Source organism: Peribacillus sp. SIMBA_075, from assembly GCF_046534585.1.
Window position 1 is genome coordinate 288,358 of the sequence record NZ_JAWRYN010000001.1, and the last position, 54,691, is coordinate 343,048.

The 54,691-nt window shown below is 40.5% G+C and carries 49 protein-coding genes and 1 pseudogene (1 of these 50 cut by a window edge); 41 read left to right on the forward strand and 9 right to left on the reverse strand.

The features are described from left to right. From dapG to SB775_RS01475, 6 genes are all read left to right on the forward strand, one after another. On the forward strand, positions 1-203 hold the final stretch of the coding sequence (gene dapG / locus SB775_RS01450) for an aspartate kinase (RefSeq protein ID WP_089364986.1). 1,018 nt of this gene lie to the left of the window's left edge; 203 of the gene's 1,221 nt are visible here — the last part of the coding sequence; the start codon falls outside the window, past its left edge; the stop codon is at positions 201-203. Between the two features lie 48 nt (positions 204-251). Beyond that, positions 252-1,121 carry a 4-hydroxy-tetrahydrodipicolinate synthase gene (gene dapA / locus SB775_RS01455; RefSeq protein WP_061462457.1) on the forward strand — a complete coding sequence of 290 codons (870 nt, stop codon included), beginning with the start codon at positions 252-254 and terminating at the stop codon, positions 1,119-1,121. Positions 1,122-1,406: 285 nt separating this feature from the next. Then, on the forward strand, positions 1,407-3,077 hold the full coding sequence (locus SB775_RS01460; RefSeq protein ID WP_410860322.1) for a ribonuclease J: 1,671 nt from the start codon (positions 1,407-1,409) through the stop codon (positions 3,075-3,077). Positions 3,078-3,201: 124 nt separating this feature from the next. Beyond that, positions 3,202-3,948 carry a ClpP family protease gene (locus tag SB775_RS01465; protein ID WP_061462459.1) on the forward strand — a complete coding sequence of 249 codons (747 nt, stop codon included), beginning with the start codon at positions 3,202-3,204 and terminating at the stop codon, positions 3,946-3,948. Beyond that, positions 3,945-4,172, forward strand: coding sequence for a YlzJ-like family protein (locus SB775_RS01470; RefSeq protein WP_061462460.1), 228 nt, complete (start codon positions 3,945-3,947; stop codon positions 4,170-4,172). The genes SB775_RS01465 and SB775_RS01470 overlap by 4 nt, the downstream gene beginning before the upstream one ends. 239 nt (positions 4,173-4,411) lie before the next feature. Further along, positions 4,412-6,742, forward strand: a complete 2,331-nt coding sequence (locus SB775_RS01475) for a DNA translocase FtsK (protein ID WP_089364406.1) — start codon at positions 4,412-4,414, stop codon at positions 6,740-6,742. Between the two features lie 28 nt (positions 6,743-6,770). Here SB775_RS01475 and SB775_RS01480 read toward each other — a convergent pair whose 3' ends face one another. Continuing rightward, entirely contained in the window at positions 6,771-7,070 is a 300-nt protein-coding gene (locus SB775_RS01480; RefSeq protein ID WP_089364431.1) for a DUF6509 family protein, read from the reverse strand. 310 nt (positions 7,071-7,380) lie between these two features. On the opposite strand from SB775_RS01480, the gene SB775_RS01485 reads away from it, so the two are divergent. From SB775_RS01485 to tdh, 22 genes are all read left to right on the forward strand, one after another. Then, positions 7,381-8,106 (forward strand): GntR family transcriptional regulator, encoded by a 726-nt coding sequence (locus SB775_RS01485; protein ID WP_061462463.1) that lies wholly within the window; start codon positions 7,381-7,383, stop codon positions 8,104-8,106. A 161-nt stretch (positions 8,107-8,267) separates the two neighbouring features. Next, positions 8,268-9,368, forward strand: a complete 1,101-nt coding sequence (locus SB775_RS01490) for a BMP family lipoprotein (protein ID WP_410860323.1) — start codon at positions 8,268-8,270, stop codon at positions 9,366-9,368. Positions 9,369-9,582: 214 nt separating this feature from the next. Next, positions 9,583-11,118 (forward strand): ABC transporter ATP-binding protein, encoded by a 1,536-nt coding sequence (locus SB775_RS01495; RefSeq protein ID WP_089364408.1) that lies wholly within the window; start codon positions 9,583-9,585, stop codon positions 11,116-11,118. Further along, positions 11,111-12,154, forward strand: coding sequence for an ABC transporter permease (locus SB775_RS01500; protein ID WP_410860324.1), 1,044 nt, complete (start codon positions 11,111-11,113; stop codon positions 12,152-12,154). The genes SB775_RS01495 and SB775_RS01500 overlap by 8 nt, the downstream gene beginning before the upstream one ends. Then, positions 12,155-13,114, forward strand: a complete 960-nt coding sequence (locus SB775_RS01505) for an ABC transporter permease (protein ID WP_089364410.1) — start codon at positions 12,155-12,157, stop codon at positions 13,112-13,114. 202 nt (positions 13,115-13,316) lie between these two features. Continuing rightward, complete coding sequence (gene yfmF, locus SB775_RS01510) at positions 13,317-14,597, forward strand: EF-P 5-aminopentanol modification-associated protein YfmF (RefSeq protein ID WP_410860325.1); 1,281 nt, start codon at positions 13,317-13,319, stop codon at positions 14,595-14,597. Next, positions 14,597-15,883 (forward strand): EF-P 5-aminopentanol modification-associated protein YfmH, encoded by a 1,287-nt coding sequence (yfmH, locus tag SB775_RS01515; protein WP_410860326.1) that lies wholly within the window; start codon positions 14,597-14,599, stop codon positions 15,881-15,883. Before yfmF ends, yfmH begins: the two co-directional genes overlap by 1 nt. Before the next feature lie 19 nt (positions 15,884-15,902). Beyond that, entirely contained in the window at positions 15,903-16,628 is a 726-nt protein-coding gene (gene ymfI, locus SB775_RS01520; RefSeq protein WP_089364413.1) for an elongation factor P 5-aminopentanone reductase, read from the forward strand. Positions 16,629-16,709: 81 nt separating this feature from the next. Further along, a complete protein-coding gene (locus tag SB775_RS01525) occupies positions 16,710-16,967 on the forward strand; it encodes a DUF3243 domain-containing protein (RefSeq protein WP_061462470.1) in 258 nt (85 codons plus the stop codon). A 243-nt stretch (positions 16,968-17,210) separates the two neighbouring features. Next, positions 17,211-18,002, forward strand: coding sequence for a DUF3388 domain-containing protein (locus SB775_RS01530; RefSeq protein WP_061462471.1), 792 nt, complete (start codon positions 17,211-17,213; stop codon positions 18,000-18,002). 8 nt (positions 18,003-18,010) lie between these two features. Then, positions 18,011-18,919 carry a helix-turn-helix domain-containing protein gene (locus SB775_RS01535; protein WP_410860327.1) on the forward strand — a complete coding sequence of 303 codons (909 nt, stop codon included), beginning with the start codon at positions 18,011-18,013 and terminating at the stop codon, positions 18,917-18,919. 160 nt (positions 18,920-19,079) lie between these two features. Next, a complete protein-coding gene (gene pgsA / locus SB775_RS01540) occupies positions 19,080-19,664 on the forward strand; it encodes a CDP-diacylglycerol--glycerol-3-phosphate 3-phosphatidyltransferase (protein ID WP_034313524.1) in 585 nt (194 codons plus the stop codon). Positions 19,665-19,686: 22 nt separating this feature from the next. Further along, on the forward strand, positions 19,687-20,919 hold the full coding sequence (locus tag SB775_RS01545) for a competence/damage-inducible protein A (RefSeq protein ID WP_410860328.1): 1,233 nt from the start codon (positions 19,687-19,689) through the stop codon (positions 20,917-20,919). Positions 20,920-21,265: 346 nt separating this feature from the next. After that, on the forward strand, positions 21,266-22,312 hold the full coding sequence (recA, locus tag SB775_RS01550) for a recombinase RecA (protein ID WP_061462474.1): 1,047 nt from the start codon (positions 21,266-21,268) through the stop codon (positions 22,310-22,312). Between the two features lie 349 nt (positions 22,313-22,661). Then, positions 22,662-24,221, forward strand: coding sequence for a ribonuclease Y (gene rny, locus SB775_RS01555; RefSeq protein WP_061462475.1), 1,560 nt, complete (start codon positions 22,662-22,664; stop codon positions 24,219-24,221). Between the two features lie 157 nt (positions 24,222-24,378). Beyond that, positions 24,379-25,176, forward strand: a complete 798-nt coding sequence (locus SB775_RS01560; protein WP_089364416.1) for a TIGR00282 family metallophosphoesterase — start codon at positions 24,379-24,381, stop codon at positions 25,174-25,176. Positions 25,177-25,357: 181 nt separating this feature from the next. Next, positions 25,358-25,618 carry a stage V sporulation protein SpoVS gene (gene spoVS / locus SB775_RS01565; RefSeq protein WP_029281188.1) on the forward strand — a complete coding sequence of 87 codons (261 nt, stop codon included), beginning with the start codon at positions 25,358-25,360 and terminating at the stop codon, positions 25,616-25,618. Positions 25,619-25,756: 138 nt separating this feature from the next. Then, entirely contained in the window at positions 25,757-26,692 is a 936-nt protein-coding gene (locus SB775_RS01570) for a dipeptidase (protein ID WP_061462477.1), read from the forward strand. 217 nt (positions 26,693-26,909) lie between these two features. Further along, the gene (locus SB775_RS01575) at positions 26,910-28,667 is read left to right on the forward strand and encodes a 2-oxoacid:acceptor oxidoreductase subunit alpha (protein ID WP_410860329.1); all 1,758 of its coding nucleotides are present in this window, start codon (positions 26,910-26,912) and stop codon (positions 28,665-28,667) included. Further along, positions 28,654-29,520 (forward strand): 2-oxoacid:ferredoxin oxidoreductase subunit beta, encoded by an 867-nt coding sequence (locus SB775_RS01580; RefSeq protein ID WP_410860331.1) that lies wholly within the window; start codon positions 28,654-28,656, stop codon positions 29,518-29,520. Before SB775_RS01575 ends, SB775_RS01580 begins: the two co-directional genes overlap by 14 nt. A 116-nt stretch (positions 29,521-29,636) precedes the next feature. Beyond that, positions 29,637-29,978 (forward strand): hypothetical protein, encoded by a 342-nt coding sequence (locus tag SB775_RS01585; protein WP_155727268.1) that lies wholly within the window; start codon positions 29,637-29,639, stop codon positions 29,976-29,978. Positions 29,979-30,215: 237 nt separating this feature from the next. Beyond that, positions 30,216-31,256, forward strand: a complete 1,041-nt coding sequence (gene tdh / locus SB775_RS01590; RefSeq protein WP_410860347.1) for an L-threonine 3-dehydrogenase — start codon at positions 30,216-30,218, stop codon at positions 31,254-31,256. Here tdh and SB775_RS01595 read toward each other — a convergent pair. Next, on the reverse strand, positions 31,253-31,420 hold the full coding sequence (locus tag SB775_RS01595; RefSeq protein WP_410860332.1) for a hypothetical protein: 168 nt from the start codon (positions 31,418-31,420) through the stop codon (positions 31,253-31,255). The two genes, tdh and SB775_RS01595, sit on opposite strands and share 4 nt — an antisense overlap. A gap of 388 nt (positions 31,421-31,808) precedes the next feature. On the opposite strand from SB775_RS01595, the gene miaB reads away from it, so the two are divergent. After that, positions 31,809-33,353: a tRNA (N6-isopentenyl adenosine(37)-C2)-methylthiotransferase MiaB gene (gene miaB / locus SB775_RS01600; RefSeq protein WP_061462480.1), complete on the forward strand. Its 1,545-nt coding sequence runs from the start codon at positions 31,809-31,811 to the stop codon at positions 33,351-33,353. Position 33,354: 1 nt separating this feature from the next. Continuing rightward, a complete protein-coding gene (locus SB775_RS01605) occupies positions 33,355-33,783 on the forward strand; it encodes a YlbF/YmcA family competence regulator (RefSeq protein ID WP_061462481.1) in 429 nt (142 codons plus the stop codon). A gap of 100 nt (positions 33,784-33,883) precedes the next feature. Here SB775_RS01605 and SB775_RS01610 read toward each other — a convergent pair. The 3 genes and pseudogenes from SB775_RS01610 to SB775_RS01620 form a co-directional block, all read right to left on the reverse strand. Then, a pseudogene (locus tag SB775_RS01610) lies at positions 33,884-34,046 on the reverse strand (integrase core domain-containing protein); the annotation flags it as partial. A gap of 319 nt (positions 34,047-34,365) precedes the next feature. Continuing rightward, on the reverse strand, positions 34,366-34,626 hold the full coding sequence (locus tag SB775_RS01615; protein ID WP_410860333.1) for a hypothetical protein: 261 nt from the start codon (positions 34,624-34,626) through the stop codon (positions 34,366-34,368). Further along, positions 34,627-34,842 carry a hypothetical protein gene (locus tag SB775_RS01620; protein WP_081108758.1) on the reverse strand — a complete coding sequence of 72 codons (216 nt, stop codon included), beginning with the start codon at positions 34,840-34,842 and terminating at the stop codon, positions 34,627-34,629. A 521-nt stretch (positions 34,843-35,363) separates the two neighbouring features. Between SB775_RS01620 and SB775_RS01625 the strand changes: the two genes are divergently transcribed. From SB775_RS01625 to mutL, 3 genes are all read left to right on the forward strand, one after another. After that, positions 35,364-35,903: an outer spore coat protein CotE gene (locus SB775_RS01625; protein WP_056526911.1), complete on the forward strand. Its 540-nt coding sequence runs from the start codon at positions 35,364-35,366 to the stop codon at positions 35,901-35,903. A gap of 269 nt (positions 35,904-36,172) precedes the next feature. Next, the gene (gene mutS / locus SB775_RS01630) at positions 36,173-38,800 is read left to right on the forward strand and encodes a DNA mismatch repair protein MutS (protein ID WP_061462482.1); all 2,628 of its coding nucleotides are present in this window, start codon (positions 36,173-36,175) and stop codon (positions 38,798-38,800) included. 22 nt (positions 38,801-38,822) lie between these two features. Then, positions 38,823-40,763 carry a DNA mismatch repair endonuclease MutL gene (gene mutL / locus SB775_RS01635; protein WP_410860335.1) on the forward strand — a complete coding sequence of 647 codons (1,941 nt, stop codon included), beginning with the start codon at positions 38,823-38,825 and terminating at the stop codon, positions 40,761-40,763. Positions 40,764-42,062: 1,299 nt separating this feature from the next. Here the strand turns inward: mutL and SB775_RS01640 are convergent. After that, on the reverse strand, positions 42,063-42,713 hold the full coding sequence (locus SB775_RS01640) for a cupin domain-containing protein (RefSeq protein ID WP_061462484.1): 651 nt from the start codon (positions 42,711-42,713) through the stop codon (positions 42,063-42,065). Between the two features lie 365 nt (positions 42,714-43,078). Here SB775_RS01640 and SB775_RS01645 point away from each other — a divergent pair, with 365 nt between their 5' ends. The 3 genes from SB775_RS01645 (at position 43,079) to SB775_RS01655 (ending at position 46,314) form a co-directional block, all read left to right on the forward strand. Then, the gene (locus tag SB775_RS01645) at positions 43,079-44,971 is read left to right on the forward strand and encodes an OPT family oligopeptide transporter (protein WP_061462485.1); all 1,893 of its coding nucleotides are present in this window, start codon (positions 43,079-43,081) and stop codon (positions 44,969-44,971) included. After that, entirely contained in the window at positions 44,961-45,326 is a 366-nt protein-coding gene (locus tag SB775_RS01650; protein ID WP_061462486.1) for a PqqD family protein, read from the forward strand. Before SB775_RS01645 ends, SB775_RS01650 begins: the two co-directional genes overlap by 11 nt. 379 nt (positions 45,327-45,705) lie before the next feature. Continuing rightward, positions 45,706-46,314 (forward strand): methyltransferase, encoded by a 609-nt coding sequence (locus SB775_RS01655; RefSeq protein WP_410860336.1) that lies wholly within the window; start codon positions 45,706-45,708, stop codon positions 46,312-46,314. A gap of 100 nt (positions 46,315-46,414) precedes the next feature. Here SB775_RS01655 and asnB read toward each other — a convergent pair whose 3' ends face one another. Together asnB and SB775_RS01665 are read right to left on the reverse strand one after the other, a co-directional pair. Beyond that, the gene (gene asnB / locus SB775_RS01660) at positions 46,415-48,304 is read right to left on the reverse strand and encodes an asparagine synthase (glutamine-hydrolyzing) (RefSeq protein ID WP_410860337.1); all 1,890 of its coding nucleotides are present in this window, start codon (positions 48,302-48,304) and stop codon (positions 46,415-46,417) included. A 362-nt stretch (positions 48,305-48,666) separates the two neighbouring features. Then, the gene (locus SB775_RS01665; RefSeq protein ID WP_061466026.1) at positions 48,667-49,383 is read right to left on the reverse strand and encodes a GntR family transcriptional regulator; all 717 of its coding nucleotides are present in this window, start codon (positions 49,381-49,383) and stop codon (positions 48,667-48,669) included. 288 nt (positions 49,384-49,671) lie between these two features. Between SB775_RS01665 and SB775_RS01670 the strand changes: the two genes are divergently transcribed. Genes SB775_RS01670 through chbG form a run of 5 tightly spaced genes read left to right on the forward strand, consistent with a single transcriptional unit; the run spans position 49,672 to position 53,766 of the window. Further along, complete coding sequence (locus tag SB775_RS01670) at positions 49,672-49,980, forward strand: PTS sugar transporter subunit IIB (protein ID WP_061462489.1); 309 nt, start codon at positions 49,672-49,674, stop codon at positions 49,978-49,980. A gap of 4 nt (positions 49,981-49,984) precedes the next feature. Continuing rightward, on the forward strand, positions 49,985-51,334 hold the full coding sequence (locus tag SB775_RS01675) for a PTS sugar transporter subunit IIC (RefSeq protein ID WP_410860339.1): 1,350 nt from the start codon (positions 49,985-49,987) through the stop codon (positions 51,332-51,334). Positions 51,335-51,350: 16 nt separating this feature from the next. Beyond that, entirely contained in the window at positions 51,351-51,698 is a 348-nt protein-coding gene (locus tag SB775_RS01680) for a PTS sugar transporter subunit IIA (RefSeq protein ID WP_089365117.1), read from the forward strand. After that, positions 51,695-53,038 carry a 6-phospho-beta-glucosidase gene (locus SB775_RS01685; RefSeq protein WP_410860340.1) on the forward strand — a complete coding sequence of 448 codons (1,344 nt, stop codon included), beginning with the start codon at positions 51,695-51,697 and terminating at the stop codon, positions 53,036-53,038. The genes SB775_RS01680 and SB775_RS01685 overlap by 4 nt, the downstream gene beginning before the upstream one ends. Then, positions 53,035-53,766, forward strand: a complete 732-nt coding sequence (gene chbG, locus SB775_RS01690) for a chitin disaccharide deacetylase (RefSeq protein ID WP_410860341.1) — start codon at positions 53,035-53,037, stop codon at positions 53,764-53,766. The genes SB775_RS01685 and chbG overlap by 4 nt, the downstream gene beginning before the upstream one ends. A gap of 91 nt (positions 53,767-53,857) precedes the next feature. Here chbG and SB775_RS01695 read toward each other — a convergent pair. Then, positions 53,858-54,691 (reverse strand): NAD(P)/FAD-dependent oxidoreductase (locus tag SB775_RS01695; protein WP_410860342.1); only part of this gene is annotated, 834 nt, incomplete at its 5' end.

Genomic DNA, 54,691 nt, shown 5'->3' on the forward strand with positions numbered 1-54,691 from the left:
CCAAAGTTTCCGTAGTCGGTGCAGGCATCAACGGAGTGCCAGGCGTTGCAGCGAAGATTGTCACAGCGCTTTCCGAGAAGGAAATTGCCATACTTCAGTCTGCAGACAGCCATACGACTATTTGGGTACTCGTAAAAGAAGAAGATTTAATTGAAGCTGTTAATTCACTGCACGATGCATTTCAACTGCATGAAGTCCACTAATCATGGTTTTTTAATAAATAAAGGTTTTAAAAAATAAAGAGGTGTTAGATGATGATATTTGGTAGAGTATCAACCGCAATGGTCACCCCTTTTGATAGCAAGGGAAATGTAGATTTTCAAAAGACGACTACATTGGTTAATTACTTATTGACGAATGGAACGGATTCACTTGTGCTATCGGGAACAACAGGGGAATCTCCAACTTTATCTTCGGAGGAGAAAATCGCATTATTGCGTCATGTTTCTAAGGTGGTTGAAAAACGTGTGCCCATCATCATGGGTACAGGGAGCAATAATACGTATGCTTCCATCGAGTTGACAAAAAAAGCAGAACAAAATGGCGCCGATGCAATTATGCTGGTGGCCCCGTATTATAGTAAAACGAATCAAGAAGGTCTGTACCAGCATTTTAAAGCTATTGCAGCCAGCACCACTCTCCCTGTAATGATATATAATATCCCTGGGCGTGCTTCGGTTAACATTGAACCGGAAACGATCATCCGCCTTGCACAAATTCCTAATATCGTAGCCGTGAAGGAAGCAAGCGGGGATTTAAACGCTATGTCTCAAATCATAGCAGGAACGGATGATGATTTTGCATTATACAGTGGAGACGACGCTTTAACACTCCCTGTACTAGCGATTGGTGGTGTGGGTGTAGTTTCGGTTGCTTCACATATTGCTGGTAATGAGCTGCAGAAAATAGTGGAGGCTTTCATCAGTGGTAACCTGAAAGAGGCGGCTCAGCTGCATCAGGAACTGTTACCGCTTATTAAAGGTTTGTTTGCAGCGCCAAGCCCGGCACCTGTCAAAACAGCTCTTCAGTTATATGGAATAGACGTTGGATCGGTCAGACTTCCAATCGTGCCATTGACGGAGCAGGAGCGCCTTGCCTTAACTTCGATATTAAAAAAATAAAAATACACGGAACAAGCTGATCGTTGAAGATTGGCTTGTTTTTACATAAAGATGTATTTGAAATAGGATATATTTTTGTGGTTTCCTCCAAAATTCGATCGAAAGAGGATAAAACCATTCGAATAGTACATGGGATGAATGTCCCATACATACATGCAAAGTTTTATTAATGAATAAAAGAAAAAGTCCCTCTGAAAATGGTAAGTGTTGTCATGTTTTTTGAACATCAGTTATAATGAAATCATTGGGAAATTATGAACGGGATTTTTTAAGGAGGATATTCGATTGGGTAAAGATAAAAATAATGGGATAAAAGTCATTTCTCTTGGAGGACAAGGGGAACTTGGTAAAAATATGTACGTCGTTGAGGTGAATGATGACATCTATCTTCTTGATGCAGGGTTAATGCTGCCAGAAGAGGAAATGCTGGGAATCGATGCGGTTATTCCTGATATATCATATTTGATGGATAATAAGGAACGGGTGCAGGGGATATTCATTACACATGGTCATGAAGACCATATGGGAGCTCTTGCTTATGTTTTGAAATACTTACCGGTTCCTGTTTATGGAACAAAGCTTACACTTGCTTTAATCAAAACCAAATTAAAGGAAGATGGCTTTAACGGCAGGGCAACATTTACTGAAATCGATTCCGATTCTCTTTTAAGTTTCCCTCAAGCAGCCGTGTCTTTTTTCCGGACTAACCATAGTATCCCTGATTCTGTCGGAGTCGTGATCCACACGCGTGAAGGTGCAATCGTATATACAGGGGATTTCAAATTTGACCAAGCTGCGACCGGTCTTTATAAACCCGAAATCGGTAAAATGGCTAGTATAGGTGAAGAAGGTGTCCTATGCTTGCTTTCGGATAGTACGGGTGCTGAGAGGCCAGGTTACACGCCATCAGAAGCAGTTGTGGCCAGAGATATTACAGAGGCTTTCCTTGCTGCCTCCGGAAGGATCATCGTTGCGTGCTTCGCTTCTAACATCAACCGGATTCAGCATGTCTTCAATGCAGCGTCTGCAAGTCGCAGGAAAGTTGCAGTGGTAGGAAAAAGTCTGCAACGCGTTTATGAAACAGCCTTGAATCTTGGCTACCTGAAGGTCGAAGAAGAGCTGATCATCCCAATTAATGAAATTAGCCAGTATGACGACCGTGAAATCGTCGTGTTATCGACAGGTCATCAGGGGGAGCCAATTGCAGCCCTTCAAAAAATGGCAAAACAGACTCATAAGCAGGTAACGATCAAAAAGGGAGACACAGTTCTAATCAGTGCATCACCACTTCAGGGCGGCGAACTTATCTTATCAAAAACCGTCGATTTGCTGTACAGGGTAGGTGCGGAAGTGGTATCTGCTAATAAATATAAAGTGCATGTAACGGGGCACGGCAGCCAGGAAGAACTGAAAATGATGATCAATTTGATGAATCCTAAATTCTTTATCCCAGTACATGGGGAATACCGCCAATTATATGCCCATCAAAAAGTTGGGATTGCCGCAGGGATTAAACGGGAAAACATCATAATTGCCGAAAAAGGTGATGTCATCGAACTAAAGGGCAATAAAATGGGTCTATCCGGCAAAGTTTCTGCAGGAAATATCTTGATAGATGGCAGTGGTGTTGGAGATGTTGGTAATATCGTTCTTCGTGATCGTCGCTTGTTATCCCAGGATGGCATTTTGATTGTAGTCGTCACATTGAACCGTCAGGATAAAAGCATTGCAGCAGGACCTGAAATCATTACAAGGGGATTCGTTTATGTACGCGAATCAGAAAAAATGATTGGGGAAGCAACTGAAATAGTAAGTGAAATCGTGAAAAAAAATGGATCGCGCCAACCCTTCGATTGGTCCACTTTGAAGCAGGAAATGCGTGATGCATTGAACCAATTCTTCTATGAAAAAACGAAACGCCGTCCAATGATTTTACCAATCATCATGGAATATTAAGTAAAGAACCCCTGATTCGTCAGGGGTTCTTTTTTTTCGATTCAAACCTCTTATATCTTGAAGAATGAAGTCCGAGACTCGAGACATAATAAAGCTATAGGCTAAGAAGAAAGGGGTTGGCATAGTGGATAATGCACCATTACCAAATGAAAACGAAGGCCGGCAGGAAGGTAAGAATTCAACTTTAGTCGAAAAGATCCAGCAGCTGGGGGCTACTAATGTCCCGCAACTATCTCAGGACTCAAAAATCCATTGCTTAACAATCATTGGACAAATTGAAGGACATATGCAGCTGCCGCCTCAAAATAAAACGACCAAATATGAACATGTTATTCCACAAATTGTGGCAATTGAACAAAATCCCAATATTGAGGGGCTTCTTGTCATTTTAAATACAGTTGGAGGAGATGTCGAAGCGGGACTGGCCATCGCAGAGATGCTGGCTTCACTGTCCAAGCCGTCTGTCTCGATTGTGCTTGGGGGAGGTCATTCAATCGGTGTCCCGATTGCAGTTTCGTGTGATCATTCCTATATAGCAGAAACAGCAACGATGACGATTCATCCCATTCGTTTGACAGGTCTAGTCATTGGCGTGCCTCAAACCTTTGAATACTTGGATAAAATGCAAGAAAGAGTCATTAAGTTTGTTACGCGGCATTCCAATGTTACGGAAGAAAGTTTTAAGGATTTAATGTTTGCTAAAGGAAATTTAACCCGTGATATAGGCACGAATGTAATCGGGGCCGAGGCAGTTGAAATAGGTATGATCGATGATGTAGGAGGAGTGGGCCAGGCCATGAGAAAACTAAATAGCTTCATGGATGAAAGAAGGCCAAAAATAGCTGGGGAAGGGGAGGGGCTTCTGCAATGACGCTTTATACGATCGTTCCTGACGATGTCATTTTCCCTCATCACCATGAAAAGACGGCAAACTTAATAGAAATGATTTATAATGGTGTACATGTTATGGTTGAACATGACGGTGGACGCACGTTTCGCATTGATCGAATTGTGAGCACGGATCCAGAAGATTATATGAATGTACACATTCAGCCGGGAGCTGTCATCAATGTGTTCGAACATATGAGTACCTAGTAAAAACGACTAACTGAGGTAAATTATGATATACTGGAATGAAAATCAGCAGCCGCTTGGCTGCTTTATTCATTATACTGGCAAATTGTCAGCCTTAAGAAGAAATGGTACATATATCAAGGACAGGGACATATTTATTTGGTATAATCAATAAGCGAACGTTTGTTTCGTGAAGGGAAATCATGTTGTGATGTTGAATAGGAAAGTTAGAATAGTTTCATGAAGAATCAGGTGATATTATGGCAAAGAAGAAACGCAGAAAAAAGAAAAGTACAGAGAAGTTAAAAATAACGCTTAAATATGAATTGATCGGCCTCACTTTAATAGGTTTGGCCATCATTGCCATTGCCAAGCTAGGAGCAGTTGGAAAAGGGACGGTCTTTTTAATCCGCTTCTTCATGGGGGAATGGTATATCCTCTTTTTGTTGGGAGCGATTGCAGCTGGGTTCTATTTGATGATAAGGAGGGAGGTCCCTTTCCTGTTGAAACGGCAATTCATCGGGATGTACTTCCTTGTCGCGAGCATGCTCTTACTAAGTCATGTGACGCTGTTTAACATGCTTGCAGATGGGGGCCCGTTTACGAAGCCCAGCGTCATTTCGAATACATGGGAACTATTTTGGATGGAAGTGACCGGCAAGGCCAGCACAAAGGACCTCGGGGGCGGTATGATTGGAGCGATATTATTCGCTTCCTCATACTTTTTATTCGACGAAGCTGGATCGAAAATCATCTCATTCCTTTTTATCATTGTAGGTGCTGTATTATTGACCGGGAAAACTTTAGGTGAAGCCCTCGGGAAGTTTTTCATGAGTCTTGGCGGTTTTTTCAGTAAGCAATGGTCTGAATTCAGTGTTGATATGAAAACGTGGAATGAAGACAAAAAAGAAAAGAAAAAAAAACCCGTAAAAAAGAAGAAACGAGAAAAAGATCCGGAGGAAGAAACGGATCAGCCCCTTCATCAAGAAGAGGAGACACAGCAAATGGCGACGGAACGGATCATTTCCAGCTTTGCTGATAAAGCCTATAGCGACGAAACTGAAGTAATTCCGGTTGCGACGGAACCTGCAGCTGAAACTGCAGAAGAGCAGGAAGATGCCGTTCCGCCTATGAATTTTACTGAAGTGGAAAATAAAGAATATCTTTTACCGCCGCTTTCATTATTATTACAGCCCAAAAAAACGGACCAAAGCGGAGAGTACCAATTGATCCATGAAAATGCGGCAAAGCTTGAACGGACATTTCATAGCTTTGGAGTGAAAGCGAGGGTCACTCAAGTGCATTTAGGCCCAGCCGTAACCAAATATGAAGTGCATCCGGATGTAGGGGTGAAGGTAAGTAAGATTGTCAGCCTTTCCGATGACTTAGCCCTTGCACTGGCCGCGAAGGATATTAGGATCGAAGCGCCGATTCCCGGTAAATCGGCTATAGGAATTGAAGTTCCTAACTCCGAAGTGGCGATGGTGTCATTAAGGGAAGTGTTGGAGGCCAAAGAAGTTGACAAGCCTGATGCAAAACTGCAAATAGGCCTAGGGCGGAATATTTCTGGTGAAGCGGTTAAGGCGGAGCTCAATAAAATGCCGCATTTACTAGTAGCCGGAGCTACGGGCAGCGGAAAATCCGTTTGTATCAACGGAATTATCACGAGTATCTTGATGAGGGCAAAACCGCATGAAGTGAAAATGATGATGATCGATCCAAAAATGGTGGAGCTTAATGTCTATAATGGAATTCCCCACTTACTCGCACCTGTAGTGACAAATCCAAAGAAAGCTGCACAGGCCTTGCAAAAAGTAGTTAGTGAAATGGAAAGGCGCTATGAGCTATTTTCACATTCTGGTACGCGTAATATTGAAGGTTACAACGATTATATTAACCGATATAACATTGAAGAAGATGCAAAGCAACCGCTCCTGCCCTATATCGTAGTCATTGTCGATGAGCTGGCAGATTTGATGATGGTCGCCTCGAATGATGTTGAGGATGCCATAACACGGCTTGCGCAAATGGCAAGGGCTGCAGGCATCCATTTGATAATAGCCACTCAGCGGCCTTCCGTAGATGTTATTACAGGGGTCATTAAAGCGAACATCCCATCTCGGATTGCTTTTAGTGTCTCATCAATGACCGATTCGAGAACGATCCTGGACATGGGCGGTGCCGAAAAACTGTTAGGGCGGGGTGACATGCTCTTCCTGCCTGCAGGAGCTTCTAAACCCGTTCGCGTCCAAGGGGCCTTTTTATCCGACAATGAAGTCGAGGAAGTTGTCACATATGTCATTTCACAACAAAAAGCCCAATATAACGAAGAGATGATACCTGATGAAATTGCAGAAACTTCAAATGGTGAAGTCGAAGATAGTTTATACGGGGATGCCGTGTCCTTGATCATAGAAATGCAGACCGCATCCGTTTCCATGCTGCAGCGCCGTTTCCGGATTGGCTACACGCGGGCAGCAAGATTGATTGATGAAATGGAAACGAGGGGAATTGTCGGGCCATATGAAGGCAGTAAGCCACGAAATGTATTGGTCACTAAAGATGAACAGGATGAAGCGCATTTATCATAGGAAAAAAACCGGGCGGCTGCCCGGTTTTTTAATTCTTCATCGCCTCATCTAAATGTTTAAGACAGAAGTCGGAAATCATCGCTTCTTCATCTTCCTCTAAATCGAATTCGAGTGCGGCTTCGTTCCCTTTTTCAAAAATATCATATTTAATCAGCTTGCCTATTTGTTCTTCCACTACAAAAAGTACCCGGATATATAAACCATTTTCCGAAAAGAGCTCATCCTCTTCCGGCACTTCAATATCCAAGAACAACTCGTAACGCTCCCCGGTTAAAATTCCGAATGGATCATTCAATTTTTCAATCGTGTATTCTGTAATCTTTAACATCATGTGTACATCCCTTCAAAGAAGATAAATCTTATTATACAGGAAAACGGTGCCTTGAAAAGAAAGCTGGCTGCATTCATCTTGCATTTTCAAAAAAAAAATATCTGATTTAGGAGAATAATCGTACAACTTTCGCGGCCATCCCTAGACGGAAAGACATAGAGGAGGGTAATTTATCCTAAATTCTTTTAAAGTAAATAGTAAAACACTATTTATTTATATCAAAAAAAATGTTATATTATTTTCGATTAGTAGGAATGATTCAACATCAGAGGTCTGATGTCTTAAGAAATTAGCTGGGGGAAACTGTATGTCAATAAAATCAGATAGTCGACATTTATATTTGCAGGTCATTGATTACCTGAAGCAGGATATTGAAGCAGGAGTCTATCAGGAAAATGAAAAATTCCCTTCAGAATTCGATCTTGCAAAAAAATTGGGAGTGAGTAGGGCGACACTTCGAGAAGCGCTGCGAATTTTAGAAGAAGAAAACGTCATCATTCGCCGCCATGGAGTTGGGACCTTTGTCAATCCAAAACCTCGCTTCACTTCAGGTATCGAGCAATTAAAAAGTGTCACGAACATGATTGAAGAGGCAGGAATGAAGCCGGGTACGATTTTCTTAAGCTCGACGACCCAAGAAGCTACAGAAGAGGATATACAAAGGTTTTCTTGTTCACCAGATGAACGCATCGTCATCATTGAACGTGTAAGGACAGCGAATGGCGAACCAGTTGTCTACTGTGTTGACAAAATTCCTGAATCAATACTATCAGAAAATTTTGACCGTAATGATGAGTCTCTTTTTGATATTTTGGAAAGAGATGCGAATCGAAAAATTACGCATGCCGTAGCAGAGATTGAGCCTATTGGATATCATGAGAAGGTTTCTCCTATCCTTAAATGTTCGCCAGAAGCCGCACTCCTCGTTCTAAAGCAGATGCATCTGGATGATTGGGACCAGCCTATCCTGTATTCTGTTAACTACTTTAAAGCCAATATGTTCAGTTTTCATGTCCTTCGTAAACGTGTGTAGTCCTTTTAGTCTGCATACGGTGAATGCAAGCGTTTGTTCGATTCCTTAAAAGTCGGTCAAGCGCTTGCAAAAAAAATTTAAAGAGAAGTGAAAACGCCAACATGAATGACTTTTCAGAACATTCCTGCTCAAAAAACTATGTATTTTAGGGGGATAAAAATTTGAAAAAGCGCAAATTAGGCCTAGCTCTTTCACTTGTTCTTGCAGCTGGAACGCTACTAGGAGCATGTGGTAATTCAGAGAATGATGATAAAAAATCTTCAAATGGAAAAGACAAAAAAGATAACTTCACAGTATCGATGGTAACCGATATTGGTGGTATCGATGACAAATCCTTCAACCAATCTGCTTGGGAAGGCCTTCAGGCGTTTGGAAAAGACAATGGATTGGAAAAAGGAAAAGACGGCTATAATTACCTTCAGTCAAAATCAGATTCCGAGTATACGACGAACCTAAATACTCTTGTTAAAGAAGATTACAATCTTATCTACGCTATCGGCTATGCATTAGCCGAATCTGTTGATGAAGTAGCAACACAGCGTCCTAAATCTCATTTTGCGATCGTTGATAGTGTTGTTAAACAAGATAACGTAGCAAGCATCGTTTTTAAAGAACAGCAAGGTTCATTCCTAGTAGGTGTTATTGCTGGCTTGCAGACAAAATCGGATAAAGTTGGCTTCATCGGTGGTGTGGATTCTAAACTAATTAAGAAATTTGAAGTAGGCTTTAAAGCTGGTGTTCTCTCTGTTAATCCTAATGCAAAAATTACAGCACAATATGCAGGATCGTTTGGTGATGCGGCAAAAGGACAACAAATGGCCAACAACATGTATTCTTCAGGAATTGATATCATTTACCAAGCAGCTGGCGGAACTGGAAACGGCGTCTTCACATCTGCTAAGGAATTGAAGAAAAAAGATCCTAAAAAAGACATTTGGGTTATCGGGGTAGACCGTGACCAAAAAGAAGAAGGCGCATTGAAAGTCAATGGCAAGGACTACAATGTCACTTTGACTTCCATGGTAAAACGAGTGGATGTAGCAGTACAAGATTTAGCGAAAAAGACAAAAGAGGGTAACTTCCCTGGTGGAGAAACCATTGAATATGGTCTTGAAGAAAACGGAATCATGATTTCAAAATCTCAAGAAAATGTAACCAAGGAATCATTAAAAGCGGTTGAAGAATATGTTAAAAAAATTAAATCTGGTGAACAAAAAACTCCTGGAACAGAAAAAGAGTTGAAGGAATTAGGATTTAAATAATTCAAGCATAACATGATAAGGAGAGAAGAAGGCCTGTCAAAGGCCTTCAAATCCTTTTCATACTGAAAAAAAGCCGAATGAAAGACTATGAAAAAGTTTGTAGTTTTTCATTTGGTTTTTTATAAAAGAAAACCAATTAATGAGAACTATTAGGAATTTATCATATCTCCTAGTTAGGTATCAGAATCCTCATTTCTATAGGAGTTGATTATACGTGGAACATGTAATTGAGATGCTTAATATACGCAAAGAATTTCCTGGTATTATTGCAAATGATAATATAACCCTTCAAGTGAAAAAAGGGGAAATTCACGCATTGCTAGGTGAAAATGGAGCTGGTAAATCCACGCTCATGAATGTGCTTTTCGGATTATATCAACCAGAACAGGGAGAAATCCGAGTAAATGAGCAGATTGTTCAGATTACAAGTCCGAATGTTGCCAATGACCTCGGAATTGGGATGGTGCATCAGCATTTTATGCTGGTTGATCCATTTACAGTTACCGAAAATATCATTCTAGGAAAAGAACCATCGAAATATGGAAAAGTTAATGTAAAAGGAGCGAGTGAAGAGGTAAGGGAACTTTCTGAACGATATCATTTAAGCGTAGATCCAGATGCGAAAATTGCGGATATATCGGTGGGGATGCAACAAAGAGTAGAGATTTTGAAAACCTTGTACCGTGGTGCTGAAATTCTGATTTTTGATGAACCTACTGCGGTTTTGACACCACAGGAAATAAAAGAGTTAATAACAATTATGAAAGCTCTTATTAAAGAAGGAAAGTCGATTATCCTGATTACACATAAGTTAAAAGAAATTATGGAAGTTTGCGACCGAGTCACGGTTATTAGAAAAGGTAAAGGTATAGGTACAGTGAACGTAAAGGATACAAATCCTGATGAACTAGCCAGTTTAATGGTTGGACGGGATGTGGTTTTTAAAACAGATAAATCGGTAGCAATTCCGCAAGAAGTCGTTTTAGAAGTGAAGAATCTGGAAGTGAAGGATTCCCGTGGTGTATCAGCCGTTCATAACCTTGACCTATCAGTTCGTGCCGGTGAAATTATCGGTATTGCCGGAGTGGATGGGAACGGACAATCTGAACTTATCGAAGCACTTACGGGATTGAAGAAAGTAGCTTCAGGTACTATAACATTAAACGGAAAACAAATACAAAATATGAAACCGCGTAAAATCACCGAATCTGGAGTAGGACATATACCTGAAGACCGTCATAAACATGGTCTTGTCCTTGATTTCAGCATTGGGGAAAATATCGTGCTACAAACTTATTATCAAGAGCCTTTTTCAACGGGAGGCATTTTACATTCGAAGAAAATATTCGAAAAAGCTCGTACTATCATAAAAGAATATGATGTCAGGACCCCTAATGAATATACACCGGCACGGGCACTATCAGGCGGTAATCAGCAAAAGGCAATTATCGGGCGTGAAGTCGACCGGAATCCTGATTTACTAATTGCAGCACAGCCCACACGTGGATTGGATGTTGGTGCAATCGAGTTCATCCATCGTCGATTGATTGAACAGCGTGATGCGGGGAAAGCTGTACTTCTCATATCTTTTGAATTAGATGAAATAATGAATGTCAGTGATCGAATCGCTGTTATTTATGAAGGGGAAATCGTTGCAATAGTTGATCCTAAAGAAACAACAGAACAGGAATTGGGATTATTAATGGCTGGAAGTAAGCGTTCGGAAGCAGGTGAAAGAGAGAATGTCTAAATATTTTTATAAGTTAACGAGTCCATTATTTGCTGTCATACTCGGATTGCTCGCCGGTGCCATTATCATGTTGGTCAGTGGGTATAATCCGGTTGCAGGTTATGGAGCAATGTTAGCGGGAATCCTAGGTGATTCCTACTATGCTGGAGAAACCTTAAGGACGATCATTCCTTATATTCTTGCTGGTTTAGCCGTTGCCTTCGCCTTTAGGACAGGACTGTTCAATATTGGAGTAGAGGGTCAATTAATTGTAGGTTGGCTTGCAGCGGTTTGGGGCGGTGTAGCTTTTGATCTTCCTAAGATCATTCACTTACCATTAGCAGTACTTGCTGGTGCTGCAGCTGGGTCTCTATGGGCTTTTATTCCTGGGTATTTGAAAGCTAAATTCCGTGTGCACGAAGTAATTGTATCCATCATGCTTAATTACACTGCTTTATATGTAACGAATTATTTAATTCAAAATGTTATTTCTGATAACCAGGACAAAACTGAACGGATTGCTGAAACAGCTTCTCTTCGTTCTCCATTTTTTGAGAGTTTAACAGACTTCTCCCGTCTTCACTGGGGAATCTTTATAGCGATCATTTGTGTATTTATCATGTGGTTCATCCTGGAAAAAACAAAAACCGGTTTTGAATTAAAAGCTGTTGGGTTTAATCAACAGGCTTCGGAATATTCGGGTATGAGCGTAAACAAAAATATTATTCTATCTATGGTCATTTCTGGTGCGTTTGCAGGACTTGCTGGAGCTATGGAAGGCTTAGGCACTTTCGGCTATGCAGCCATTAAAGGTGGATTCACGGGAATCGGCTTTGACGGGATTGCGGTCGCCTTACTAGGAGGCAACTCAGCGATTGGGGTCGTGTTAGCTGCTTTCTTGTTCGGTGGTCTTAAAGCAGGGGCAATCAATATGCCATTGGAGACCGGGATTCCAAGTGAAATTGTTGATATTGTCATAGCATTAATCATATTCTTTGTTGCATCAAGTTATTTTATTCGTTGGATTGTGCAACGCTTTAAGAAGGGGGCGAAATAAGTGGACTTTTATCAAGTGTTACAAATCATCATTCCGTCCATGATTGCTTATGCTGCCCCGCTGATTTTCACTGCGCTTGGTGGTGTGTTTTCTGAACGGTCTGGTGTTATCAATATAGGGTTAGAAGGGTTAATGGTAATTGGGGCTTTCACAGGAATCGTTTTTAACTTGATGTATGCAGATGTTTTTGGAGTTTGGACACCATGGCTATCCGTTGTTGTCGCCATGCTTGCTTCCCTGCTATTTTCAGCTCTTCATGCAGTGGCATCGATAACATTCCGAGCGGACCAAACGGTAAGTGGGGTTGCTATTAACTTACTGGCGGTTGGACTCACATTATTTCTAGTAAAGAAGATTTATGATAAAGGGCAGACGGATATAATTACGGAGACTTTCCCGAGGATAGATATTCCCTTGTTAAGTGATATTCCTTTTATTGGTCCAATCTTCTTCTCAAATGGTTACTATATTGCATATCTTGCCATTATCGTAGCAATTATCGTTTGGTATATCATTTTTAAAACTCCATTCGGACTTCGTCTCCGGGCTGTAGGGGAACATCCGATGGCTTCGGATACAATGGGCGTAAATGTAACGAAGATCCGTTATCAGGCTGTTCTTCTTTCAGGAGCTTTTGCTGGTATCGGAGGAGCAATCCACGCGACTTTATTTGCGAATGATTTCAGTCATACGACAATAAATGGGCAAGGTTTCATGGCCATTGCCGCAATGATCTTTGGTAAATGGAATCCACTTGGGGCCATGGGAGCTGCTTTATTCTTTGGTTTGGCACAAAGTTTAAGCATTGTCGGATCCAGTCTGCCATTCATAAAAGATATACCATCCGTTTTCTTATTAATTATGCCATATGTTCTGACGATCATTGCACTAACAGGTTTCATTGGACGTGCAGATGCTCCGAAAGCATCCGGACAGCCATACATCAAAGGGAAAAGATAAGTTATCTTAACCGGTCAGCAAACTGTGCTGGCCGGTTTTTTCTTTTGTTTAAGCAAAAGATCGGGCTGATAAAACAAAAAAAGTAGCTGTAACTTGCATGATTTTTCCTTTCACATGTATATTTTAAGTAGATGTTTAAAAGGGTCCCGATCTACAAACAATAAGCTAATAAAGGTGATTTATATAATGAGGAGGATTATTCATGTCTATTGCTTCCGATACAATTACGGAAAAAAACGGCTACAGGCTTCATGTGGTCCGTACGGATAAATATAAAACGAATACTCTCGTGCTGAAAATGAAAGCCCCGCTTACAAAAGAGGACGTTACATATCGTGCATTGTTGCCATATGTGTTACAAAGCAATACAAATAAATATCCTACAACACCCGAGCTTCGTTCGTATCTTGATGATTTATACGGGGCTGGGTTTTATGTCGATGTAGTTAAAAAAGGTGAATATCAAATCATAAGTTTCACGATCGATATCGTCAATGAAAAATTCCTTAGTGATTCAACGCCGCTTCTCGAAAAGGCTTTTGGATTATTATCTGAGGTGATCTTTAATCCGAAGAAGAATGGCGAAGCCTTTGACCCCAAAACCGTTTCCAATGAAATCCGTTCTTTAAAACAGCGGATTCAATCCATTTCCGATGATAAAATGCGTTATTCAGCAACACGGCTTGTAGAGGAAATGTGCAAAAATGAACCATATGCTTTAGAAGCTAGCGGTAATCTGCAAGACTTGGAAACGATAACGCCTGAGTCACTTTTCGCTTATTATAAAAAAATGCTGACTGAGGATGAAATCGATTTATATGTGATCGGTGACATCGATGAATCAGAAGTGGGGGCTCTAGCTGACAAGTATGTATCACTGAAAGAACGAATGCCGGTGAATATGACAAGGATTACGGGTAATGAAGTGGAGAAGGAAAAAGAAATCATTGAAAACTCGGATGTGAAACAAGGGAAATTGAATATCGGTTATCGAACCCATGTTGCATACGGTGATCCGGATTATTATGCTCTTCAGCTATTCAATGGGATTTTTGGCGGATTTTCACATTCGAAGCTTTTCATTAATGTCAGGGAGAAAGCAAGCCTTGCTTATTATGCAGCTTCAAGGCTAGAAAGTCATAAAGGTCTATTAATGGTCATGGCCGGCATTGAAAATGCCAACTACAAGCAGGCATTGGAAATCATTCATGCACAAATGAAGGAAATGAAGCAAGGGAACTTTTCCGAAGAAGAACTGGCACAGACGAAGGCGGTCGTTAAGAACCAACTCCTTGAAACCATTGACGTTTCGAGAGGACTTGTGGAAATTTTATATCATAATGTGGTTTCCGGGCAGGATATATCACTCGATGAGTGGTTTGCCAAAACAGAGCGGACGACAAAGGAAGAAATCATTGCAGTGGGTCAAAAGATTCAGCTTGATACGATTTATTTTCTAACAGAAGAGGAGGTGCAAGGGTAATGGAGAAAATAGCATTCAATCAATTGAAGGAAGAACTTTTCCATGAAAAAATGGATAATGGCCTCGAAGTATATATTCTTCCGAAAAGTGGGTTCAATAAATCATTTGCAACGTTTACGACGAATTATGGTTCAATCGACAACCATTTCAAACCCTTGAATCAAACGGAATTCTCGAAAGTACCTGATGGAATTGCACATTTTCTTGAACATAAGCTTTTTGAAAAGGAAGATGGCGATGTTTTTCAGCAATTCTCAAAACAGGGAGCTTCTGCAAATGCTTTTACTTCTTTCACCCGTACAGCTTATTTGTTTTCAAGCACGTCCGATTTCGAAAGGAATCTAACGACCTTAATCGACTTTGTCCAGGAGCCTTACTTTTCAGAAAAGACGGTAGAGAAGGAAAAAGGAATCATTGGGCAGGAGATCAATATGTATGATGATAATTCAGACTGGAGGCTGTATTTCGGGACGATAGCCAACATGTATCATCATCATCCAGTGAAAATTGATATTGCTGGTACTGTGGAATCCATTGCTGATATTACGAAAGATATGCTTTACGAATGTTATAATACGTTTTATCATCCAAGCAACATGCTCCTATTCATTGTAGGACCGGTAGATGTCGAAAGTACGATGAAGCTGATTCGGAATAATCAAAATAATAAAGACTATTACCAACAGCCTGAGGTGGAACGTAAATTTGATCAAGAGCCGGAAACCGTTGCCAAGGATAAAGAAATCTTAAAAATGAATGTTCATACACCAAAAGTGATGCTGGGCATCAAGGCCATCAATGTTAACCAAACCGGTTTAAAGCTTTTGAAAAGGGAATTGGCGGCTAATATTTATTTGGAAATGCTGTTTGGCAAAAGTTCACCATTGCATGAGGAGCTATACGAGAAAGGGTTGATCGATCAAAGCTTCTCTTATGATTATACTCAGGAGCAAGGTTTTGGGTTTGCGTTAATTGGCGGGGACAGTGCAAAACCTGATGAATTGACGGAGTCTTTATTTAGTATCCTGGAAAAATCTAAAGCCGGAACCGGCTTGAATGAAGAAAGCCTGCAAAGGACGATCAAGAAAAAAATCGGTTCTTTCCTTCGTTCTCTGAATTCGCCGGAATATATAGCGAATCAATTCACCAGGTACGCATTCAATGATATGAACTTGTTCGATGTGGTATCGGTTTTAGAAAAACTAACGATTGAAGATATAAGGGAGATCGCCAAGGACTTGATATCCGATGAACGGATGACTGTCTGCCAGGTACATCCTAAATAATATAAAAGGGGGCGGGAATGTGGGGAAACGTTTTGCCCTTATTACTGGAGCCAGCGGAGGAATCGGCAAGGAAATCGCTATAAAGCTCGCCGAGGAGAATTATTCACTTTATCTACATTATAACAGTAATGAAGAAGCGGTCCTTGAACTAATTGAAGAACTGAAGCCTCATCAAGTCGAACTTATTCCTGTTCAAGCGGATTTGGCTACACCGTACGGCTATAAGAAATTGGCGGAAAATATTTTCGCCCTTCATGCAATCGTCCTTAATAGTGGGAATAGCTATTATGGGCTCATATCGGACATGGATGAGAAAATCGTAAATGAAATGGTCCAGCTGCATGTAACGAGCCCTTTCCAATTAACAAAGGAACTGCTTCCGAAGCTGATGTACCAAGAACAGGCCGCTATTGTTGCGGTCACATCGATTTGGGGGCAGACGGGTGCATCCTGTGAAGTATTATATTCCATGGTCAAAGGCAGTCAAAATGCTTTTATCAAGGCGCTCAGCAAAGAAGTATCCCTTAATGGAATCCGGGTGAATGCCGTTGCCCCAGGAGCGATTTCCACTTCCATGCTCGAATCTTTCAGTGCAGAAGACTTGGAAATCATCAAAGGTGATATCCCAATGGGCAGGATGGGTAATTCAAAAGAAGTCGCCGAGGCCGTATACTATTTGCTTTCTGACAAGTCATCTTATATCACCGGACAAATTTTAGGAGTAAATGGTGGATGGTACACATGATTTTTTTAAAGACATGTATAATTTCCCCGATTCCTTCACAAAATATCTATGTACTATTTTGAAAGGAAAGGGTGACCATACATGTCTGTACTAGACAATTGGGATCAATGGAAAAATTTCTTAGGCGACAGATTAAATCAAGGTGAACAACAAGGTTTGTCAGATGGTGCTGTTACCGACTTGGCTTTCGAAATCGGTGATTACCTTGCGAAGCAAGTTGAGCCCCAGAATGAACAACAGAGAGTACTTGCTGATCTTTGGTCAGTTGCAAGCGATCAAGAAAAACATGCCATGGCAAGCGTTATGGTTAAGTTAGTCGAGAACAATGGAACAAGGTAAAAAATATCAATCCAAAGGCCCTGTTATTATTTAACAGGGCCTTTGGATTGATATTGATCACAATTTATCCCCATATATAAAAATGAATACTTTTTATAGGGTTTTTCCTTTTAACTTATCACGAAATGCTATATTATAGAAGCTAGACAATAATAACTAATGGGTGCAGACCTTTAAATTTACGATGGATAAGTTTTGCCCCTAATTTTAGGGTAAAAGCTTTTAGGCTTAAGGAGTGTTATCGTGGAGAATAAAGAATGGTATTTTGAATATGAAATTCAAGTCAACCGTCCAGGTTTATTAGGGGATATTTCATCCCTGCTGGGTATGCTGTCCATCAATATCATCACTATTAACGGGGTCGATGAAGGCAGGCGTGGTTTACTTTTGATGGCGAAAGATAGCCGTAACATAGAAAGATTCGAATCAATCCTCCATACGATGGATACGATAAAGGTCATTAAGCTTAGGGAACCTAAATTGCGTGACCGTCTCGCTGTCAGGCATGGAAGGTATATTCAGCGCGATGCTGATGAGAAAAACACCTTTAGGTTTGTACGTGATGAACTAGGCTTACTTGTCGATTTCTTGGCCGAGCTATTTAAACAGGAAGGTCATAAATTAATCGGGATACGAGGTATGCCACGTGTCGGAAAAACTGAATCTATCGTAGCCTCGAGTGTTTGTGCTAATAAGAGATGGTTGTTTGTGTCATCGACCCTTTTAAAGCAGACTATTCGCAGTCAGCTTATTGATGATGAATATAATAATGATAATTTGTTCATTTTAGATGGAATTGTTTCCACACGCCGTGCAAATGAGCGTCATTGGCAGCTGATTCGCGAAATCATGAGGCTTGATGCGGTTAAAGTCATCGAACATCCGGATGTTTTTGTCCAAAATACGGAGTATACTCTCGAAGACTTTGATTATATTATTGAATTGCGAAACAATCCAGATGAAGAAATAACATATGAAGTTGTCGACCAAAAAGACCAGTTTTCAGGGTCCAATTTTGGCTCCTTTGACTTTTAAAATGGCAGGTGTTTTATTTGACTGAGTTAGGTAATCGATTAAAGGAAGCTAGGGAAGCCAAAAGGCTTAGCCTAGAAGATTTACAGGAATTAACGAAGATTCAAAAGCGTTACCTGATTGGCATTGAAGAGGGAAATTACAGTATGATGCCTGGAAAGTTCTATGTACGGGCATTCATAAAGCAATATTGTGAAGCGGTCGGGCTGGATTCAGAAGAGATTTTCGAACAATATAAGAGTGAAGTGCCTTCAGTCTATAGCGAGGAATTGCCAGAACAGCTTTCAAGGGTCCAATCCCGGAAAACGATGCCGGCAGGGAATTCCAAGGTTGTAGAAATGTTACCTAAGGTCCTGGCTGCCGTTTTAGTCATTGGTGCGGCTGTATTGATATGGGTCCTGGTATCGAACTATATGAGTAAGCCGGATATTGATGATAAAAAGGGCGCTAAACAGAGCGAAGCCGTGGGTTACAATAAAAGTGATGGATTTAATGAAGAAAAAGAGAATCCAGACAAGAAACAGAATGATGTAAAAGCAGATTCATCTGATAAGAAGAATGAAGATGATTCAAATGTTAAAGATGAAAAGAAAGAGCAAAAGCTTGCCGTCATCAGTTCCAGCGGTAAAAATAGTACGTATGAATTGAAAAATACGGATACCTTTAAATTAAAGGTGACTTCCAAAGGCTCACCATGGGTAGGCATAAAAAATGGTGAAGGTAAATTACTATTCCAGGGCACCATCGACAATAATGAGAGCCAGGAAATTGATTTCACCAATGAAAAAGAAGCTGTCATCAATATTGGCAGAGCGTATGAAACTGAAATTTTTGTAAATGATGAGAAGCTGGAGTATTCTATTTCACCGACTGAAGTGAATACGCAATTGGTAACGATACAATTTACGAAAGCCGAATAGTCATCTTATAGATGACTATTTTTTCTCTATACAATATTAAGACCGGGTTTTGCTCTGCCTGGCATAAGATTGGTTTTGAGTTAAATTATACATATAAGCATTATTTTAGATCTATAACGCATTGCCCTAAAGGCAGGCGTAAATTTTGGAGGTAAAAGTTTTGAATCTGCCTAATAAGATTACAGTAGCAAGAATCTGTTTAATACCAGTATTTTTAATCATCATGCTCGTTCCTTTTTCTTGGGGGACGCTGACTTGGGGAGAATACAGTTTGCCAGTGGCACATTTAGCTGGTGCCATCCTCTTTATCATCGCTTCTACTACTGATTGGATCGATGGCCATTTTGCCAGGAAATATAATATGATTACTGATTTAGGGAAATTTTTAGATCCATTGGCTGATAAGCTTCTGGTTTCGGCTGCCCTAATTGTATTGGTTGATCTGGATTTAATGTACGGTCAGTCTTGGATTGCTATCGTGATCATTAGTCGTGAATTTGCAGTGACCGGTTTGCGTTTGGTACTGGCGGGTACAGGGGAAGTGGTTGCAGCGAACCAGCTTGGTAAAATTAAAACATGGGCACAAATTGTTTCTATTTCGGCATTATTGCTGCATAACCTTCCATTTGCCCTCATTTCTCTTCCGTTTGCTAATATCGCATTATGGATTGCATTGATTTTTACAATATGGTCAGGTTTGGATTATTTTATAAAAAACAAAGAAGTATTTGTTAATTCCAAGTAAAACGAATGGTGGTTTTGAAAAGATGGATGCAGAAATCATTGCAGTGGGCTCTGAGCTTCTTTTAGGACAAATCAATAACACTAATGGGAGATTCCTATCGCAGCAGTTTGCGGAAATGGGAATCAATGTTTTTTACCATACTGTAGTCGGGGATAACGACCGTCGTTTACAACAAGCTATAGAAATCGCTGAATCAAGGGCGAACTTGATCGTCTTTACAGGTGGACTAGGACCTACCAAAGATGATTTAACGAAGGAAACGATTGCTCGCCATATAGGGAAAAAGCTCGTTTTTAATGATGAGGCTTTGCAATCCATTGAAGCTTACTTCCAAAAACGGGACCGGCCGATGACGGAAAACAACAAGAAGCAGGCCCTTGTATTGGAGGGCAGTGAAGTGTTGGCGAACGATCATGGCATGGCACCGGGAATGGTCTTGTCCAAATCTGGGATTACATATATGCTTCTACCTGGTCCGCCAAGTGAAATGGAGCCGATGTTTTTAAGTTATGGTTATGAATCGATCATGAATAAATTGGATAAGCACGAACGAATCGATTCCAAGGTTCTTCGGTTCTACGGGATAGGTGAAGCCGAACTGGAAACGGTTATTGAAGATCTTCTTGTCAATCAAACGAATCCGACAATTGCTCCTCTGGCAGCCGAAGGGGAAGTGACGTTAAGGATTACCGCTAAAGACTCATCCAAAGAAAAATGCGAAGAGCTTATTTTAGAATCGGAAAAAGAAATCCTTAGCCGGGTAGGTAAGTTCTATTATGGAAGTGATAATACTTCGCTAATAAAGGAACTTGTAAAAGAATTAACGGTCCGCAAACTTTCAATCGCGGCAGCCGAAAGCTTGACAGGTGGAATGTTCCAAGAACAGCTGACAACCATCCCGGGGGCCGGTAAAGTTTTCAAAGGCGGCATTGTCAGTTATACGAATGATGCAAAGTCAAATGTACTTAGCGTCAGTGATGATACCATCTCAGAGCACGGGGTGGTCAGCGGTGAGTGTGCAATGGAAATGGCCTCTAATGTCCGGAAAAAGCTCGATGCAGACGTAGGCATAAGCTTTACGGGTGTCGCAGGACCGGATGAACAGGAAGGCAAGCCTGTTGGTACAGTATTCGTTGGCATTTCTTATCGGGATGGAAAGACTCATTTCAAAGAATTGAATCTTTCCGGAAGCAGGGCGCAGAACCGTATTCGCAGTGTGAAGTACGGCTGTCATTACCTGTTAAGGGATTTATAAACGCTGAAGCAGAGCTTTTTACGGCTCTGCTTTTTTATTTGGTTGAAAAAGTTTGTTTCTTGAAAAAACGGGGAAAAAGAAAAAAGTTAATTCAAAGAAAAAAGTTTTTAAAGTGAGTATGTGAATGGAAATGGGGATTTCCTCAAGATAAAATGGTTTTTTATAAAGAATATCCCGAAAGAAAAAAACGAATGAATGTTCGACTTTTTGCTTGGCAAAATAGTAAAAAGAGTATATAGTAAAGATAGGTTTTGAGACAGGATACAACCTTGATCTCAAATAATTGCTAACGTTAGAAAACCTTTAATCGGACAGCCGATTATTTGAATATAGAGGAGGAAATTGAGTGAGTGATCGTCAAGCGGCTTTAGATATGGCGTTAAAACAAATTGAAAAACAATTTGGTAAAGGTTCTATTATGAAACTTGGGGAACAGTCTGATCGAAGGATTTCAACGATTTCAAGCGGTTCTTTAGCATTGGACGTAGCATTGGGAGTAGGCGGATATCCAAGAGGTCGGGTCATTGAGATATATGGACCTGAAAGCTCCGGTAAAACGACTGTTGCATTACATGCTATTGCAGAAGTACAAAAGACTGGTGGCACGGCTGCATTCATTGATGCTGAGCATGCTCTAGATCCAGCATATTCAGAAAAACTTGGTGTGAATATTGATGAGCTACTGCTTTCACAGCCTGATACGGGTGAACAAGCCTTAGAGATCGCCGAAGCGTTAGTTCGAAGTGGAGCGGTAGATATCATAGTCATTGATTCGGTTGCCGCACTTGTTCCTAAAGCTGAAATCGAAGGTGAAATGGGAGATTCCCATATGGGTCTTCAAGCACGGATGATGTCTCAGGCACTTAGAAAACTGTCTGGTGCCATTAATAAATCAAACACCATTGCCATTTTCATTAACCAAGTCCGTGAAAAAATTGGTGTAATGTTTGGGAACCCAGAAACGACTCCGGGAGGCCGGGCATTGAAGTTCTATTCAACTGTTCGCCTGGAAGTGCGTCGTGCGGAACAATTAAAACAAGGTAATGAAATTGTCGGTAATAAAACTAAAATCAAAGTTGTAAAAAACAAGGTTGCCCCTCCATTCCGTCAAGCAGAAGTTGATATCATGTATGGTCAAGGGATTTCTCAGGAAGGTGAAATCATCGATATGGGTGCAGATCTTGATATCGTCCTTAAAAGCGGCTCATGGTACTCATATAATGAAGAGCGTGTCGGACAAGGCCGCGAAAATGCGAAGCTGTTCTTAAAAGAAAATCAGGATATCGCTCTGGAAATTTCTCAGAAAATCAGAGATCACTATAATCTTGATGGAGAACATGAATTGCCACCAGAGGAAAATGAAACAGAAGAACATTTTGAATTACTTGATTAATGGTAGGAAAAGGCCTAAGCTTGATAGCTTAGGCCTTTTCTATATATTGTGAGAAAAATGTGAAATTTCCAGCGGGTTAAATGGCTGTGAAAACGGATTTACAGACATTTTCCATAATGAATGCTGTACTTAATGGTGGTTCATATAAAGAAAACTTGAATAATCATTGATACATAAGGGACAAACGCTTGACAATAAAAATTCTCAACTATACAATTAATATGTATATTTTACAATTTTTCAAACTAAAATTTTGAAAATTAAGTGCTGTATATTGAATTTAGTGCAATGTACTTGCCGACAGTTCAACATTTTATGTAAAAAGTTCATAGCAAGGGGAGGTGAAACGATGGAACCCATGACAATCATCTTCACTTTGCTTGGCCTAATCGTCGGTGCAGTTGTTGGTTATTTTATTCACAAATCAAAATTTGAGAGTAAAATAGCAGGGGCAAAGGGCTCTGCAGAACACATCCTTGAGGATGCAAAACGTGAAGCGGAAGCTCTTAAGAAAGAAGCCTTGTTGGAAGCAAAAGATGAAATTCATAAAGTTCGTTCTGATTCTGATCGGGAATCCCGTGAAAGAAGGAACGAATTACAAAAACAAGAAAATCGGTTATTGCAAAGAGAAGAGAATCTGGACCGAAAGGATGAAACGTTAGACAAACGTGAAAGCCTTTTGGAGAAAAAAGAAGATTCTCTAAACCAAAGACAACAGCATATTGAAGAGATGGAAAGCAAAGTGGAAGAGACGGTTCGTAAGCAGCAAACAGAGCTTGAACGTGTTTCCGGTTTAACTCGAGAAGAAGCTAAAGCAATCATTATAGACCGAATGGAAAACGAACTGGCTCACGATGTAGCGCTTATGATTAAAGAAAGTGATACCCGTGCCAAAGAAGAAGCTGATAAAAAAGCAAAAGAAGTTCTTTCTCTTGCCATTCAGCGTTGTGCGGCTGATCATGTTGCAGAAACCACCGTTTCTGTAGTGAATCTTCCAAACGATGAAATGAAAGGACGGATAATCGGACGTGAAGGACGAAATATCCGGACGTTAGAAACGCTAACAGGTATTGACCTTATTATTGATGATACTCCTGAAGCTGTCATTTTATCTGGATTTGATCCAATTAGACGGGAAACGGCACGCTTGGCTCTTGAAAAACTTGTTCAGGACGGACGGATCCATCCGGCTCGAATTGAAGAAATGGTTGACAAGGCAAGACGTGAGGTGGATGAACATATTCGTGAAATTGGTGAACAAACAACTTTTGAAGTTGGAGTTCACGGTCTCCATCCAGATCTTATCAAAATACTAGGACGTTTGAAGTTCCGTACAAGTTATGGGCAAAACGTACTTAAGCATTCAATTGAAGTGGCCCAGCTTTCAGGTTTACTGGCCGCAGAGCTTGGTGAGGATGAAGTTCTTGCCCGCCGTGCAGGTTTATTGCATGATATTGGGAAAGCGATTGATCATGAAGTGGAAGGCAGTCACGTTGAAATTGGCGTTGAATTAGCAACCAAATATAAAGAGCATCCAACTGTCATTAACAGCATCGCTTCCCATCATGGTGATACTGAACCAACTTCCATCATTTCAGTGCTTGTGGCTGCCGCTGATGCATTATCAGCTGCAAGACCGGGTGCTAGAAGTGAAACGCTTGAAAATTACATTAGAAGACTTGAAAAACTTGAGGAGATTTCCGAATCCTATGATGGAGTGGAAAAATCATTTGCGATTCAAGCCGGACGAGAAGTACGGATTCTAGTGAAACCAGAGCAAATCGATGACCTTTCGGCCCATCGACTCGCTCGTGATATCCGAAAAAGGATTGAAGAAGAGCTCGATTACCCAGGTCATATAAAAGTCACGGTCATCCGTGAAACAAGAGCAGTCGAATACGCCAAATAAATTGATAATGAAAGACGAAGTGGTGCAAACCACTTCGTTTTTTCTTTTTCTAATATTAATCGATAAGCATGATTCCTATAATGACACCATGTTATGTTACAATACATACTTGAATAATCCATATCATAATAAATGTGAATCTAGAAAGGGTTTTACAATGAAATTGCTATTTATTGGGGATGTCGTAGGATCTCCTGGTCGTGATATGATCCAAGAATACCTTCCTAAGTTAAAAGAAAAGTATCGTCCGCATATCACGGTCATCAACGGGGAAAATGCTGCAAGTGGCCGGGGAATTACAGAAAAGATTTACCGCAGTTTTTTAGAGTGGGGAGCGCAGGCAGTGACCATGGGAAACCATACATGGGATAATCGCGATATTTTCAATTTTATTGATGACGCGAAATATCTCGTCCGGCCAGCGAACTTTCCGGACGGAGCACCTGGCGATGGAATGAAATTTTTAAAATTGAATCAACAGGAAATAGCGGTCATCAATTTGCAGGCTAGAACGTTCATGCCGGATTTGGATTGTCCGTTCAAAAAGGCGGAAGAACTAGTCGCGGAGGCTCAAAAAAGGACCCCAATCATCTTTGTTGATTTTCACGGAGAGGCTACAAGTGAAAAGCAAGCTATGGGGTGGTTCCTGGATGGGAAGGTTACAGCCGTTGTTGGTACACACACACACGTCCAGACAGCCGATAACCGTATTTTACCTGCTGGCACCGCTTACATATCAGATGTAGGCATGACAGGACCGTATGATGGCATCCTTGGTATGGAAAGAGAGGCAGTAATCCATCGGTTCCTAACTAGCCTTCCTGTTCGTTTCGAAGTGCCTAAGGAGGGGCGGACGCTATTAAGTGGGGTTCTCCTTGAAATTGATGATAAAACTGGCAAAGCTAAAAAAATTGAAAGAATACTGATTAACGAAGATCACCCCTTTGATAATTGATTTGAATGGATGGACAGTCAAAATGACTTTCCATCCATTTTCTTTATTCTTTAATAAATGGTGGACAATCCAGGTTTTCTTTGTCATACAAGTTTTACTTGATGAATATAGTAGCAGTGGAAAGTGTTATAACTATTGAGCCAAAGATTATAATCGGCAGGGAAAACAAGGAGGACTAGGAATGGAAATATTAAAGGTTTCAGCAAAATCTAATCCTAATTCTGTAGCAGGCGCACTAGCGGGAGTGCTCAGAGAAAGAGGAGCAGCCGAAATTCAGGCAATCGGTGCAGGTGCGTTAAATCAAGCCGTCAAGGCAGTAGCAATCGCAAGAGGGTTTGTCGCACCTAGTGGAGTTGACTTGATTTGTATTCCTGCCTTTACAGATATACTTATTGATGGCGAAGAACGAACTGCTATAAAGCTAATCATTGAACCAAGATAATTTTATGGGTGGGTGTCCTGTTTGTCGGATGGCGAGCAGGCTCTTTTTTGTCCTGAAATCCAAATGACGAAAAATCGAGATCGCTTTATAATGGAATATATGATCTCTAAATAGATAAGGGCAGGAAGGGGGATTACATTGGCGATTTTTGATGCACATTGTGATGTGTTGATGAAGATGTTCAAAGATCCGGATATTTCTTTTTTAGATAGTGATAAATTACATATAACAAAGCGGGGGTTATTGGATGAAGGAGGAAAAGTCCAATGTTTTGCGATTTATATTCCAGAGAATGTCCACCCGGATATGAGATTTCAAGCGGCTTTGGCGATGGTGGATATTTTTCATGAAAAGATTTTATCAGAGCCGGAAATGAAATTTATAAAGACCAAAGCAGACATCGATTCTCTAAAAGAAAAGGAAATCGGTGCGATGCTAACCCTAGAGGGATGCGATTGCATTGGAAATGATTTATTGAAACTGAAAACACTAATTCATCTTGGAGTGTCCTCTGTTGGTTTAACTTGGAATTACGCTAACTTGGTAGCAGATGGGGCATTAGAATCAAGAGGGGGCGGATTGACAGGGTTTGGAACGGAGGTGGTCGCGCTTTTGAATGAGAAATCAATTTGGTGTGATTTATCCCATCTATCTGAAGCTGGATTTTGGGACACCTTAAAGAAGGCGAAATTCCCAATAGCCTCCCATTCGAATGCCTATCAGCTTTGTTCGAATCCGCGAAATTTAAAAGACGGCCAGATAAAAGCACTTTTGCAAAAAAATGGAGTGATAGGGGTAACCTTTGTCCCTCAATTCCTATCTAATGGTGAATCGGCATCGATAAAGGATATCTTGAAACATATAGAACATATATGCAGTTTGGGCGGGGAAAGACAAATTGGATTAGGGTCTGACTTCGATGGAATCGATCATATGGTAGAAAATTTAATGTCATATAAGGATTATCATAATTTTATCAATGAACTCAACATGCTTTATTCAAGTGAGTTCGTAAAAGGTCTCCTTTTTGGTAATTTCACTCGTAATTTTCCGCTTAAACAGGAATTATCTTAAGTGATTTTCAATTCTTACTATATAGATATGAATAAATATTCTGAAAATATAAAAAACAAAAGCAAAAAGGTTGCAATTTAATGATTTAACCGATAGAATTGAAAGCGTTTAGTACACCTTTCCTAAATTAGAACGATTAATTATACATAGTCGAATGTTCTGAAGGGAGGGGCGGTTAAATGCATTTATATACGAACGTCCTAAAGGAGTGTAAGACATGATCAATCAACTTTCATGGAAAGTTGGCGGACAACAAGGTGAAGGTATTGAAAGTACAGGAGAAATATTCTGTATTGCCCTCAATCGCTTAGGTTATTACTTGTATGGCTACCGTCATTTCTCATCCCGAATCAAGGGTGGACACACGAATAACAAAATTCGTGTAAGTACTACGGAAACTCGTGCTATCTCTGATGATTTAGACATCTTAGTTGCTTTTGACCAAGAAACAATTGACGTCAATTATAAAGAATTACATGAGGGTGGCATCATAATCGCAGATGCAAAATTCAAACCTGTCTGCCCAGAAGATACAAAGGCAGAATTATATATTGTTCCATTTACGGAAATAGCAGCCGAATTAGGAACATCTTTAATGAAAAATATGGTCGCTATCGGTGCGACATGTGCTGTTCTAGGAATGGAAATTTCCGTATTCAACGATGTGGTGGATGAAATATTCGGCCGCAAAGGTGAAGAAATCGTAAAGAAGAATATGGAAGCTATCACTGCTGGCTATAAGGCAATGGAAGTGATGCTTGGAGAAAAACTGGGCGCAATGGAGCTTGAAAAAGCAGACGGCCAAAAACGATTGTTCATGATTGGGAACGATGCTATCGCTCTAGGTGCAGTTGCAGGCGGTTGCCGCTTCATGGCCGCTTATCCAATTACTCCAGCCTCGGAAATTATGGAATACCTGATTAAAAAACTTCCTCAATTGGGTGGGACGGTCATACAGACTGAAGATGAAATCGCAGCGGCTACAATGGCGATTGGTGCAAACTATGGTGGTGTACGTGCCATCACTGCTTCAGCTGGACCTGGACTTTCCTTGAAGATGGAGGCGATTGGTTTAGCGGGCATTACCGAGACGCCAATTGTCATTGTCGATACTCAGCGTGGCGGTCCATCTACGGGACTTCCTACAAAACAGGAGCAATCCGATTTAATGGCCATGATTTATGGTACTCATGGTGAAATCCCTAAAATCGTAATGGCTCCAAGTACAGTTGAAGAAGCTTTTTATGATACGGCAGAAGCATTCAATCTTGCAGAGGAATATCAATGTCCAGTTATCGTTTTATCCGATTTACAGCTATCACTAGGTAAACAAACGGTTCAGCCGCTTGATTACAGCAGAGTGGAGATAAGACGCGGTAAATTGGTGGACTATGAAATTGAAGAGGCTGAAAACAAATCTTACTTCAAGCGTTATAAAGTAACGGAAGACGGGGTCTCACCACGTGTAGTGCCTGGTATGAAAAATGGAATTCACCATGTTACCGGTGTTGAACATGACGAAACGGGCAGACCTTCTGAGACGGCTTTGAATCGTAAAGTGCAAATGGATAAACGGATGCGTAAGCTGAATAATTTAACTAACACATTCCAAACACCAGTATACAAAAACACACCGCATGAAGAAGCGGATTTATTAATTCTTGGTTTTAACTCTACACGCGGGACCATTGATGAAGCGATCGGCCGGTTAGAAACGGATGGAATGAAAGTGAATCATGCGCAAATCCGTTTGATTCATCCTTTCCCGGCTGATGAAGTCCTATCGTTGGTGCAAAGTGCTAAGAAAGTAGTAGTTATTGAAAATAATGCGACTGGACAATTGGCTAATATTATCAAGATGAATGTCGGACATGTTAATAAAATTAAAAGCATCCTAAAATATGATGGCAACCCATTCCTCCCGCATGAAATTCACACACAATGCAAGGAGATGTTCGAATATGGCAACGTTTAAAGAGTTTCGTAATGATGTAAAACCTAACTGGTGTCCTGGCTGCGGAGATTTCTCCGTTCAGGCTGCCATGCAGCGTGCGGCAGCCAATGTAGGATTGGAGCCGGAGAATCTGGCTGTTGTTTCCGGTATCGGCTGTTCAGGACGTATATCCGGTTACATCAAGTCATACGGTTTCCACGGAATCCATGGCCGCTCTCTGCCAATTGCCCAAGGAGTGAAAATGGCCAACCGTGAATTGACCGTTATAGCTTCAGGCGGTGACGGAGATGGTTTTGCAATCGGGATGGGACACACGATTCATGCGATCCGTCGTAATATAGACATTACCTATATTGTCATGGATAACCAAATTTATGGTTTGACAAAAGGCCAGACCTCACCTAGGTCTGCTGCTGGATTTAAAACGAAATCCACTCCAGAAGGATCAATAGAACAGGCTGTTTCACCTATGGAATTAGCTTTGTCAGCTGGCGCTACGTTTGTCGCCCAAAGCTTTTCCACTGACTTGAAAGACCTGACAGCGATCATTGAAGCGGGGATAAACCATAAAGGGTTTTCCTTTATCAATGTTTTCTCTCCTTGTGTAACATATAATAAGATTAATACGTATGATTGGTTTAAACAAAACTTAACTAAATTGAACACGATTGATGGCTATGATTCATCAAATAAAGAACAGGCCATGCAGACTTTGATGAAACATGACAGCCTTGTGACAGGTATTATCTATCAAGACTCTTCACGTCCTTCGTACCAGGAATTAGTGCCAGGGTATGCTGAAAAAGCGTTAAATAAATCCGATTTGACACTGGATCAAGCGCACTTTGATAAGCTTGTTGCTGAATTTATGTAAAAGTGAAAAGGTTCGCCCCTTAAGATGGGGTGAACCTTTTTTGTGGTTAATTATTAGGCTCTCCAGTAGATAGGCCACATGCTAGAAGACTTACGACTGGCTTAGCTTAACAACCGTTGTTGCATCTGCCGAAGTTACGGTTAAAAACCGCAACCGCCACCGCAACCTCCACCAAAACCGCCACCGCAACGGCCACCGAAGCCGCCACCGAAACCGAAGAAACAGCAACGATTCCTTCTTCTACAACAACAGTTGTTGTTGTTATGATGATGGTGGTGATGGTGTTGATCGCGGTCCCGATCCCGATCCCGATCGCGGTCACGGTCACGGTCATGATCGCGGTCACGATCTCTGTCGCGCCTATTACAACCTCTCACAGCACGACAAAAATCGTCTGCGATTCTATCGTTATTATTGTTGTTACCATGATGATCATGATTATGGTTTCCAGAACATGACATATAAGTCACTCCTTCAATTATTTTTGTTGTACAAGATATCTTATTCGAGAGCGGACGAGATGCTATAGAAACATGACCCATTTAACAAAAATGTACGAATGCCCCAAAATCAACTTTATTTTTGTACAAAAGACCGATACAAAAGCGATTAGGTATTTTTTTAATTAGTTTTTCATATCTTTACATATTAAGGCAGGTGAAAAGAGCAGCCCTATTTCAGGGGGAGTGTATATGCTGAGAGGGAAAATGAAAGCAGTCGTCAAACATCACCGAGGATATGGGGCACAATTACAAGTTGTCGATATTCCGGATATTCGTGAGGACGAGGTCTTGATTCGAGTAAAGATGACCTCTATATGTGGAACGGATATTCATATCTTCACCTGGGATAAATGGTCGCAGGGAAGAGTGAATCCACCATACGTTTTTGGACACGAATTTGCTGGGGAAGTAATGGAGATAGGAGAAAATGTGAGCAATGTTTCAGTTGGTGATTGTGTATCTGCCGAAACACATATAGTTTGCGGTACATGCAGGCAATGCTTAACCGGCCAATTCCATATTTGTAAAAAAACAAATATTATCGGACTCGATAAACAGGGATGCTTTGCAGAGTATATAGCTCTGCCGGCCAAGAATCTATGGAAAAATCCAATTGGTATGCCACTCGATATAGCTACCATCCAAGAACCGATGGGAAATGCAGTACATTCAGTGCTTGCTGGTGAGGTCCTGGGTAAAACGGTGGCCATAATCGGCTGTGGTCCAATTGGGCTTATGGCAGTTGCTGTAGCAAAGGCTGCAGGTGCCGATAAAGTGATCGCTCTTGATATTAATGATTATCGGCTTCAGCTTGCCAAAAAGATGGGGGCTACAGACCTCATACATTCAATTAAACAAAATCCACTGGAAATCACGAAAGGCCTCACAAATTCGGATGGGGTGGATGTGGTTTGCGAAATGAGCGGTAATCCTAAAGCTATTGAACAAGGGTTTAAGATGGTGACGAATGGTGGAAGGATATCAATTCTAAGTCTGCCATCTCAGCCGGTCACGCTTAATATAACGGATGATATTGTATTCAAGGGTCTTACTGTCCAAGGGATAACCGGAAGGAAAATGTTTTCAACCTGGCAACAGGTTTCAAGTTTGCTTGGGAGTGGCAATGTTGATGTAAAACCAATGATTACACACCGATTTTCACTAAGCGATTTTGAGAAGGGTTTTGAACTGATGATCAAAGGTCAGTGTGGCAAGGTGCTCCTAACCCCTTAAAGAGTGAGAAGGTTCACGAGTAAAACAATCAAATAAACGAGTAAAGCGGTCAAACTCACGAGTAAAGCGCCCAAACTCACGAGTAAAATGCCCAAACTCACGAGTAAAGCGCCCAAACTCACGAGTAAAATGCCCAAACTCACGAGTAAAATGCTCAATTTCACGAATAAAGCGCCCAAACTCACGATTAAAGCTCAAACCCACGAGTAAAGCGCATGGTCTGCATTTTTAAAATAGCTGTGAAGGAATAGTATCATCCTATCATTTAATAAGAAGAGGCTAATATCGTCATATTGAATATGCGAATCAAGCCTCTTCTTTCTTGTTTTTATTTTCCACGTTTGTGAAAAATTTCTTACAATTGAAGAAGGCACGACAGAATGATTGTTTCTTGCTGTTAAAAGCTTTATACTAAGTTAATGTGGATATATCACAATTAAAAGCTAATATTTACTGGAAATTCTTAAAAAGAAACCGTATAAAACCATTAGAAGATAGGTCTTGAAATAGTTGGTGAAGAAATAAACTAACTATTTTGAAAGGAGATTAACTATGAACGAGAAACAACGATTAGAATCACAACAAGTACAGGCTGAAAATTCAGCGGACAAAAAATCCGATAAGGACTTCAGTAAGTACTTTCAAGCCGTTTATATTCCGCCTTCCCTAAAAGATGCGAAAAAGCGAGGAAAAGAAGAAGTAGAATACCATGATGACTTTGCAATTCCTGAAGGTTTCCGTGGAATGGGAGAAGGCAAAAAGTTTTACATTCGTACATATGGCTGTCAAATGAACGAACATGATACAGAAGTCATGGCGGGCATCTTTACGGCACTTGGTTATGAGCCTACAAACACGGTGGATGATGCTAACGTCATATTACTTAACACTTGTGCGATTCGGGAAAACGCAGAGAATAAAGTGTTCGGTGAATTGGGCCATTTGAAATCATTGAAATTGGAAAAGCCGGATCTTTTGCTTGGGGTTTGCGGTTGTATGTCGCAAGAGGAGTCTGTTGTAAAGCGGATTCTAGAGAAGCACCATTTTGTAGATATGATTTTCGGAACGCATAATATCCACCGGCTGCCGCAAATTCTTAATGAAGCTTATCTTTCCAAGGAAATGGTCATTGAGGTTTGGTCCAAAGAAGGTGATGTAATCGAGAACCTTCCGAAAGTGCGTAAAGGCAAAACGAAGGCATGGGTCAATATCATGTATGGCTGCGATAAGTTTTGTACATACTGCATCGTACCTTACACAAGGGGTAAAGAAAGAAGCCGCAGACCTGAAGATATCATACAAGAAGTCCGTCATTTAGCGGCTCAGGGTTACAAGGAAATAACCCTGCTTGGACAGAATGTGAATGCATACGGTAAAGACTTTGCGGATATTGAATATCGTTTCGGTGATTTGATGGATGAAATCCGCAAAATCGATATTCCGCGTATTCGTTTTACGACCAGCCATCCCCGTGACTTTGATGATCACTTGATTGAAGTTCTGGCTAAAGGGGGAAATCTCGTTGACCATATCCATCTTCCAGTTCAATCGGGAAGTACGGAAACACTTAAAATCATGGCCCGTAAATATACACGGGAACAATATTTAGAGCTAGTAAAAAAGATTAAGGAAGCAATCCCAAGTGCATCGCTAACAACTGACATCATTGTAGGCTATCCGAATGAAACGGAAGAGCACTTTGAAGAGACGATGTCTTTATACCGTGAAGTTGGTTTCGATGCAGCATATACTTATATCTATTCACCACGTGAGGGAACACCGGCTGCGAAAATGCAGGATAATGTACCGATGGAAGTGAAAAAGGAACGCCTGCAACGTTTGAATGCCCTTGTCAATGAAACGTGTGCATTGAAAATGAAAGAGTATGATGGGCAGATTGTTGAAGTGCTTGTTGAAGGCGAAAGCAAGAAGAATGCGGAAATATTAGCAGGTTATACAACGAAAAATAAGCTCGTGAACTTCAAAGGACCAAAATCGGCAATTGGCCAAATCGTAAAAGTGAAAATCACTGGAACGAAAACATGGTCATTAAATGGGGATATGGTTGAAGAAGCAACGGCGATTGAGGTGGAGTAATATGACTAAATATACTAAAGATGACATACTGTCAAAAGCGGCAGAGCTTGCTGAAATGATTGCGAGCACGGAAGAAGTCGATTTCTTTAAACGGGCAGAAGCTCACATCAATGAAAACCAAAAAATCCGTGAAATGATCGCCAGTATCAAGAGCTTGCAAAAACAGGCGGTAAACTTCCAGCATTACGGAAAAGAAAAAGCATACAACCAAGTTCAGGCTAAAATCGATGCACTGGAAAAACAATTGGATGAACTACCGATCGTCCAAGAATTCAAACAATCCCAAGTTGATGTAAATGATCTTTTGCAAATGGTCTCATCACAAGTATCGAATAAGGTAACGGACCTGATCATTGAATCGACTGAAGGCGACGTCCTTCGCGGTGAGACAGGTTCACAGGTGCAAGCCGGAGGCGGAAGTTGTTCATGAATATTAAAAAGCCCTACTGATTTTAAAGTGTAGCCCATTTTTTTGACAGTATAAAAAAATGGGCTAATAGGTGGTCCCGGTATTTTACCGGGACCATTTTCTATAGTCCCCATTGATAACGAGACTCATTGTATTCTTCAATAACTCGATCAACTTCTTCCTTCACATCCGTTAAATTAGTACATGTTTTATATTCTGCTAAATCTTTAAAGTGGCCAAAAAAAACTTTCCATCGGCGCATTATCCCAACAGTTTCCCTTACGGGGATTGCACTCGGATGGAACTCGTGATTCACAGTCTGCCTTAGCTTGTTTAGTGTTTCATGAACATATTCATATCTAATGGAGTGGATAACTAATACGTAACTATTTCTTTTATGACCGATCTTTTACGCATGATAAATAAGCTGACCCTTTCCATAATAAAGATAGGTATTGTCTTTTAGCAGAATTTCCTCGCTCCCTCGGTTTGAATTCACGATTAAGAAGGTTTGACAAGTAAGGTGCTCCTCCTTGGTTGTCTTAGCCATCTTTCGAGACGGTTTGGCCCTTCTGATTTTTGCGAAGAGATTATATTTTGCCATCAACCGTCTGTTTTCTTATGATTCATGACGGCCGAATGATCATTTTCCATAACCATTTTGATCTGGAGGGTGCCTGCTTTTTCCTTCTTACTGAGGAGTATATTTTTAATTAATTTTATGTCCAAATCATCCTGTTCCTCGCGTAGCTTACGGGTTGGAGCTGCCTTTAACCACTCATTGTAGCCACTTCGACTTACACCAGCTAATTTGCATAGATAGGAAACAGCCTTCTTACAGGTATTGCCTGATCGTTCTTTCAATCAGATAGAACTTCTCAGCTGCAGTGAAAATGATTTCTTTTTAAACGCCCGCCTTTCTAACTCTTCCAGCTTTTTTAGGAAGTCATTTTCCGTTTCAAGGAATTTGATTCTCGCTTCGGCCTTCCTAAGTTGATTCTCTGCAGACTGTGGCTTAGAAGAAGGGCGTCTTTCCTTTTCCGCGGCGTTCAGGAAGCCTTCCTCCACCAAGCCTTTCAAGGTATCACGTCAGCGCTGTAGACAACGCTTAGGTTTTTCCTTACCAATGATTTCGAGATTGAATCCATGTTCTATGAAAATTTGAGAGGGGGATTTCCCCTTTTTTATATTCCTTAATAGCTTTTGTTTTAAATTCAGGATTATAGGAAAATAGAACACTCTGAAGCACTTATGATTTTTGGGTTCTTTTCAAGTTCTTTAATCTGTAAATCAGTATATGTATTCTTACTCGTTGACCCCCTCCGTCCATACTCATTACTCCTATTGGAACATAAATAAACCGGAAAAGGGACGCTTTTTTATGTGTCAGCTATCAGGGCCAAATTTCAATTTAGAAGGGCTTTTTTAATACTTGGAAATCCTTATACAGCGCCCATTCGTGACACATATCCCAAAAGATGCGCATAAAATAACCTAGGTTTAAAACATTACTGCAGTTTTCAAACAATTAAAATTCTACGCACACTAGACTTTTACCACGCATAGGATGAATGGAAACTGTATGAGGAGGGTTCGCTAGCATGTCACAATATAGAGAGATAATTACTAAAGCGGTGGTGGCAAAGGGACGTAAATTCACAAAGTCCTCTCACACCATTTGCCCGGCTCATCATCCTTCTAGCATTCTAGGTTGTTGGATCATCAACCATAAATACGATGCAAAGAAAGTCGGCAAAAAGGTAGAAATTCACGGCAGCTACGAAATCAACGTTTGGTATTCCTATAACCATAATTCAAAGACGGAAGTTGTTACTGAAAAAGTGCAATATACCGACGTGATTTCGCTGAAATACCGTGATCCGGATTGTCATGATGACCATGAAATCGTTGCACAAGCTGTCCAACAGCCGAATTGTTTAGAAGCTTGCATCTCCCCGTGTGGACAAAAAATCATTGTCCATGTGGAAAGAGAATTCTTTGTGGAAGTCGTCGGCGAAACGAAAATTTGTGTCGCTGTTAATCCAGATGGCCGCTGTGAGGATGACTGGGGCTCTGATTTCGATGATGAGGAATTTGAAGATTTAGATCCGGATTTCCTTGATGAATTCGAAGACGAATAGAATATAGAAAGTAACTACCGGATGACATTCCCTTCATCCGGTTTTATTTATTTTGAAGCGGGGCAAGTCCTTTATCAAAAAAATAAGATTGAAATGATACTATATACGTGTACATATTTTTGCAGATACTTAACTAGCATTCAACAGTTTAATCCCACAGGGTAATTGATTTACATTCAATTTCGAATACAGGCAATGTTGCTTACCCGTATGTTATAATGAAGGACATAAATGGGTAATAGATTTTAGTTTGGAAAGGTTTTGAAAGAATGGCTGGATATACTCCGATGATACAGCAATATTTAAAAATTAAGGCAGAGTATCAAGATGCCTTTTTATTTTTTCGTTTAGGCGATTTTTATGAAATGTTTTTTGACGATGCACTGAATGCATCACAGGAGCTCGAAATCACATTAACGAGCCGAGAAGGTGGTAGTGAAGATCGAATTCCGATGTGCGGGATTCCATATCACTCGGCTCCTAATTATATTGATATATTGATAGAAAAAGGGTTTAAAGTAGCTATTTGTGAACAGACTGAGGATCCCAAACAAGCCAAAGGTGTGGTACGCAGGGAAGTTGTCCAGCTTATTACTCCGGGAACGAAAATGGACAGTAAGGGCCTTAGAGAAAAGGAAAATAATTATATTGCCACCATCACTTATTTTACGGATGGTCAGTTTGGCTTTGGATACAATGATTTATCGACAGGGGAAAATAAGGTCACTTTGATTGAGAGTTTTGAAGAAGTTCTGAATGAATTTGCCATCCTTGGTGCTAGCGAAGTGGTCATCGCTGAAGATTTCAATGAAGAATGGAAAAAAAAGCTGCAAGAACGGGGAGCTGCCGCTCTGTCCCTAGAGAATAATTTGGTTCAAAGCGAGTCATTCGCTGCATTGCTTCAACTGTTAAAAGACCAGAAACTGGCGACAACGACCTCACGTTTATTGAATTATCTATACCGTACCCAAAAACGCAGCCTGGATCATCTACAGCCAGTGCTTGCATATGAAACGTCACAATATATGAAAATTGATTATTATAGCAAACGCAATTTGGAGTTGACTGAAACCATTCGTTCCAAAGGTAAAAAAGGCTCATTATTATGGCTGCTTGATGAAACGAAAACAGCCATGGGCGGAAGGATGCTGAAGCAATGGATTGATAGACCGCTCATTAATAAAAACCAGATCGAGCGGAGGCAAAGCCTTGTTGAAACCCTGAAAAATCAATACTTCGAACGGCAAGACTTACGTGAACGCCTGAAGGAAGTGTATGACTTGGAGAGGCTGGCCGGAAGGGTCGCCTTCGGGAATGTAAACGCTAGGGACTTGATTCAATTGAAGCGTTCATTGCAACAGGTGCCAATCATTCGTGAAATCGTGAATTCAATGGCTTCCGAACATGATATTTCAATTCTTGCCGATAAATTGGATCCTTGTGAAGAAGTGACGGATTTACTTGAAACAGCGCTTGTTGAAAACCCGCCATTGTCCGTCAAGGAAGGGAATATCATTCAGGACGGTTTCCATAAGGAGCTGGATATATACAGGGATGCCAGCAGGAACGGGAAAACGTGGATTGCTCAGCTGGAACGTGAAGAGCGGGAACGTACAGGAATCAGATCATTGAAAATCGGTTATAATCGTGTTTTTGGCTATTATATTGAAGTCACACGAGCCAATTTGCACCTGCTTGAAGAAGGGCGCTATGAAAGGAAGCAAACTTTAACGAATGCCGAACGTTATATCACACCTGAATTAAAAGAAAAGGAAGCTTTGATTTTACAAGCAGAGGAAAAAAGCATCAGTTTGGAATATGACCTATTCCTCAATCTTCGTGAAGAGGTCAAAAGCTATATCCCGCGCTTACAGGATTTGGCGAAAGGCGTCAGTGAATTGGATGTCCTGCAGTGCTTTGCGACGATTAGCGAAGAACGCCATTATGTGAAGCCTGTCTTTTCTGATGATCGAAGAATCGTCCTGAAGGAAGGCCGGCATCCAGTAGTGGAGAAAGTCCTTCAATCACAGGAGTATGTCCCAAATGACTGCTTTATGGATGGAGAACGGGAGCTACTCTTGATCACAGGGCCCAATATGTCGGGTAAAAGCACGTATATGCGCCAGCTTGCACTAACATCGATTCTAGCGCAGATTGGATGCTTCGTTTCCGCAAGTATAGCTGAATTGCCTATTTTTGATAAGGTATTTACTAGGATTGGCGCTGCTGATGATTTGATTTCCGGTCAAAGTACATTCATGGTCGAGATGCTTGAGGCAAGAAATGCCATTATGAATGCGACTGAAAACAGTTTGATATTATTTGATGAGATCGGGCGGGGAACATCAACTTACGATGGGATGGCACTTGCCCAGGCCATCATTGAATATATTCATGAAGAAATTGGGGCAAAGACCCTCTTTTCGACTCATTATCATGAATTGACGGTATTGGCATCGGAACTGCCTAAATTGAAAAATATCCATGTCAGTGCAATTGAGCAAAATGGAAATGTCGTTTTCCTTCATAAAATTAAAGAAGGGCCAGCAGATAAAAGTTATGGAATTCACGTGGCAAAGCTTGCTGATTTACCGAAGCAGTTAATTGATCGGGCCGCTGCTATTTTAGCGAAGTTAGAGAATGAAAATGGACAAGAAAAGGGGATGCATGAGCAGCCTGCTGCTGTTGTAAAAGCACCCATCGCCGAAGCAGCTCCTGTAACATCAGTCAATGAAGCACAGCTTTCCTTCTTTGGGGAAGAGACTCCTAAGGGAAGAGTGAATTCTTCACCTAAGGAAAATAAGGTGCTGGACGACATAAAATCACTGGATATCCTTGAAATGACGCCACTTGAGGCGATGAATATTCTTTATAAATTACAAAAGAAACTAAAATGAGAACAAAAGCGAGGCGATAAAAATGGGGAAAATCATACAGCTTGACGAGGCTTTATCTAATAAAATCGCAGCTGGCGAAGTTGTAGAACGCCCTGCCTCAGTCGTTAAGGAACTTGTGGAAAACGCAATAGATGCAAACAGTACCATTATAGAGATTGAATTGGTGGAAGCTGGACTTGGTTCCATTAGAATCGTGGACAATGGCGAGGGGATTTTGGCTGATGACATTGAGGCAGCATTTAAACGTCATGCCACAAGTAAAATAAAAGATGAAAATGACCTCTTCCGAATTCGAACACTGGGCTTCCGGGGAGAAGCGATGCCCAGTATTGCTTCAGTTTCCCGTTTCGAATTGAAAAGCAGCACTGGCGAAGGTGTAGGAACGCGCATACTTCTTGAAGGCGGCATGGTTAAAGAACTCGAGGCTTCATCCAGCCGTAAGGGAACGGATATCCTGGTTTCCGATTTGTTTTACAATACTCCTGCAAGGTTGAAATATATGAAAACCATTCATACCGAGCTAGGAAATATTACGGATGTCGCTAACAGGCTCGCACTTTCGCACCCGGATGTTTCTATACGGTTATCCCACAATGAGAAGCGTATCCTGCATACGAATGGTAACGGTGATGTCAGGCAGGTGCTAGCAGCAATCTATGGGACTAATATCGCCAAAAAGATGATTCCGATTCAGGCAAGCTCTTTGGACTTCAAATTATCCGGATATATAGTTATGCCGGAGGTCACCCGGGCTTCAAGGAATTATATATCAACCATGATAAACGGCCGCTTCATAAAAAACTATGCACTCGTGAAAGCGATCTTGGATGGGTACCATACACTTCTCCCAATTGGCCGTTTTCCAATTGCTTTGTTGAATATTGAAATGGATCCGATTCTTGTCGATGTCAATGTCCATCCATCCAAAATGGAGGTAAGGCTCAGTAAGGAACAGGAGCTTTACAGTCTTGTATCAGAAACGATTAAGTCTGCGTTTAAAAAGCTATCTCTCATTCCTAGTGGATATACACCTGCACCAAAGCCAGAACAGGTGAAAAGTGAGCAAACTACTCTGGATTTGGACCATGTCGTGGAAAAGGGGAAGCGTATCCTTGAAGAAGCCAAGAAAGAAGCTTCACTCTTGAAGGATACCTTGATCCGGGAAAAGCAGGGACAAAAGAATTATGAGGATCATGTTGAAGAATTCAATCTCGAACCGATAAAGGAATTAATCTACAGCAATGAACAGCAGCAAATGGGAGATGCCTATATACCGGTCTTACCAGAAGATGAAAGAAAACCATATTTCGAATCGGCTGAAAAATATACAACCTACACTGTCGAGCAAGAGGAAGAAATCGAGGAGGATGAGTCGGAGAGTCGAATCCCTCCCATGTACCCAATTGGGCAAATGCATGGAACATATATTTTTGCCCAAAACGAAAAAGGTTTGTATATCATAGACCAACATGCTGCCCAGGAACGGATCAAATACGAATATTTTAAAGAAAAAGTCGGACGAGTCGAAAACGAGCTACAGGATATGCTCGTACCCATCACGCTTGAATTTTCGACTGACCAATGTATCCGGATAAATGAATATCGGGATGAGTTGGAACGAGTCGGCGTCTTTTTAGAGGAGTTTGGCTATAACGCCTATATTGTCAGATCGCATCCTCAATGGTTCCCTAAAGGAATTGAACAGGAAATACTGGAAGAAATGATCGAACAATTGTTATCGATGAAAAAGGTAGACATCAAAAAACTGCGTGAGGAAGCAGCAATCATGATGAGCTGTAAAGCCTCCATTAAGGCAAACCGTCATCTGCGCAATGATGAAATTCAAGCACTTTTGGATGAACTAAGACGGACAACCGATCCCTTCACATGCCCTCATGGAAGACCTATCATCATCTCTTATTCCATTTATGAAATGGAGAAAATGTTCAAGAGGATCATGTAATAATAAACACTGGAGAACCCTTATTTACAAGGACTCTCCAGTGTTATTTTTATTAAAGGCTCTTTTCGTAAAGATTGTTGTTTTTAAAACAAAACTATTTAAGGTTGATTGGAGCGGTAGTGCGAGACCCCCGCCCCGCGGAAAGCGAGCATCTGGAGGGGAAATCAACCACAACTCACTACCTGGTAAATAGCAACAAAGTATGTGAAAACAGCCTTATTAAATGACCACTAAGAGACCACTAAGAGACCACATTTATTGCTAAAGGGCTCTTTTTAGCTTATGAAAAGTTCTCTGCTGATGAGTCCTATATATTCTGGTAACATGACTATATTTATCTAAGGTTATGGAAACATTTGAATGCCCTAAACTTACTGATACCACTTTTTCATCATAGCAATTCTAATTGAGGTTGTCTTAGGAATGCAGATTATGATTTATAATAAAATTAAAAATTTAAAGTAAGGGAAACATTTTAGCAACTGTATGAAAATAAAAGGCATAAACCTTTAATGAAAGGGACTTATGCCCTTTTTTTGCTTTTAAGTAAGTGATATAAATATAAACTCATAGCCACGTATGATGACAAATTGATATATATTTGTTCATGTGCGATTACACTAATCGTGTTTTTATATAATTTGTCTCCCTTTTGGAACAAAAAAGCAACGGCCTTGTGTAAGTTGCGAAGATATCAAACTCGATTTAATAGTACATCAAATTTTTGCCGGGTGAGATCAGTCGGGAGGTATATAGTGTTAGTAGCATTAAATAGTCTGTGACTTGTGTATTATTTTCTTCTTCATCACTTTTATATCTTTGAGAATCAAAATGAAACCGAAATGGAAACTGAGCAATTTAGAGGACTTATGATAATATGAAAAACAAAATTCCAAAAAGATGCAAATAAGAATCCGACAATTTAATTTTTTATAAAACTGGATTGAGCACGTTCCTTTAAAGGTAAGATAAGTTCTGAGCAAACGTAAAATAGAATGAATAATCTGTTTTTATAGAGGGGGATCAATTTGAGAATCTCTTATATAAGAAGAAGAAACTCGGTAGAATATATAGAAATTGTATAACGAATACGTGTTATGGATTTTATAATGCCCCTAAACCACATTGGGTGACCACAATAATGTAAGATGTGGCGAAGTAAATGAATGACTTTTAAAAGGGTCATGCAATTAAAAGCAATGGAGGACTCTTAAGTAATGGGGTTCTTCATTGCTTTTTTCGATCCCTTTTTATTAGACGCCATCCATGAACGGGGTTAATCAATTTCCCAATTTATCTTCAATAATAATACTGGGGATTAGGTTGAAATTGATAGTTGTATGACGGGGCAGTATACATTTGGTTATCATAGTGATTAATATATTGCGGGTATTGCTGACTGTCTTCTTCGGCCGCTCTATCGCAGTTGGCTGGCGGACCGATGAATGTTGATGGTTGAACCGGTGCAATTACTTTTTTCCATTGGTTTTCATCGATACAATACGTATGCGCCATAATATTTGCAGGCGTCAATTTCAAAATATCCGAACCCAGGATCACTTCAGGTGTTGGTGCATTAAAAATGGCAAGCAGATGGGTGTTATCAGTATTGGCTACTTCATAATGCCACCAACCTTGTGGAACATTGGCTACTTGACCGGGTTTAATGGGGTAATTTTGTATTTGTTTTGTAAAAGGATTCAGTAATGAAACGGTTGCAGCTCCAGAAATGCAGTACACTAGCTCTGCAGCATTTTGGTGATAATGCGGTTCTACGACATTGTCGGTACTAAGGTAAATATCTAATAATGAAACATTTTCGAGTGTGTTCAATTGTTTGATACCTAATACATTTATATAGTTTTGATTGTTTTTTTTAACGAAGGTGCTCTTGTTAACATCGAAAAAGTATTGTGTAGATGGTGAAGTATAGTCCATATAGGAGACCATGAATATATCATTCCTTTTCCGGAGACTTGATCTTGCCAGGATATGTTAGTTTTTATTTTAATGTGCAATCACAGAGTGGGTAATTGCTTATTGTTCCTAATGATTGTTTATGAATGCTGCATATCAGTTAAAGGGCACAGGGAAAAAAATATTATATAATAGCCTGTTGAATGGAAAGCAATTGAATCAAACCAGATGGTAATTAGAGAAATATTATTTTAATATACTTTAAAACTGAAACTGCTAATCTGAATTTTGGATATAATCAAACTTTTAGTAAGAGAAATTTTCCCATTGCATGACTTTAAATTACAGTGATATAATGTTCTCTGTGATTTTAAAGTTTAACATAGGAAGTGGCTAAATTGTCGAACAATTCGAAAGAAAGTAAATTCGTCCCGTACGTCTCTGCATCAAAATCTCTACCGGAATTAACTGCAACGGCAGTCATTCTAGGGATCATTCTTGCAATCGTATTCGGTGCGGCAAATGCATACTTAGGCCTACTTATTGGTTTAACTGTCTCTGCTTCAATACCCGCAGCGGTAATTTCAATGGCTATCTTAAGAGGGGTTTTTCGCAGGGATTCAATTTTAGAAAACAATATTGTGCAAACGATGACCACGGCAGGTGAGGCAATTGGTGCCGGTGCTGTATTTACCATTCCAGCATTATTCATGTGGGACATGGACGTGAGTCAAGCATTCATCATTTTCGTTGTATTAACTGGGGGATTTTTAGGGGTCTTCATGATGGTTCCCCTTCGCCAGCTTTTGATTGTAAGGGAACATGAAACATTACCATATCCTGAAGGTACGGCATGTGCCGAGGTTCTGAAGTCAGGAGAAGAAGGTGGTACAAGTGCCAAATTAATCGGAGCCGGTTTGGTTATCGGCGGTATGGTTAAAGGGCTTGGTGATGGTTTTAAGCTTTTTAAAACAGAGGTTGAAACAGGAATCACAAACTTTAAAAATGCGGTGGTTGGTCTTGATGCCTTTCCTTCCCTTTTGGGTGTAGGTTATATCATTGGGCCGCGTGTTGCAGGACAAATGCTAGGTGGAGGGCTATTAGCATGGGTCGTTCTCATACCGGCAATCAGCTTCTTTGGCAGCAGCAATGGAACAGCCATTTTCCCTTCTGATGTACCGATCGGTGAATTGGATGCATGGGGAATTTGGGATAATTATATACGTTATATTGGAGCTGGTGCTGTTGCAACTGGCGGATTGATCACATTGATCAAAACATTACCTATACTTTTCAGTTCAGTTTTTGATACCCTTAAAGGCGTAAAAGCCAATAAAGGGCAACTTAAATCGGGTTCGATCCGTACTGAAAAAGACATCCCGGCTAAGTACGTTTGGTTGGGAACGATCATCGTTATTTTAATCATTGCTTTCACACCAATAACAGATGTAGGAATCATCGGTGCGATTGCAATTGCGCTTTTTGGATTTTTATTCGTGACGGTGGCTTCAAGGGTTGTTGGGATCGTCGGAAGTTCTTCTTCCCCTGTTTCCGGGATGACCATAGCCACACTATTGATTGTAGCGATTGTCTATAAAGCAATTGGTTTTACTGGTACGAATGGAATGGTAGCGGCTTTAACCGTTGCTGCGATCATTTGTACTGCTCTTGCGGTTTCCGGAGATGTTTCTCAAGATCTAAAAACAGGATATATTGTGGGCGGAACACCATGGAAACAACAAGTTGCCATGATGATCGGTGTCGTTGCGTCTGCTTCTGTCATTGGTTTTATCCTGGTTCTGATGGACAATGCTTATACGATGGGATCTGCAGAACTACCTGCACCTAAAGCGGCACTTATGAAAATACTTGCTGAAGGTGTTCTTGGGGGAGATCTACCTTGGACCCTTATCTTTATCGGTGCGGCTATTTCCATCACATTAGAGTTTTTCGGTCTGAATTCACTTGTTGTTGCTGTCGGCATTTACTTGCCGGTTCATACTAGTGCCCCAATCATGATCGGTGGATTTATCCGTTTCTTCGTTGAGTTCTTCTCGAAAACGAAAGAAGCGCTTAAAGCACGTGTTGATAGGGGTGTATTATTTGCATCTGGTTTAATAGCAGGTGAATCATTGATTGGTGTACTTATTGCCATATTGATTGCAGCAGGTGTCCAAGTCCCGGCCACGGCTAAATTAGCCAGCAATTTGCTACCATTCTTACTATTCCTTGCTCTAGCTGGATTGCTATGGTTCGTATCCAGCAAAGGGAAAAAAGAAGATGCTTCGTAAACGCCAATCAAAAAAGAGGAACCTGTTAACCATGGTTCCCCTTTTGGAAAAACGCGTCACAATGGAACAAGAATCTTTGGAAGCAACTTTTTTAGTCATTCAACGGACCAATTTTGTGGAACGAATTACGATTCGTTTCCTGAAACAACCATCAGTCCGTAAAATCAAGCTTGATAAGTTTGGGGCATTTGCCATTAAACAAATGGAGTTCCAAAGCAATGTCAAACAGATTTCTGAAGCGATGAGTGAACATTTTGGTGAGGAAGCAGAACCAGCCTTACCTCGTTTGATGAAATTTTTGGAAATCCTTGAGGTTCATGATTGGATCATATGGGATGATGAAGTAGGAAAATGAGACAAGGTAAAAACACCCCCTGAGTCGTATTTATAATAAATACGAATTTGGAGGTGTTTTTCTTATGGGAATAAGAGTGCATTATTTGGAAGAGATTAAGCGGAAAGCAATAGGGCTAAAACAGCAAGGTGTAAAAACCGAACGATAATTGATCAGTTAGGGATAAAGAATGTACCCCAGACTCATCCAGATTGAAGGCGGTCATTATATGGCCAGCCCATGCATCTCTGATTTTAATGGTTATGTAACTAAAGCAAAATCCAATTAATTGTCTGGACATTCATATAACAAAACTTTACCCTGGATAAGATCAACCTTATTCGGGGTTTTTAGTTAGGAATCCCTTTTTGAAATAACCATGAAGCAGGTGCATATAACAATGAAAGAAACAAGTTATGATGAGATGCTAAACATCAAGACGGAAGGGGAACAAAAAATTTTCAATGATTCTTTGCATTACCATCGATACGAACCTACGCCATATAGTGCATTAGAACATTTATTCAAAAAATACCCACTAAAAAGAAATGATCGCATTGTGGATTTTGGATGTGGTAAAGGACGATTGAATTTTTTTATCCATCACTTATATCAATCATCTGTGGTTGGCGTGGAGATGAATGAAAACTACTATAAAGAAGCGATTGGGAATCAGAATAACTATAAGAAGAAAAGGAAAAACAACAATGGCAATATAGAATTCCACTGTTGTTTAGCGGAAGAATATGATATTGATTCGAAAGACAATCGGTTTTATTTCTTTAATCCGTTCTCAGTACAGATCTTTATGAAAATCATCAATAATATATTGCTTTCCTTTGAAAAAGAACCGCGCCAAATCGAACTGATTTTATTTTATGGGTCACAGGATTATATTTTTTTCCTCGAAAATCAAACCGCCTTCGAGCTGAAGGGCGAAGTGATATTACCAGGCTTGACTGAATTTAATCCTTATGAGAAATTCGTCATATACCAATTGTTAATTTAAACGGATCCTCGTTTTTTGGTTGTTATCATGTAAAAATAAAAGCACCCAAGCCTATTACATTGATGCTTGGGTGCAAATGAGTAAACGAGCCAATGGATGCTTAATTTACAGCATAGTGTAAAGTCTTTTGAGGCCGTGGATCATATTGTTTTTCTATATAAATTTGATGCCAAATCATAAAAGTCAAAATGGTCCAGAGCTTCCGGCTGTTGTCCGTTTTATTATTTACATGGTTTTCAATTAATTTCACAATTTGCGGTTTGTTAAAAAGATAGTCAGTTGGGCTCTCCTGGATTAACTTTACTGCCCAATCATATAATTCATCCTTTAACCAATGGCGGATAGGCACTGGAAAACCCAGCTTCTTCCTGCTCCATACATGTTCCGGCACAATCCCTCGGGCAGCTTTTCGAAGCATGTATTTGGTCGTTCCATTTCTTACTTTTTGATCCATACTAAGTTTTGAAGCCGTATTGAATACGCATTTATCCAAAAATGGAACTCTCACCTCTAAAGAATTCGCCATAGACATTTTATCTGCCTTCAATAAAATATCACCTTCTAGCCAAGTTTGAATATCAATGTTTTGCATTTGGGTAATAGGATCATAACCTAAAGAACTTGAATAGATTGGACTTGTCACTTTTTCATTTTCTAAACCATTGAGATAATTCACTAGTAAAAGTTTTTTCTCTTTCTCGTCGAATATGTTTGCGTTTCCGATATATCGATCTTCTAAAGGTGTTACTCCACGCTCTATAAAACTCTTTCCTTTAACCCCTTCTGGCAAAATAGAGGAAAGTGTCCTCAACACGTTGTTCAACGGTGCAGGTATATGGGAAAACATGCGCAGGGAATGGGGCTCCCGGTATATATTATATCCGCCGAATAATTCATCTGCACCCTCACCGGACAAGGCGACTTTAACGTGCTTTTTAGCTTCCCGTGCGACAAAATATAGCGGAACGGCAGCGGGGTCTGCTAAAGGGTCATCCATATGCCAGATAATCTTTGGAAGTTCTGCCAAGAATTCTTCAGGACTTATGATATAACTTATATTTTCTACATTCAAAGCGGCTGCTGTCTCCTGTGCAACGTTTATTTCACTGTATCCATCTCTTTCGAACCCTACAGAAAAGGTTTTGATCTTAGGATTAATCTGTTTTGCGATGGAGCAGATAAATGATGAATCAATCCCACCTGATAGAAAAGAACCAACCGGAACATCACTTCTCATATGTACGTTCACCGAGTCAATTAAGGTTTCTTGTATTTCTTTTATGACTTTTGAATCTTCTATACTGGAAGGGCGAAAAGTAGGTTTCCAGAACTCTTTTATATCCATTTTCTTTCCGGGCTCTTTTGTGAAATAATGCCCAGGTGATAACTTTTTAATGTTATTGGATAAGGTAGATGGTTCGGGAACATATTGAAAGCTGAGAAAATGCTGTAATGAATTCACGTCCAACTCTTCATTCATCGCTGTCAAGATACTCTTTTTTTCTGATGCAAAATATGTGACATTATCTTGTTCACAATAGAAAAAAGGCTTGATTCCAAAGTGATCCCTTGCCCCAAATAGTTTTTGTTCGACTTTATCCCAAATGACAAAAGCGAACATGCCGCGCAGTTTCTGGACGGTTTGCTCTTTATGGCTACTATAGAGAGCCAATATTACTTCCGTATCAGAATCCGTCGTGAACTCATATCCTTTATCAATGAGTTCTTTCCTTAGTTCAATATAATTGTAGATTTCGCCATTAAAAATGATCCAATATCGTTCATTTTCATATGAAAGAGGTTGGTTACCGTTATCTATATCGATTATGCTCAATCTCCTAAATCCAAAATTTACAAAATCATCAAAAAAATAACCTTCATCATCCGGACCCCTATGGGTAATGATCGTGTTCATCTTCTTGATCGTTTCTTTCATATTTGAATTTATGGCTTTCGGATATTTTTGAATACATCCTACAAAACCGCACATAAAATCCACCTGCCTAATTATTTATTATTAAGAGATTTCCTAGTAACTTTTATCAAGATTACAATGAAATATATAGGCATAAAGTTGTGTATCGATCTAAGTAGTAGAATATCTCTAGTCTACTAGGTTAGATTATTATTCTATATTTGTCAATTTTACTCATTTGTTGAATTGATTTGTAAGTATTTTAATATGGTATAAGAATCCAAACACACAATAAAAAGAGGCAATCGTTATGATTGCCTCTAAATGAACGCATATAAAAAAATATATTCAATCCCAAATCGAAATGCTGAATAAGAAGCACACAAAAAAACGGGCTGCCTTAATGAAATAGGCATCTGTCTTCTTTTAATTATCATTCAATAGTTCCGTTCGATGACAAAGTGTGCACGATCGCCTCTAAAGAGAGTTTTAGAAAATTCAATGACCGATCCATCAACCTCATATGTGTAAGTTTCTAATGAAAAACAAGGTGAACCGTTGGGTACATCCAATTTGTCAGAAATGGAATCGTCGGCTAGTGAAAACTCCAAGTGTTCGACCGTTTTTTTTACTTTTAAATTGAATTGTGTTTCAAGTACTGTAAAGAGTGATTTTTCACAGGCTTCGATATTAAGCCCGGGTGTTTTATACCAAGGGAGATAGGCAATTTCATATTGAAGGGGGACATCGTTTACGTAACGAATCCGTTCCAGTTTGTTTACTGGATCTCCAATATTTTGCTTGAAAAGCTTGGCAAGGGTAGCATTTGCTTCAATCACCTTTAAGCTAATGACCTTTGTAGAAGGATTTTTTCCTTGCATCGTGATTTGCTCTGAGAACTTTTCAACCGTGCTTGTAAGAAATTGCTTCACTTTATTTTCCGAAACGAAAGTCCCTTTACCTTGAACACGGTAGATGTAGCCTTCGACTGTCAATTGCTGTAAGGCCGTGCGCACTGTTGTCCTGCTTACTCCGTATATTTTACAAAACTCAGCTTCTGTCGGTAATTTTGTATTTGTTTGATACTCTCCATTTTTTATAAGATCGATAATCGATTCCTTAACGATGGAATGCAATGCCGCTTCTTTATTCATGGTCTCCACAGTGATGCCTCCTTTACTCATTCCAATATATACATATAGATTATATCGGATAAGTTCAATAATCAACTTTAAATCAAAAATTTGTAATAACAAATTAAAAATTGTGTTGATATTTTTTCGATTTGTAACTACAATATATATATGGAGGTAATAATACCCAGTTCAAAAATACCTTTCAAAGGGAGTGATAAAACAAAGGAACATCATTTATTATAAAATTATGGTTCTATTTTTCTTGAAAATACTGAATAATCAATCATTAAAAGGGGGGTAATTTCAATGAATATCTTATTATGTTGTTCTGCAGGGATGTCTACCAGTTTATTAGTTACCAAGATGGAGGAAAGCGCTAAAAAACAAGGGGTGGAGTGTCATATATGGGCTGTTGGTTCTACAGAAGTGAACAATGAAATGGATAAGGCTGATGTGATTTTATTAGGTCCGCAAGTTCGGTATCTTCTTTCCAAGTTACAGGAGGCGGGAAAGGAAAAGGGAATTCCGGTCGCAACCATCAATCCAATGTTCTATGGTCTATGTAATGGTGAAGAAGTACTAAAACAAGCCACTACTTTAATAAAAGGAGAATAAGGATATGATGACTTTTATTGATAAGTATATTATGCCTGGAGCGGTGAAAATAGGAAATAACCGGCATCTGCTCGCGATTCGTGACGCATTGATTGGAATGATAGCGATTACAATGATCGGGTCTTTTGCCGTCCTGTTCAATAATCTTGGGCAAGTCATCAAGCCTTACGGAAGAATGATGGAGGCCATTTTCGGTCCAGCATGGAATACGCTAGGCGGTGATATTTGGTTTGGAACCTTTGCATTCATGACGGTATTCGCTGTATTCGGCATTTCTTATAAACTAGCAAGATCATACGGAGACGATGGTTTTGAAGCGATGCTGGTTTCCTCGGCCTGTTTCTTCTTATTATTACCTCAAATCGGAAATGTCACTATAACCATTGATGATAAGGATGTTACAGGCGGGGCATGGGGTTTCGTAAGCGTGAACTATTTTAATGCTACAGCCCTCTTTACAGGAATAGTCGTTGCCTTAATAGCAACCGAAATATTTGTGAGACTTTCACGAGTGAAATATTTAGTCATTAAGTTGCCTGATGGAGTACCTCCAGCGGTAGCCCGTTCTTTTGCAAAGTTAGTGCCGGGTATGGCAACGATTTTTGCCGCTGGTGTATTCGGACTGCTATTCCGTAAAGTTACGGATGGACAGGTACTGAATGACTGGCTGAGTAAAGTGATTGTATCTCCCTTACAAAGTGCAGTAGATTCATTGCCATTCGCTATTTTACTAGTATTTCTTGTTCATTTATTATGGATGATTGGTTTGCACGGACCAAATATCCTTGGAGGGATAACAACACCGCTTTTTGAAAGTTCGGGTGTGAAAAATATTGATTTATATGCAAAAGGTGTCAAGGACATGGACCAATATGGGGTATTGGCAGGTTCTTTCCTGGATGCATTTGTTTATTTAGGAGGATCTGGTGCAACATTGGGCCTTATCATCGCAATGATCATTGCCGGTCGGAAACGTTATAAACAGATGATTGCACTTGGAGGGGCACCAGGGGTGTTCCAGATTAACGAACCTATCCTATTCGGATTGCCTATCGTTCTGAATCCAATGTGGTTCATTCCATTTGTTCTCGGTCCGGTAATTACAACGGTGATCTCGTATTTAGCGGTAAGCAGCGGAATGGTTTTCCCGATCGTTGCTAAGATTCCATGGGTTACCCCACCGATTGTGGGCGGATTCCTAGCCACTGGCGGGCATGTATCCGGAGCGGTCTTGGCTGCGGTCAACTTAGTCATTTCAACAGCGATTTATTTACCATTCGTATATGCTCAAGTGAAGATAGATACCAAAAATAAAACAGAGCTTACAAAAGATTCGGAAACGCTAAACGTTTAAGAAAGTAGTGATGAAAATGGAAAAAGAAGAATTATACCAGCTATCCTTTCAATTGATTTTATATAGTGGGAATGCGAGAAGCTTTGCAATGGAAGCGATGCAGGAGGCTAAGAAAAAGAATTTTGATTCTGCTCGTTTGAAAATCGCCGAGGCAGAAACGGAATTACTGCAAGCCCATAAATACCAAACTCAATTAATCCATGCAGAGGCGGGCGGGGACAAATTTGATCTTCCCATTATACTGGTCCATGCTCAAGATCATTTAATGACGGCGATGACTGTAAAGGATCTTGCAATAGAAATGATCGATCTACGCGAAGAATTCTTACATGCAAATGTAGTGAAAGAGAGGGCTGCTGAATGAGCGAGGGTCTGAAGATTGTCACGATTGGCGGAGGATCGAGCTATACGCCAGAATTGATTGAAGGTTTCATTAAATATCATGAGGAACTTCCCGTGAGTGAAATTTGGCTCGTGGATATCGAACCGGGAAAGGAAAAGCTTGAAATTGTCGGGGATTTAGCAAGAAGGATGATTGAAAAGGCTGGTGTGAATATTGATGTCCATCTTACGCTAGACAGAAAGAAAGCGCTTAAAGGGGCGGATTATGTAACAACCCAGCTGCGAGTTGGCCAGCTTGCAGCAAGGGCACTTGATGAAAAGATTCCGTTGAAACACGGAGTGATTGGACAGGAGACAAATGGACCAGGCGGGCTTTTTAAGGCTTTTAGAACGATTCCCGTCATTCTGGATATTGCTCGTGAAATGGAGGAATTATGTCCGGATGCCTGGCTGATTAACTTCACGAATCCTGCTGGTATGGTAACGGAAGCAGTTCTGCGTCACAGTAATATTTCCAAAATCATCGGCCTTTGCAATGTGCCGATTGGTATGGAACGAGGTGTTGCTGATTTGATGGATGTCGAGCCATCAAGAGTCCGGATCGACTTTGCTGGGTTGAATCATATGGTTTACGGCTTGGATGTATTCGTTGATGGGGAGAGTGTCAAAGATCAAATCATCAATCTGATTACAGATCCAGCTAAAGCCGTCACGATGAAGAATATCCATGCAATGGGCTGGGAGCCGGAATTCCTTAGAGCGTTGAACCTGTTTCCGTGTCCATACCACAACTACTATTATAAAACGGGAGATGTGCTGGCCCAGGAATTGAAGGATGCTGAAAAAGGGGAAACACGTGCCGAGGTCGTTCAAAGACTTGAAGCAGGATTATTCGAGCTTTACAAAGACAAGGGTTTGGACATCAAGCCGCCGCAGCTTGAAGAGCGCGGAGGAGCGTACTACAGTGATGCGGCAGTAAGGTTGATTTGCTCGATGCATACAGATAAACGTGATATTCAAGCGGTAAATACCATCAATCATGGTGCGATTGAAGGCATTCCTTATGGATCTGCGATTGAAACCAGTTGCGTGATAACCAAGGATGGTCCTAAGCCAATCAATGTAGGAGAGCTTCCAGTCGCTGTTCGCGGTTTAATTCAGCAAATCAAATCCTTTGAAAGGGTGGCCATCGAAGCTGCAGTCTCAGGTGACTATGATACTGCGTTGCTTGCCATGACGATTAATCCACTCGTTCCTAGTGATCGGGTTGCGAAACTTATCTTAGACGAAATGCTGGAGGCACATAAAGATTATCTGCCGCAGTTTTTTGGAAAAAAGGAGTTGCAGGATAATTTATCATGATTGAAGTCCTTGTAAATGCAGATGATTTCGGGTTAACTAAAGCGGTGAATTATGGAATTTTGGATAGCCACAAATATGGAATTGTCAATTCAGCAACCATCATGATGAATGCGAAAGCAACGGAACATGCGATTGAATTAGCAAAGAAGACACCGTCGTTGAAAGTAGGTATACATTTAGTGCTAACATGGGGAAAACCTCTGTTGAACGACGTGCCAAGTTTAGTTGACGAATCTGGTTTCTTTAAGAAGCAAGGTGTGGTGTATGAGAACCCTACTCGTATTTCCTTGAGAGAATTGGAGAGGGAGTGGTCAGCACAGATCGAAAGATTCTTGGAATTTGGTCTGTTTCCAACTCATTTCGATAGCCATCATCATGTACACGGAATAACAGCATTTCTTCCGGTTATTCAAAATCTGTCTGATAAATACGGATTGCCAGTGCGTAATGCCGGAATGCACCTAGCTGAGGTTCAAACCGTTACAGATGTTTTCCTGGATGACTTTTATGGAGAAATGGTGGTTGAAGATTACTTTCAAAACTTGAAGGGGAGGGTAATTGATGGGGCAAGCGTTGAGATAATGACTCATCCTGCTTATATGGATGAAGAATTGATGGAAGTCTCCTCTTATAACGATAAACGCTTAAAAGAAACCCGGATTTTGACAAATGCAAAATTGCCTGAGGGATTTCACCTTAGATTCAGCATCAACCAGGTTAAGATTTGATTTTATTAAATACAGCCCTTTAATTACAAAAAGGACCATTCATCAAAATGATGAATGGTCCTTTCAAATTCAAGATAGCTTTATCTTAAAATTAATAAGCGAGGCTGTATAGGGCTTTGATGTGTGATAGATAGCGAATATTACTTGCTTCTTTCATCAATGTAGCCGGCAGACCTTTAAGGGAAGTGTTATTGGCCCCAACGGTTGCCACTGCATCTTTACGGCCAAGGCTCGCAAGTGTACCTGAGTTTACAGGTGAAAATTCTTCAAGTTTCTTGCCTTCAAAGGCTGCATATAGGTTGTATCCAACAAGCTCACCCATTTGCCAAGCATTTTGTGCAGTAGGAGCGTATGGACGGCCGCCTTCTGGAGGGAAAGCAACGGCACTGTCTCCGACAACGAATACGTCATTATGGGATTTGGATTGCAAATACTCATTAACGGTTGCTTTGCCGCGATCCACTTCAAGACCTGATTCGCCTACGATAGGAAGTGCTGCGACTCCGCCTGTCCAAACAAGCGTATTGGCTTCGATCGTTTGTCCATCTTTCAATTCGATTTGATTTCCTTTAACACCCGTTACAGGCAGACCTGTCAAGAATTCAACGCCGCGTGCTTCCAAGCTGGACATGGCACGTTCAATTAAGTGGTCAGGCAGGACAGGAAGGATTTTTGGACCAGCTTCCACAAGCTTGATTTTCAAGTCCTTGAAATCCACTCCGAACTTTTTGGCGATTTTAGGGAAATGATCCACGATTTCACCGATTAACTCGACGCCAGTCAATCCGCCGCCGCCGATTACGATTGTAGCGTCCGCTTCGTTATTCGTTTGTGCATATTCACGGATGCGATCTTCGATATGTTTGTAAATTTTGTTAGCATCATTTACGGATTTCAAGACCATGCTGTTTTCCTCAAGTCCCGG

Coding starts and splice junctions, on each gene's coding strand:
- SB775_RS01665 (WP_061466026.1), bottom strand. CDS start 49,383: ATGAATAAAGAAGCGGCATTGCATTCCATCGTTAAGGAATCGATTATC.
- yfmF (WP_410860325.1), top strand. CDS start 13,317: ATGTCTATTGCTTCCGATACAATTACGGAAAAAAACGGCTACAGGCTT.
- SB775_RS01545 (WP_410860328.1), top strand. CDS start 19,687: ATGGATGCAGAAATCATTGCAGTGGGCTCTGAGCTTCTTTTAGGACAA.
- SB775_RS01670 (WP_061462489.1), top strand. CDS start 49,672: ATGAATATCTTATTATGTTGTTCTGCAGGGATGTCTACCAGTTTATTA.
- SB775_RS01625 (WP_056526911.1), top strand. CDS start 35,364: ATGTCACAATATAGAGAGATAATTACTAAAGCGGTGGTGGCAAAGGGA.
- SB775_RS01655 (WP_410860336.1), top strand. CDS start 45,706: ATGAAAGAAACAAGTTATGATGAGATGCTAAACATCAAGACGGAAGGG.
- SB775_RS01480 (WP_089364431.1), bottom strand. CDS start 7,070: ATGTTAAAGATTACAGAATACACGATTGAAAAATTGAATGATCCATTC.
- SB775_RS01525 (WP_061462470.1), top strand. CDS start 16,710: ATGTCTGTACTAGACAATTGGGATCAATGGAAAAATTTCTTAGGCGAC.
- SB775_RS01500 (WP_410860324.1), top strand. CDS start 11,111: ATGTCTAAATATTTTTATAAGTTAACGAGTCCATTATTTGCTGTCATA.
- SB775_RS01605 (WP_061462481.1), top strand. CDS start 33,355: ATGACTAAATATACTAAAGATGACATACTGTCAAAAGCGGCAGAGCTT.
- rny (WP_061462475.1), top strand. CDS start 22,662: ATGGAACCCATGACAATCATCTTCACTTTGCTTGGCCTAATCGTCGGT.
- SB775_RS01470 (WP_061462460.1), top strand. CDS start 3,945: ATGACGCTTTATACGATCGTTCCTGACGATGTCATTTTCCCTCATCAC.
- yfmH (WP_410860326.1), top strand. CDS start 14,597: ATGGAGAAAATAGCATTCAATCAATTGAAGGAAGAACTTTTCCATGAA.
- SB775_RS01485 (WP_061462463.1), top strand. CDS start 7,381: ATGTCAATAAAATCAGATAGTCGACATTTATATTTGCAGGTCATTGAT.
- SB775_RS01685 (WP_410860340.1), top strand. CDS start 51,695: ATGAGCGAGGGTCTGAAGATTGTCACGATTGGCGGAGGATCGAGCTAT.
- miaB (WP_061462480.1), top strand. CDS start 31,809: ATGAACGAGAAACAACGATTAGAATCACAACAAGTACAGGCTGAAAAT.
- chbG (WP_410860341.1), top strand. CDS start 53,035: ATGATTGAAGTCCTTGTAAATGCAGATGATTTCGGGTTAACTAAAGCG.
- asnB (WP_410860337.1), bottom strand. CDS start 48,304: ATGTGCGGTTTTGTAGGATGTATTCAAAAATATCCGAAAGCCATAAAT.
- SB775_RS01650 (WP_061462486.1), top strand. CDS start 44,961: ATGCTTCGTAAACGCCAATCAAAAAAGAGGAACCTGTTAACCATGGTT.
- SB775_RS01475 (WP_089364406.1), top strand. CDS start 4,412: ATGGCAAAGAAGAAACGCAGAAAAAAGAAAAGTACAGAGAAGTTAAAA.
- SB775_RS01675 (WP_410860339.1), top strand. CDS start 49,985: ATGATGACTTTTATTGATAAGTATATTATGCCTGGAGCGGTGAAAATA.
- mutS (WP_061462482.1), top strand. CDS start 36,173: ATGGCTGGATATACTCCGATGATACAGCAATATTTAAAAATTAAGGCA.
- SB775_RS01560 (WP_089364416.1), top strand. CDS start 24,379: ATGAAATTGCTATTTATTGGGGATGTCGTAGGATCTCCTGGTCGTGAT.
- mutL (WP_410860335.1), top strand. CDS start 38,823: ATGGGGAAAATCATACAGCTTGACGAGGCTTTATCTAATAAAATCGCA.
- SB775_RS01580 (WP_410860331.1), top strand. CDS start 28,654: ATGGCAACGTTTAAAGAGTTTCGTAATGATGTAAAACCTAACTGGTGT.
- SB775_RS01640 (WP_061462484.1), bottom strand. CDS start 42,713: ATGGTCTCCTATATGGACTATACTTCACCATCTACACAATACTTTTTC.
- dapA (WP_061462457.1), top strand. CDS start 252: ATGATGATATTTGGTAGAGTATCAACCGCAATGGTCACCCCTTTTGAT.
- spoVS (WP_029281188.1), top strand. CDS start 25,358: ATGGAAATATTAAAGGTTTCAGCAAAATCTAATCCTAATTCTGTAGCA.
- SB775_RS01680 (WP_089365117.1), top strand. CDS start 51,351: ATGGAAAAAGAAGAATTATACCAGCTATCCTTTCAATTGATTTTATAT.
- SB775_RS01575 (WP_410860329.1), top strand. CDS start 26,910: ATGATCAATCAACTTTCATGGAAAGTTGGCGGACAACAAGGTGAAGGT.